The organism is Clostridium celatum (genome assembly GCF_021412605.1).
Taxonomy (GTDB): domain Bacteria; phylum Bacillota; class Clostridia; order Clostridiales; family Clostridiaceae; genus Clostridium; species Clostridium celatum.
The window spans coordinates 1-55,052 of sequence record NZ_JAJKGM010000020.1 but is presented as its reverse complement, the minus strand read 5'-3'; the positions used below and the strand labels follow the sequence as shown (position 1 = coordinate 55,052).

At 27.7% G+C, this 55,052-nt stretch carries 46 protein-coding genes, 1 pseudogene and 1 other annotated feature; of the genes and pseudogenes, 37 read left to right on the top strand and 10 right to left on the bottom strand.

The genetic code is table 11. From position 1 onward, the window contains the following. From LPC13_RS09880 to LPC13_RS09870, 3 genes are all read right to left on the bottom strand, one after another. Positions 1 to 936: CotH kinase family protein (locus LPC13_RS09880; RefSeq protein ID WP_234088773.1), on the bottom strand; the 936-nt coding region annotated here is incomplete at its 3' end. 19 nt (positions 937 to 955) lie between these two features. Continuing rightward, entirely contained in the window at positions 956 to 1,642 is a 687-nt protein-coding gene (locus tag LPC13_RS09875) for a DUF4956 domain-containing protein (RefSeq protein ID WP_040419114.1), read from the bottom strand. A gap of 34 nt (positions 1,643 to 1,676) precedes the next feature. Beyond that, positions 1,677 to 2,357: a polyphosphate polymerase domain-containing protein gene (locus tag LPC13_RS09870; RefSeq protein ID WP_005212458.1), complete on the bottom strand. Its 681-nt coding sequence runs from the start codon at positions 2,355 to 2,357 to the stop codon at positions 1,677 to 1,679. Between the two features lie 164 nt (positions 2,358 to 2,521). Here LPC13_RS09870 and LPC13_RS09865 point away from each other — a divergent pair, with 164 nt between their 5' ends. The 11 genes and pseudogenes from LPC13_RS09865 to LPC13_RS09815 all read left to right on the top strand — a co-directional run bounded on the left by LPC13_RS09865 (position 2,522) and on the right by LPC13_RS09815 (position 13,664). Beyond that, a complete protein-coding gene (locus LPC13_RS09865) occupies positions 2,522 to 3,196 on the top strand; it encodes a response regulator transcription factor (protein WP_005212459.1) in 675 nt (224 codons plus the stop codon). Beyond that, positions 3,197 to 4,429 carry a sensor histidine kinase gene (locus LPC13_RS09860; RefSeq protein ID WP_005212461.1) on the top strand — a complete coding sequence of 411 codons (1,233 nt, stop codon included), beginning with the start codon at positions 3,197 to 3,199 and terminating at the stop codon, positions 4,427 to 4,429. It begins immediately after the preceding gene. A gap of 166 nt (positions 4,430 to 4,595) precedes the next feature. Beyond that, positions 4,596 to 5,105, top strand: a complete 510-nt coding sequence (locus tag LPC13_RS09855) for a DedA family protein (RefSeq protein ID WP_195244782.1) — start codon at positions 4,596 to 4,598, stop codon at positions 5,103 to 5,105. Between the two features lie 297 nt (positions 5,106 to 5,402). Continuing rightward, positions 5,403 to 6,107: a response regulator transcription factor gene (locus LPC13_RS09850; protein ID WP_005212466.1), complete on the top strand. Its 705-nt coding sequence runs from the start codon at positions 5,403 to 5,405 to the stop codon at positions 6,105 to 6,107. After that, positions 6,082 to 8,310, top strand: a complete 2,229-nt coding sequence (locus LPC13_RS09845) for an ATP-binding protein (RefSeq protein WP_005212469.1) — start codon at positions 6,082 to 6,084, stop codon at positions 8,308 to 8,310. The genes LPC13_RS09850 and LPC13_RS09845 overlap by 26 nt, the downstream gene beginning before the upstream one ends. 168 nt (positions 8,311 to 8,478) lie before the next feature. Then, entirely contained in the window at positions 8,479 to 9,645 is a 1,167-nt protein-coding gene (locus tag LPC13_RS09840; RefSeq protein WP_187116558.1) for a cation:proton antiporter, read from the top strand. 149 nt (positions 9,646 to 9,794) lie between these two features. Next, on the top strand, positions 9,795 to 9,980 hold the full coding sequence (locus tag LPC13_RS09835; RefSeq protein WP_005212474.1) for a DUF1858 domain-containing protein: 186 nt from the start codon (positions 9,795 to 9,797) through the stop codon (positions 9,978 to 9,980). A 110-nt stretch (positions 9,981 to 10,090) separates the two neighbouring features. Continuing rightward, positions 10,091 to 11,764 (top strand): annotated as a pseudogene (hcp, locus tag LPC13_RS09830) (hydroxylamine reductase). Positions 11,765 to 11,836: 72 nt separating this feature from the next. Continuing rightward, complete coding sequence (locus LPC13_RS09825) at positions 11,837 to 12,160, top strand: cupin domain-containing protein (protein ID WP_005212479.1); 324 nt, start codon at positions 11,837 to 11,839, stop codon at positions 12,158 to 12,160. Between the two features lie 306 nt (positions 12,161 to 12,466). Further along, entirely contained in the window at positions 12,467 to 13,105 is a 639-nt protein-coding gene (locus LPC13_RS09820) for a hypothetical protein (protein ID WP_005212481.1), read from the top strand. Positions 13,106 to 13,118: 13 nt separating this feature from the next. Continuing rightward, positions 13,119 to 13,664, top strand: coding sequence for a hemerythrin domain-containing protein (locus LPC13_RS09815; protein ID WP_005212483.1), 546 nt, complete (start codon positions 13,119 to 13,121; stop codon positions 13,662 to 13,664). Positions 13,665 to 13,854: 190 nt separating this feature from the next. Here LPC13_RS09815 and LPC13_RS09810 read toward each other — a convergent pair whose 3' ends face one another. Continuing rightward, on the bottom strand, positions 13,855 to 14,292 hold the full coding sequence (locus tag LPC13_RS09810; protein WP_005212485.1) for a globin domain-containing protein: 438 nt from the start codon (positions 14,290 to 14,292) through the stop codon (positions 13,855 to 13,857). Positions 14,293 to 14,447: 155 nt separating this feature from the next. Here LPC13_RS09810 and LPC13_RS09805 point away from each other — a divergent pair, with 155 nt between their 5' ends. Further along, the gene (locus LPC13_RS09805) at positions 14,448 to 14,843 is read left to right on the top strand and encodes an RrF2 family transcriptional regulator (RefSeq protein WP_005212486.1); all 396 of its coding nucleotides are present in this window, start codon (positions 14,448 to 14,450) and stop codon (positions 14,841 to 14,843) included. Between the two features lie 78 nt (positions 14,844 to 14,921). Here LPC13_RS09805 and LPC13_RS09800 read toward each other — a convergent pair whose 3' ends face one another. Continuing rightward, a complete protein-coding gene (locus LPC13_RS09800) occupies positions 14,922 to 16,295 on the bottom strand; it encodes an MATE family efflux transporter (protein ID WP_005212488.1) in 1,374 nt (457 codons plus the stop codon). A gap of 74 nt (positions 16,296 to 16,369) precedes the next feature. Then, a complete protein-coding gene (locus LPC13_RS09795) occupies positions 16,370 to 16,798 on the bottom strand; it encodes a MarR family winged helix-turn-helix transcriptional regulator (protein ID WP_005212490.1) in 429 nt (142 codons plus the stop codon). 271 nt (positions 16,799 to 17,069) lie between these two features. Here LPC13_RS09795 and LPC13_RS09790 point away from each other — a divergent pair, with 271 nt between their 5' ends. The 14 genes from LPC13_RS09790 (at position 17,070) to LPC13_RS09730 (ending at position 33,709) form a co-directional block, all read left to right on the top strand. After that, positions 17,070 to 17,822, top strand: a complete 753-nt coding sequence (locus tag LPC13_RS09790; protein ID WP_005212492.1) for a DeoR/GlpR family DNA-binding transcription regulator — start codon at positions 17,070 to 17,072, stop codon at positions 17,820 to 17,822. Further along, positions 17,822 to 18,727, top strand: a complete 906-nt coding sequence (gene pfkB, locus LPC13_RS09785) for a 1-phosphofructokinase (RefSeq protein WP_195244788.1) — start codon at positions 17,822 to 17,824, stop codon at positions 18,725 to 18,727. The genes LPC13_RS09790 and pfkB overlap by 1 nt, the downstream gene beginning before the upstream one ends. A 24-nt stretch (positions 18,728 to 18,751) precedes the next feature. Further along, the gene (locus LPC13_RS09780; RefSeq protein WP_005212500.1) at positions 18,752 to 20,683 is read left to right on the top strand and encodes a PTS fructose transporter subunit IIABC; all 1,932 of its coding nucleotides are present in this window, start codon (positions 18,752 to 18,754) and stop codon (positions 20,681 to 20,683) included. 159 nt (positions 20,684 to 20,842) lie between these two features. Then, positions 20,843 to 22,009 carry a Na+/H+ antiporter NhaA gene (gene nhaA / locus LPC13_RS09775; protein WP_040419119.1) on the top strand — a complete coding sequence of 389 codons (1,167 nt, stop codon included), beginning with the start codon at positions 20,843 to 20,845 and terminating at the stop codon, positions 22,007 to 22,009. Positions 22,010 to 22,122: 113 nt separating this feature from the next. Next, positions 22,123 to 23,799, top strand: coding sequence for a GH3 auxin-responsive promoter family protein (locus tag LPC13_RS09770; protein ID WP_005212504.1), 1,677 nt, complete (start codon positions 22,123 to 22,125; stop codon positions 23,797 to 23,799). A 127-nt stretch (positions 23,800 to 23,926) separates the two neighbouring features. Beyond that, positions 23,927 to 24,793: an EamA family transporter gene (locus LPC13_RS09765; protein WP_005212506.1), complete on the top strand. Its 867-nt coding sequence runs from the start codon at positions 23,927 to 23,929 to the stop codon at positions 24,791 to 24,793. Between the two features lie 31 nt (positions 24,794 to 24,824). Further along, a complete protein-coding gene (locus tag LPC13_RS17005) occupies positions 24,825 to 24,953 on the top strand; it encodes a YdeI/OmpD-associated family protein (RefSeq protein ID WP_083875385.1) in 129 nt (42 codons plus the stop codon). A 145-nt stretch (positions 24,954 to 25,098) separates the two neighbouring features. Then, entirely contained in the window at positions 25,099 to 26,121 is a 1,023-nt protein-coding gene (locus tag LPC13_RS09760; RefSeq protein WP_005212507.1) for a putative ABC transporter permease, read from the top strand. 11 nt (positions 26,122 to 26,132) lie between these two features. Beyond that, positions 26,133 to 27,377, top strand: coding sequence for a flagellin lysine-N-methylase (gene fliB / locus LPC13_RS09755; RefSeq protein ID WP_005212509.1), 1,245 nt, complete (start codon positions 26,133 to 26,135; stop codon positions 27,375 to 27,377). 98 nt (positions 27,378 to 27,475) lie between these two features. Further along, positions 27,476 to 27,752 (top strand) — a binding site (T-box leader). 101 nt (positions 27,753 to 27,853) lie between these two features. After that, positions 27,854 to 28,336, top strand: coding sequence for an Lrp/AsnC family transcriptional regulator (locus LPC13_RS09750; protein ID WP_005212511.1), 483 nt, complete (start codon positions 27,854 to 27,856; stop codon positions 28,334 to 28,336). Next, complete coding sequence (locus LPC13_RS09745; protein WP_005212517.1) at positions 28,333 to 29,508, top strand: aminotransferase class I/II-fold pyridoxal phosphate-dependent enzyme; 1,176 nt, start codon at positions 28,333 to 28,335, stop codon at positions 29,506 to 29,508. The genes LPC13_RS09750 and LPC13_RS09745 overlap by 4 nt, the downstream gene beginning before the upstream one ends. Positions 29,509 to 29,747: 239 nt before the next feature. Beyond that, positions 29,748 to 31,514, top strand: coding sequence for a 1-deoxy-D-xylulose-5-phosphate synthase (locus LPC13_RS09740; protein ID WP_005212521.1), 1,767 nt, complete (start codon positions 29,748 to 29,750; stop codon positions 31,512 to 31,514). Between the two features lie 41 nt (positions 31,515 to 31,555). After that, positions 31,556 to 31,948: a MerR family transcriptional regulator gene (locus tag LPC13_RS09735; protein WP_005212523.1), complete on the top strand. Its 393-nt coding sequence runs from the start codon at positions 31,556 to 31,558 to the stop codon at positions 31,946 to 31,948. Positions 31,949 to 32,254: 306 nt separating this feature from the next. Continuing rightward, complete coding sequence (locus LPC13_RS09730; RefSeq protein WP_005212525.1) at positions 32,255 to 33,709, top strand: glycoside hydrolase family 1 protein; 1,455 nt, start codon at positions 32,255 to 32,257, stop codon at positions 33,707 to 33,709. Positions 33,710 to 33,777: 68 nt separating this feature from the next. Here the strand turns inward: LPC13_RS09730 and LPC13_RS09725 are convergent, their stop codons facing one another. Next, positions 33,778 to 34,419: a LysR family transcriptional regulator substrate-binding protein gene (locus LPC13_RS09725; RefSeq protein WP_234088772.1), complete on the bottom strand. Its 642-nt coding sequence runs from the start codon at positions 34,417 to 34,419 to the stop codon at positions 33,778 to 33,780. Between the two features lie 125 nt (positions 34,420 to 34,544). Next, entirely contained in the window at positions 34,545 to 34,661 is a 117-nt protein-coding gene (locus LPC13_RS09720; RefSeq protein WP_005212533.1) for a LysR family transcriptional regulator, read from the bottom strand. Between the two features lie 500 nt (positions 34,662 to 35,161). Here LPC13_RS09720 and LPC13_RS09715 point away from each other — a divergent pair, with 500 nt between their 5' ends. Beyond that, a complete protein-coding gene (locus tag LPC13_RS09715; protein WP_005212542.1) occupies positions 35,162 to 36,643 on the top strand; it encodes a UbiD family decarboxylase in 1,482 nt (493 codons plus the stop codon). A 127-nt stretch (positions 36,644 to 36,770) separates the two neighbouring features. On the opposite strand, the gene LPC13_RS09710 is transcribed toward LPC13_RS09715, so the two are convergent. Next, positions 36,771 to 37,622: a PHP domain-containing protein gene (locus LPC13_RS09710; RefSeq protein ID WP_005212545.1), complete on the bottom strand. Its 852-nt coding sequence runs from the start codon at positions 37,620 to 37,622 to the stop codon at positions 36,771 to 36,773. 156 nt (positions 37,623 to 37,778) lie between these two features. Here LPC13_RS09710 and LPC13_RS09705 point away from each other — a divergent pair, with 156 nt between their 5' ends. Next, positions 37,779 to 38,639, top strand: a complete 861-nt coding sequence (locus LPC13_RS09705; RefSeq protein WP_040419123.1) for a Cof-type HAD-IIB family hydrolase — start codon at positions 37,779 to 37,781, stop codon at positions 38,637 to 38,639. A 197-nt stretch (positions 38,640 to 38,836) separates the two neighbouring features. Next, a complete protein-coding gene (locus LPC13_RS09700; RefSeq protein ID WP_005212549.1) occupies positions 38,837 to 39,694 on the top strand; it encodes a Cof-type HAD-IIB family hydrolase in 858 nt (285 codons plus the stop codon). Between the two features lie 257 nt (positions 39,695 to 39,951). On the opposite strand, the gene zupT is transcribed toward LPC13_RS09700, so the two are convergent. After that, the gene (gene zupT / locus LPC13_RS09695; protein ID WP_195244794.1) at positions 39,952 to 40,731 is read right to left on the bottom strand and encodes a zinc transporter ZupT; all 780 of its coding nucleotides are present in this window, start codon (positions 40,729 to 40,731) and stop codon (positions 39,952 to 39,954) included. A gap of 127 nt (positions 40,732 to 40,858) precedes the next feature. On the opposite strand from zupT, the gene LPC13_RS09690 reads away from it, so the two are divergent. The 8 genes from LPC13_RS09690 to LPC13_RS09655 form a co-directional block, all read left to right on the top strand. After that, positions 40,859 to 41,545 (top strand): DUF554 domain-containing protein, encoded by a 687-nt coding sequence (locus LPC13_RS09690; RefSeq protein WP_005212553.1) that lies wholly within the window; start codon positions 40,859 to 40,861, stop codon positions 41,543 to 41,545. 86 nt (positions 41,546 to 41,631) lie between these two features. Further along, positions 41,632 to 42,339, top strand: coding sequence for a LiaF transmembrane domain-containing protein (locus LPC13_RS09685; protein ID WP_005212555.1), 708 nt, complete (start codon positions 41,632 to 41,634; stop codon positions 42,337 to 42,339). A gap of 204 nt (positions 42,340 to 42,543) precedes the next feature. Then, complete coding sequence (locus LPC13_RS09680; RefSeq protein WP_005212558.1) at positions 42,544 to 43,878, top strand: CoA-disulfide reductase; 1,335 nt, start codon at positions 42,544 to 42,546, stop codon at positions 43,876 to 43,878. Between the two features lie 297 nt (positions 43,879 to 44,175). Further along, positions 44,176 to 45,678: a DUF1846 domain-containing protein gene (locus LPC13_RS09675; RefSeq protein WP_040419125.1), complete on the top strand. Its 1,503-nt coding sequence runs from the start codon at positions 44,176 to 44,178 to the stop codon at positions 45,676 to 45,678. 213 nt (positions 45,679 to 45,891) lie between these two features. Further along, the gene (locus tag LPC13_RS09670; protein WP_005212562.1) at positions 45,892 to 47,211 is read left to right on the top strand and encodes a LysM peptidoglycan-binding domain-containing protein; all 1,320 of its coding nucleotides are present in this window, start codon (positions 45,892 to 45,894) and stop codon (positions 47,209 to 47,211) included. A 380-nt stretch (positions 47,212 to 47,591) separates the two neighbouring features. Beyond that, the gene (locus tag LPC13_RS09665; protein WP_005212563.1) at positions 47,592 to 49,253 is read left to right on the top strand and encodes a ribonuclease J; all 1,662 of its coding nucleotides are present in this window, start codon (positions 47,592 to 47,594) and stop codon (positions 49,251 to 49,253) included. Between the two features lie 155 nt (positions 49,254 to 49,408). Beyond that, a complete protein-coding gene (locus tag LPC13_RS09660) occupies positions 49,409 to 50,227 on the top strand; it encodes a hypothetical protein (protein ID WP_040419127.1) in 819 nt (272 codons plus the stop codon). A gap of 221 nt (positions 50,228 to 50,448) precedes the next feature. Continuing rightward, positions 50,449 to 55,052: discoidin domain-containing protein (locus tag LPC13_RS09655; protein ID WP_234088771.1), on the top strand; the 4,604-nt coding region annotated here is incomplete at its 3' end.

Sequence of the window (55,052 nt, the reverse complement as noted above, 5' to 3'; positions counted from 1 at the left end):
CATTTGCATTGATGTATCTCCATTACTCATATCCGGAGGGGTCTGCATTTGCATTGATGTATCGCCATTATTCATATCCGGGGGAGTTTGCATTTGCATTGAGTTGTCTCCATTATTCATATCTGGAGGGGGCTGCATTTGCATTGATGTATCTCCATTACTCATATCCGGAGGGGTCTGCATTTGCATTGATGTATCGCCATTATTCATATCTGGAGGAGTTTGCATTTGCATTGAGTTGTCTCCATTATTCATATCAGGAGGAGTTTGCATTTGGCCATTGTCATCTTTATTACCCATAGCAACGCTATCACTTTCAGGTTTGTATAAATTACCATTTATAGAGCCATAATGTCTTTCTATAAATTCCTCTTCAATAGGTTCAACTGCTAGGTATAATCCCCATTCTTCGCCATTAACAGTTATATGAGCATAGGCACATTCTGGTGTTGGAACATTTAGAGAATCAAGCAATTTATAAGAAAAGTATTCTTTCATATAAGTTGTATCAGACATATTGTTATTTAAAACTAGCTTACTAAGTCCGTCTAATGTTTGTCCATCAATATATTTATCAAATTTTAACTTAAAGCTAAATCTATCTGTAGTACTATCAGCGACAATTTGAGATAAACTAGAATTTCCTTTTGGCCTAATACCTACATTAGTATAAGTTGTTCCGTTTACAGTTATATTTGCTGAGGTATATTCTTCAGCAGATGCATTATCAATCATTTCTTGCCAAGCATCTTCAGACATTTCTATATTTATTTCAATAATTTTATCATCATCAAATATTGTAGTTACATAATTAGGTTGAGTTATTGAAGTAGCCAAAGTTATATTTTTAGGTAATAGCACAATAAGTGATGAGAAACATATAGCTATTACCATTAATACAGCAACAATTGCATTAAAGTGTTTGTTTGAAATCATTTTTTCACCACCTATTAGCTTAGCTCATATATTCGCCATTATAGCTAACTAAGACAACATTATTTACTCCAGATATATGACTAAGTTCATTTACAAATTGAGTTGACATTTCTTTTAATCTTATTTCAACGGTTAATTCTATTCCAGAATTAGCGGAAACAGTTTTAGATTTAACAACATGTTTTTTTACAGAACTAGAAACAAATTTTATAGCTTCTTTTTCACTATTATCATTAGTACAATTAACAACTAGTATATAAGGATTATCAGTACTTTTCTTATTAACAAATAAAACCATTATGATACCTATGAAAACAGAACCTATAATTCCTAGTGGAATAAGACCAGCGCCTAAAACTATACCAGCAGATATAGCCCAAAATAAAAAGGCAATATCAAGTGGTTCTTTAATAGCGGATCTAAATCTTACTATAGATAATGCACCAACCATACCAAGTGATAAAATAACATTTGAAGTAATTGCTAAGATAATTAAAGTAGTTATAAGTGTCATTGCAACTAAAGACATTCCAAAGCTTTCCGAATACATAACACCCTTAAAAGTCTTTTTATAAATTAAAAAAATGAATAAACCAACTGCCAATGCTAAGCATAGAGCAATTAATGTATCTGTTATAGAAAAACTGGTAGTTTTTTCTAAAAAACTTAATTTAAAAATATCTGAAAAGTTAATTTGTGAATTCATTTGTATTACCTCCAAAAATAATATTAAAAATAATTTATCCAAACATCCTACAGTTAGCATATTTAGAAATTGAAGTAGCTTTTCTTGTATTAGTTTGTATTATATCTTTTATTATGTCAGGTAAAAATTCATCGAACTTTACCTCTAAAATAATTGTATCGTTATTAGGTATTTTCATTATAGGAAGATTAGTATTGAACATATCCTTTGAATAAATACCACTTTTAACATTACTATCAATAGTAATTCTTACATTTCCAGGTTTATAGATATAAGCTTCACGTGTATAATCCACAACAGTTTTAGGTTTTAACATTTGTGACTTCATTTTAAAGTATAATTCTTGTATTAACGATTTATCAGAATTAAGCATCCATTCAATATCATTATTTAATATTTTCTCACATTCTTTTTTTGTTAAAGGTGCAGAAAATTTAGTACAAAGTCCATTTATTTTACTTTTCTTTTCAAGTCTTATAAACGAAAAGTTATCATTGTAAAATCTAATTCTAAATTTCTCTCTTTTACTATATCCATTGATTTTTTCCATTAAGGCTTTATCATTAAAATTATCAAAGTAAAGACTTCGTATATTATAAATACCATTAGAATTAGCGTTTTTATCTAAAGAAGCAATATGTTTAATTCTATTTTTTAGAGCATAGTAATCAGATAAATTTATAAAAAATTTTAATTCATGTCGTGGTTTACTCATAAAGTAATCACCTCCCAATTTTTGTGTTAAATTTAAGTTAACTTACAAATTTAATATTAGTACTTTAATCTTAAAATAGTCTTAAAAGTACACTTAAAGATAAATTTATATGGTAGACTTTTAGTAAAGAATCATTTTATATATTAGGTAAGGAGAGATGATGAATGAGATTATTACTAGTTGAAGATGAAATACAACTTTCGGAAGCACTTACTCAAATATTAGGGAAAAATAAATATGTAGTTGATGCTGTTTATGATGGTGAAGATGGATTGGATTATGGATTAACAGATATATATGATGTAATAATATTAGATATAATGCTTCCAAAGCTTAATGGATTAGAGATACTTAGAAGATTAAGAAAAAATAATATAAAAACACCAGTTATTTTACTTACAGCTAAAGGTGAAATTGAAGATAAGGTTAAGGGACTTGATAGTGGTGCAGATGATTATTTAGCTAAACCTTTTGCAACAGAAGAACTTTTAGCAAGGCTTAGGGCTTTAACTAGAAGACAAGGTGAAATAATAAATGATAATATATTAGAATTCGGAGATATTAAGTTAAATATATCTAGCTATGAGTTAGAGGGGCCATGTAATAGTATAAAATTATCATTAAAAGAATTTGAAATAATGAGATGTTTTATGCAAAGACCTAAGTCTATAGTGACTAAGGATGAACTTATAACTAAAATTTGGGGGTATGATTCAGATGCTGAATACAACAATATAGAAGTATATATTTCATTTTTAAGAAAAAAAATTAATTATATAGATTCAAAAACAAATATATCAACAGTTAGAGGTGTAGGATATAAACTGGAGGATATTTAAATGTTTGATAAATTAAAGAAAAAATTTATTCTAATGAATATGGTATTATTAACTACAGTGTTTATTGGAATATTTGGAACTATATATGTAATGACTGCCTTTAGTTTAAATAGAGATATGGAAATGCAACTTAGGAATAGTATGAATCCAATGGCAAAGCCACCTAAAGGAAATATGGATGTTACAATAACTATTAACTTGGATTCAGAAAATAAAATAACTAATATAGTATCTAGATTTGATGTTTCAGAATGGAATACTAAACAAGTTATAGATGAGATATTAAGCAATAATGAAAGCTTAAGTAAAATAAAAATAAATGGAGAAAGCTATGCTTATCTTAAACAAAATATTAATGGTGGAATAAAAATTGTATTAATAAGTAGAGCATATCAGCAAGATGTTTTAGCAAATTTGCTTAGAATATTTATTTTAGTTGGTGCTATAAGTCTTATTGTCTTATTTTTAATAAGCATATATTTTACTAATAGAACAATAGAGCCCTTAGAGGAAAGTTTCAAAAAGCAAAAGCAATTTATTGCAGATGCTTCACATGAACTTAGAACACCTCTTACAATTATTAAAACTAATATATCTTTATTAGAAGAAAATAAAAATGAAACAATTAAAAGCCAAGAAAAGTGGATTAAATATATTGATTCGCAAGCTAGTAGAATGTCTACTTTAATTAATGAAATGCTTTCTTTAGCAAATTTAGATGCAAAAAGAAAAAATGAAGAAATCACTAGTATTAATTTAAGTAAGATTCTAAATGATTTATTACTTGTGTTTGAAGTGGTTATATTTGAAAAAGGATTACTATTAGAGGAAAATATATCAAAAGATATATTTATAAATGGTGAAAAGGATCAAATAAAAAAGTTAATAAGTATATTAATGGATAATGCAATCAAATATACTAATAGTGGCGGTAAAATTACAGTAAATCTTAATGTTGATAAAACTAAAACTAAATTAATAGTTAAGAATACAGGTGAAGGAATTGCAAAAGAGCATTTAGAAAAAATATTTGAAAGGTTTTATAGGGTTGATGCTTCAAGGGATAGAGGTACGGGGGGCTATGGATTAGGACTATCTATAGCTAAATCGATAGTTGAAGATCATAAGGGGAAGATTTATGCAGAAAGTATAATTGGAGAAAGTGCATCATTTATTGTAGAACTTCCTATAAATAATGAGAAATTAAAAGTTGATAGTAATAAATTGACTTAAAATTGGGTTGTATTAAACTTATAATATAAGAAGGTTTAATGCAACTATTTTTTTGTAATTAAAAATATTAAGAAATTCTTTAGATTTTTAATAAGTTCTTCTTTATTTTTTTAAAGTATTATAGAGTTATAATATAGACTAAAAGGATAATTTTGGAGGAGTAAATATGAATGCTAATACAATATTAAGTTATTTATCACAATATGGAGTAATATTTATATTTGTAATTGTATTTTTAGAATATTTAAATTTACCAGGACTACCAGCTGGCATAATAATGCCATTGTCAGGGGTTTGGATATCAAGAGGTGAAATGAATTTTCCTTTTGTCTTAATATTATCTGTTATAGCAGGGGTAATTGGCAGTTGGGTATTATATTTCTTAGGATTTTATGGGGGAAATCTTTTATTAGATAAATACACAACAAAATTTCCCAAGCATAAAAAATATATAGAAGAAAAGTTAGAGTATTTAAGAGGAAAAGGACATATTGGAGTTTTTATAAGTAGATTAATACCAGTTGCAAGGACTATAATTGCAATACCAGCAGGTGTACTTAAAATGAATTTTTTAAAATATACAATATATTCTGCTTGTGGAATATTTATTTGGAATGGCGTATTTATTTCAGCAGGTTATATTTTAGGAGAAGGAATATTTAAATATATTACTTAAATTGAAAGTTAAAAAGGGCAAATAGCAAATTAATGTGATAATTTGTTGTTTGTCTTTATTTATTGTGTAAGATAATATTTGTATAAAGAAATATAGTGATATGCTTATTTTAGATAAGATTAATTAATAAAATTATAAATGATTTTTATATGATAAAATTTAGTTAATAGAACTTAAGAAAATCTTTAGAATTATATGAAGTAGTTCTTTAGCTTTTTTTATTATCATTTGTAGTATAGTAAATGAGCATGTTCTTTAAAATAATTAAGAGAAGGGGAAAAGTAAGAGGTGAATAATATGAGCTCATATAATATTTTAGTAGTTGAAGATGAAAATGATATAGCAATTGCAATTGAAGCATATTTAAATAATCAGGGATACAACGTTTTTATAGCTAATAATGGAATTGAAGGTTTAGAAGTGTTAGATAAGGAAACTATTCATTTAGCGGTAGTTGATGTAATGATGCCTAAGATGGATGGTATAACTTTTGTTATGAAGCTTAGACAAAATCATGAGTTTCCTGTAATAATGTTATCAGCAAAATCAGAAGAGGTTGATAAAATAATGGGGTTAAATATAGGAGCAGATGATTACGTAACTAAACCATTTAGACCATTAGAGTTATTAGCTAGAGTTAATTCACAACTTAGAAGATATTCAAAATTTTTAAATATGGTTACTAAAAAAGAAGTAAATGAAAATGTATATGTAGTTGGTGGACTTGAATTAAATACTGATACTAAGGAAGTAAGCGTAGATGAAAAATTAGTAAAGCTTACACCAATTGAATTTAAAATATTAGAATTACTTATAAAAAATCCAGGAAGAGTATTTGCAACAGAGGAAATCTACGAAAGAGTCTGGAATGAGCAGGCAATAAATACAGATACAATAATGGTTCATGTAAGAAAGATAAGAGAAAAGATTGAAATTAATCCTAAAAATCCGAAATATTTAAAGGTGGTGTGGGGAGTTGGATATAAAATTGAAAAACAATAAGAATAATAGTGACATGAATTATTCGGAAAATGATGTTAATGCAATGAAAAAAAAGGTATATAAAAGTAAAGGAATTATAGCTACATTAGTGTCATTATTAATAATAGCAAGTGCAGCTTTAGGTATGTGTAAGGCATATCCTATTATAGATAAAAGCGCTAGGAATATTGAAAATAATTATTTTGAGCATTATGGATTTGCAGAAGATTTAGCAGAAACAAGTTATGTAAATTATTTTAGTACTTTATCAGAAAAAAACGAAGGAAATTTAAGTCCAGGAAAAACTTTATTGAATTTAGAGAGTAATATATATAGTAATGAAAATTATTATACAGGTGAAGAATATATCAATCAGTTTAATTCAAATTTTAATAATTGGAGAAACAGAACAGAGGGAAGATATACAAATTTATTATATTATGCTTATAATAAAACAAATAACGTAGATAAAACTAATATGGGTAATGGGGTAGAAGTTAAGGATAAAAATGTAGTTATATCACAAGATGCTAAAGATATATATCAATTTTATGTAGCTTTAAACTTTGATGAAAATGGAATTATGACTATAACTGATATTTATGGTGCGGATAAGAATAATTTTGAGTATAACTTAATAGATAATTTAGATGGTATTGATGATTATTATGAGTATACAATTAAGCCTATAAAAAATATGTCAATTGTATATGCAGTGCCTAAGGTTCTACCTTTTGATGATGTAATATCTTGGGGGATAAATAATTCAAAGATGGTAGGATATGAAATGGCTGGGGCAACGGCGGTAACAGTAATTATAACTTTTATAGCCATAGCTGCACTAATATTTCCTATTAATAAAGCTAAAAATATGTCTTTATTTAATGGATTATCAAAAATACCGTTTGAAGTTTGGATGATAATATGTGGACTTGATATAGCACTTTTAATGGTATCACCTAGATATATGGTAAAGCCAGCATTAGAAGGAAATCTAGAATATTTGTTTGGGTTTATTATAAATGGATTTACAGTTTCTCAAAATTTAATATGGTTCTTTAACTTTATAACTTGGGTTATAGAATTTGGAGTAGCATTTTTTGCAGTATTAATAATAAAATATATATTTAATATGGGTTTTAAAGAGTATTTCAAGAAAAGAACCATATTAGGTAGAATTTTAACATTAATTATTAGATATGTTAAAAAGGTATTAAATGAAGTAACTAAGGTAGATTTAAGTGAAAAAAATAATAAGCTAATAATAAAATTATTATTAATAAATGCAGTAATATTATTAATAATAACTTCAATTTGGTTTTTTGGAATACCTGTAGTTATACTTTATTCAATAATATTATTCTTTGTAATAAGAAAATATGTTGATAAGATAAGCGAAAAATATAGTAAGCTTAGAGAAGCAACAAGTAAAATTGCACAAGGTAATTTAGATGTAAAAATAGAAGAGGATTTAGGACTTTTTGAGCCATTTAAAATGGATTTAGAAAAAATTCAAGGTGGGTTTAAGAAAGCCGTAGATGAAGAAGTTAAGAGTCAGAAGATGAAAACGGATTTAATATCGAATGTTTCTCATGATTTAAAAACTCCACTAACAGCAATAATAACTTATGCAGATCTTTTAAAGGATGAAAATTTATCACAGGAAAAACGTAGGCAGTATATTGAAACTTTAGATAAAAAAGCTCAAAGACTACAAGTTTTAATAGAAGATTTATTTGAAATGAGCAAAGCAACTAGTGGAAATATAACATTAAATATAGAAAATATTGATGTTGCATCTTTAATGAAACAAACATTACTTGAATTAGAAGATAAACTTGAAGAGGCAAATTTATCAGTTAGAAAAAATATACCAGAAGGAAAAGTAATATTACCTTTAGATAGCCAACGCACATTTAGAATTTTTGAAAATTTAGTAATTAATATGACTAAATATGCAATGCCTAATACAAGAGTGTTTATAGATATGATTGAAGATGAAAATAAAGTTGAAATAATAATGAAAAATATGGCAGCGGAAGAAATAACATTCAATGTAGAAACTATTGCGGAAAGATTTGTTCGTGGAGATGAATCAAGAAACACAGAAGGTTCAGGATTAGGTCTTGCAATAGCAAAAAGTTTTGTTGAACTTCAAGGTGGTAAATTTGATATAAGTGTTGATGGGGATTTATTTAAAGTAACAATAATATTTACAAAATAGTTTTAGAATATAAAACAATAAAAAGGATAGAGTATAGCAAAATTTTTATTTTCTATACTCTATCTTTTTTAGATAGTAGAAATATTAAGTGCAATGAATAAATTTTATATGAAATAAATATATTTATACATAATTAAATTTTTATAAAACTAAATAATGGAGGAAAATATTATGTCATATAGATATTTATTAGATATCGCATTAATTTTATTAAGTACAAAATTTTTAGGATTACTAACAAGAAGATTTAATTTACCACAAGTAGTTGGAGCTTTGCTTGCAGGTGTTATATTAGGACCATCAGTTCTTAACATACTTCATGAAACTGATTTTATAGGAATGATGGCAGAGCTTGGAGTTATAGTAATTATGTTTACAGCAGGATTAGAAAGTGATATAAGACAGTTAAAAAATTCAGGAAAGGATTCACTTATAATAGCTACTTTTGGTGTTATTATACCTTTAATAGGCGGAACTATTGTTGCATATATTTTTAATGATGGAAGTTTAAGTACAGTAAGCAATATATTACAGAATGTATTTATTGGTGCAATACTAACAGCAACTTCAGTTAGTATTACAGTAGAAGCATTGAGGGAATTAGGGAAACTATCGGAGAAATCTGCAACAGTGATATTAGGTGCAGCTATTATAGATGATATTCTTGGAATTATAGTATTAACGATAATAACTAGTATATCAGATAAGTCTGTTAATGTTGGAATTGTATTTTTAAAAATTATTGCATTTTTTATTTTTGCTCTTGTAGTAGGATATATAATTTATATAGTTTTTGATAAATGGATAAATAAATATGATATTGATAAAAGAAGATTTGTCATAGGAGCATTCGTTGTTTGTTTATTGTTATCATTTTGTGCAGAGGAGTTTTTTGGAGTTGCAGATATAACTGGTGCATTTATAGCAGGTTTAGTTTTATCAAGAAATAGAGAAACAGAGTATATTTCTAAGAGATTTGATATAATTTCATATATGTTATTATCACCTATATTTTTTGCAAGTATAGGTATTAATATGGAAATTCCTAAAATGACAGTATCTATTATTATAATGACTATTGTTTTAGTTGCTGTAGCGATGTTAAGCAAAATTATTGGATGTGGATTAGGGGCAAAAATATGTGGATACTCTAAAAAGGAGATTATACAAATTGGAACAGGAATGATGGCAAGAGGTGAAGTTGCACTTGTTATTGCTAATAAAGGAATAAAACTTGGTATTATGAATACTTATTTTTTACCATCGATTATAATAATGATAATAACTGCAGCAATATGTACGCCTATATTACTAAAGAAAGCATATACAGTATAAATAAATTAATAAAATCTAAAAAATATAATTTTAAAAATGTATCATTTGTTACAACATAAACTTTATATATTATGTATAATTTAAATATAATATTAAAAAAATATATAGAATATGTAAGTATAACACATATATAAAGGAGAGATTAAATTATGATTAATAAGGATAATACTATAGGTGAAATATTAGAAATGAATCCTAAAGCTGCAGAAATATTAAGTGATTTTGGAATGGGATGTTTAGGTTGTCCATCTGCAACAATGGAAACATTAGAACAAGCTTGCTATATTCATGGATTAGAATTAGAAGAAGTTTTAAACAAATTAAATGAAAAATAATTTTAAGGAATCTGTATTGCAAAAAAGCAATGCAGATTTTTTTGTATATTTTTATTTTGTTAAGGAAAAGATATTTATGTATTTAAAGATATTGACAAGGAGACTTTAATATGGGAAATAGTATGGCTATGGAATATCCTATGTTTTGTTATCAATGTGAACAAACAGCAGGTGGTAAAGGTTGCACTAAGATGGGGGTATGTGGTAAGACACCAGAGATTGCAGCACTTCAAGATCTACTTATATATCAAATAAAAGGTATAAGTTGTTATGCTAAAAAAATAGTTGAAAAAGGTGATAATGTAGATAAGAGTATAGTAAGCTTTGTCGAAAATTCATTATTTACAACTTTAACAAATGTAAATTTTGATGCAGATGTACATGTTGAAATGTTACGAGAATCACAAAAAATAAAGGAAAAGCTAAGAAAACAAGTTGGAAAGATTAAAAATGATACAGATCATGCTACTTATAATTTAAGTGAAACTAAATCAGAAATGCTTGAGGATGCAAAAAAGGCCGGAATAATGTATGATCAGGAACTTGATCCAGATATACGTTCATTAAGACAAACTATAGTTTATGGATTGAAGGGGATAAGTGCTTATGGACATCAAGCAAGAGAGCTTGGATATTATGATGATCAGGTTGATAATTTTTATATAAGAGCATTAGAAGCAACAACTGATGATACTTTATCAGTTGAAGAATTAATAAGATGGACTATGAGAACCGGAGATATGAGTGTTGCTGTAATGAAAAAATTAGATGAAGCAAATACTACAGTTTATGAAAATCCATAACCTCATAAGGTAAATGTTCATGTTAAAAAAGGGCCATTTATTATAGTTTCAGGGCATGATTTAAAAGACCTTGAAATGTTATTAGAGCAAACAGAAGGAAAGGGTATAAATATTTATACTCATGGTGAAATGATACCAAGTCATGGATATCCTGGATTAAAAAAGTATTCTCATCTTGTTGGAAACTTTGGAGGAGCTTGGCAAGATCAACAAAAAGAATTTGATAATATACCAGGTTGTATTTTAATGACTACAAATTGTCTTATGAGGCCAAGAGAAACTTATAAAGATAGAATTTTTACAACAAGTGTAGTTGGATGGGATGGAGTAAAGCATATAGGAAAAGGCAAAGATGGAAAAAAAGATTTTAGTGAAATAATAAATAAAGCTTTAGAACTTGGTGGATATGAGGAAGATCAAGAACCACATGAAATATTAGTTGGATTTGGCCATCATGCAACGTTAAGTAATGCAGAGACTATAGTCAATGCAGTTAAGGATGGTAAGATAAGACATTTCTTCTTAATTGGAGGATGTGATGGTGCTAGACCAGGTAGAAATTATTATACTGAATTTGCTAAGATGGTACCAGATGATTGTGTAATACTTACTTTAGCTTGTGGCAAATATAGATTTAATAAACTAGACTTTGGAGAAGTAGCAGGACTTCCAAGGCTTTTAGATGTAGGTCAATGTAATGATGCATATTCAGCAGTTAGAATTGCAACAGCATTAGCAGATGCTTTTGGAACAGATGTGAATGGATTACCATTATCATTTATAATATCTTGGTATGAGCAAAAAGCTGTTGCTGATCTTTTAGCATTATTATCACTTGGAGTAAAAGGAATATTCCTAGGTCCAACACTTCCTGCATTCTTAAGTCCTAATGTACTTCAATATTTAGTTGATACATTTGATTTAAGACCTATAAGTACAGCTGAAGATGATTTAAAGACTTGCTTACAACAAGGTATATAAAAATGTATTTTAGAATTTAAGATAATAGATAAATAAAAAATAATATAATCTTAAAGTTTATAAGGAGATAAAATGAATTTAAATAATAATGATATTATAAAAGTTGCTAATATTGATAACATCGATGAAGGAAAAGAAATTATAGCGATGAATAAAAAGTTCAAAACGATTTGTTTTGTTTTTGATGTAGGTAAAGGCTTGCCTAACCATACTCATAATGGATATGCAAGTGTCTTAGTTTATGATGGAAGTGTATCACTGGAATTTGTAAATGGTGAAAAATATGAATTAAATAAGGGAGATTTCATGCCATTTGATGCAAGAATAGAACATAATGTAATTGCAAGGTCTAAAAGTAAAGTATTAGTAACTATATCAGAAAGCTTGGCAGAATAATATTAATAACTAAAATAAATAAGTTAACAAAAATACTTAAATGATATTAATTTATTATTTAAGTATTTTTTTATTTAAACAGTTCAATAGGATTTTATATATAAGTTTTAAGAGAAATTATATTAGTTGTGATAGGATTTATAATATTAACATGGCTAATATATAAGATTAAAAAATTTTTTTAAATAATGTGCATATAATATGATTATTATTTTAACATACGTAACAAATGTTACTTAATATAATATAAATTTAATATATAGTAATGATATAAATTAAAAATTTAAAAAGATAGGAGAAGAGAATATGAGTTTATTTTTAGGAAAGATACATTACTGGTTATTTAATAAAGTATTATGGTTTGAAGGATTAGAAGGTGAAATCATAGAACTTGCAAAAAATGAAGGGTTAAATATATATAAGCTACAGGATGAAATTAATATAAAATATGGAGAAAAGCTTCCGGATAAAAAACTTGAAGATATGATAGATACAAGTAATATTCATGGATGGTTACAAGGTAAGATTCATAACGCAGAAGGTAGAATGGCTGCATGGACCAATATTATATTAAGTAATAATAAAGATGCTATTTTAAATATGAAAAAAATATATATTGAACAAGGAATTAATGCTGCAAAGGAAGCAAAGACTAAGCTAAGCAATATTACCGCAGAAGATATATTTAAGAGTATGAATGATTATATATTAGATGGAATGCCATGTGATAGAGTAAATGAGGTAATAAATTCAAATAGTGAAACTGTAGAGTGGAAAAGAAAAGTATGTGTACATAAGGATATTTGGAAAAATGAAGGTATATCAGTAGATATATTTTATAACTTAAGAAGTGAATGGATAAATGCTTTTGTTGTTGAAATGAATAATGATTATGAATATATTCAATTAGATGAAAATACACAAGTAATTAGGAAAAAGATATAAGGGGGCACATTAAATGAAGGCTATAGAAATAATGAATGAAGAGCATAAGTATATTCTAAGAATGTTAAATGTAGTTAGAAAAGTGTGCTTTAGAATTATGAATGGTGAAGAAATAATTTATGAAGATTTCAATAAGATAATTGATTTTATTCAAAACTATGCAGATAATCATCATCATAAAAAAGAAGAAAAGGTGCTTTTTACTAAAATGGTAGAGCACATAGGAGAAACAGCAGAAAAAGCAGTTAATCAAGGAATGCTTGTAGAACATGATTTAGGAAGATTATATGTTAGAGATTTAATAAATGCTTTCGAAAAGATGAAGAGTGGGGATGAAGAAGCAAAACTAGATGTTATAGCAAATGCAATTTCATATACACATTTATTAATAAGGCATATAGATAAGGAAGATAGAGTTATTTATAAATTTGCAGAAAGAAATTTAAATGATGAAATAAAGGAATTTATTAATGTAGAATGTGAAAAATTTGAAATTAGTAATGAAAAAATAAAGAATAGATATATATTAATTTTAGAAGATTTAGAAAAGAAATATTAATATGCTATATATAAAATTGTAATTGTAGGTTTTAATAAAATAACTATGTTATAAAACTTAAAAAAATGAAAAAGAAATTCTGCTAATTTTTAATGTTAATTAGCAGAATTTTTTTAGTATAAATTTTTAGCTTTTATTATATAAAAATTACAGGTATAGAATTAAATCCTATACCTATAATTAATTTAAATTATTTTCTAGAGTTGTATATTTCTTTTTCTACATCAATAAAGATTTGAGCTATAACACCATAAGCTTTTCCCCAAGCTTCGATAACTTCATCGGTAGCAGCATCACCTAAGACTTCTTTAATAGAAGCTAAAAGATTTGAGCCAACTATTGGATAATGTCCTTCAGTAATTTGACGGTCACAGTGAACTTCACCAATTTTTTTTACTACAGGTAAAATTGCTTGTAGATTATCTATATTTTGAGCAGCGGCTAAAATAGTCATAGCTAGTGCTTTAGGTTGTTCTCCAGAATTTTGCTTGTCCATATTAAATAATGGTTTAACTTCTGGGTTATTTATGAACATATTTTTATAGAATGTTGTAGTAATTTCTAATCCATGTTCCTTTAATACTGGAACTGTACTTTTTATTATATCTATTGTTTTTTGATCTAACATATTAATTCTCCTTTTATCTAATAATTATTAAGTGATAATTATTATTTGTTCTCTTGGGATAAATATAACATATAAAAATAAAATGTGCAAGTAAAATACACATTTTATTTTTATATGTTATAATGGAGATACTACAAGTGAAAGGAAGATAATAAATGCAATTATCAAAGTTTACAGATTATGCTTTTAGAGCGTTAATATATTTAGCTAAAAATCCACAAGATAATGGGACAGTAGATAAATTAGCAGATGAATTAAACATATCAACACATCATTTAAAGAAGGTAATTAATAAATTAGCAAAAACTGAATATATAATATCAACTAAGGGGAGAAATGGGGGCCTTAAATTAGGATTACCACCAGAAGAGATTAATTTAGGAAAAGTTTTATTGTTAACAGAAGAAAATTTAAGTTTGGTTGAATGTATGAATGAAACAGGAACATGTCCTCTAATTAGTGAAGAATGTAAGCTTAAGGGTATCATTTGTAGATCTCTAAATGGATTTATAAATGAAATGTCTAATTATACACTAAGGGATATAATATAAGTAAAATACTATATATTAAAACAAAGACCCTACTAGAATAAGAAAAAGATATCTAGTAGAGTCTTTGTTTTTTAATAATTATAATGCACTTTCAATAATTTCAGCTTTATGTAGAGTATTTAAAGATTTAAATTCCTTATAAATTAATACTAGTGTTATTACTACTGATAAGAAATCCGCACAAGCACCTGCAGCCCAAACACCATCTAATCCAATAAATAAAGGTAGTATTAAAGTAAATGGAATTAATAATATAACTTGTCTAAGTAAACTAACAAACATAGACATTTTAGCTTTACCTATTGATTGGAAATAACTAGTTGAAACAATGTTTATTCCAACTATTGGCATCATTAATAAATACATTCTAACACCTTTTATAGCAACAGCAGTAAGTTCAGGATCATTGTTAAATAAGCTTATTGCAAATTTAGGGAAAGCTTGAATTAGAATCCCACCGATTGTACAAATAACTGTAGCTGCAATAGTAGCAATTGCAAAAGTCTTTTTAGCTCTATCGTATTTTTTAGCACCATAGTTAAATCCAATAATAGGCTGACAACCTTGATTAATACCAAATATAGGCATCATAAATACCATGTTAATAGAACCTATTATAGTCATGGCTCCTATAGATAAATCATTACCATAAGCTTTTAAAGAATTATTAGCAACAACTTGTACTAAACTGTTAGCAATTTGAGTTGCAAAAGGAGCAATACCAATAGCAAAAGTCATCATCACTAAGTTTTTCTTTAATTTCATATTTTCAAATTTTAATTTTAAGTTGGATTTTCCTTTAGTATAGTAATAAAGAATTATGAAGAAAGTAAGTGCTTGAGAAATAACAGTTGCAAAAGCTGCTCCTTTAATTCCCATGTTTAATACAAAAACAAATAAATAGTCTAAAATTATATTAGTACCACATCCAATAACCATTGTTATTGAAGCTAGCTTAGGATTACCATCAGCTCTTACAGTACTATTTAATGCAAAAGAAAGAATATTAAAAGTACATCCACATAAAATTACAGTAATATATTGCTTTGCATAAAATAAAGTATTTTCACTAGCACCAAATATATTAAGTATTGGATTAAGGAAAATAAGACCAATAATTGTTATGGATATTCCAATAATTAAGCTTAAAGTCAGTGCACTTCCAATAAGCTTTTCAGCATATTCTCTATTACCTCTACCAAGATTTAAGGAAATATTTGCTGTTGAACCAATACCTATAAGCATTCCAAAAGCTAATAAAATAGACATAATCGGCATAGTTATTCCAACACCAGTAAGTGCAAGTGAACCTACATCTGGAATTCGGCCAATAAACATTCTATCTACTATATTATATAAAGCATTAACCATCATTCCTATTATTGCAGGAATAGAGTATTTTAATAAAAGTTTTCCGATAGACTCTTCGCCTAACATATTTTGATGTTTCATATTTGTCCTCCTAAGTGAAATTAAAAATTTATATTTTATTAAATTGAAGTTAATTAACAATGCAAATTTTATATTTAGTTATTAAAAACATTTTTTGATAGTTTATTAAGGATATTTAATCCTTGACAAATTTCATCTTCGCTTAAATTAGATGTAAGCATTTGCTCCCATTTAGTTAAAATATCAAAGAATTGATCTTTAATATTAAAGGCTTTTTCAGTTAAATAGATTCTATTAACCCTTTTATCTGAGCTATCTTTAAGACGACTTACTAAGCCTGCCTCTTCTAGTTTCTTTATTGCTTTCGCAGTTGTGCCTTTATCTATATTAACTAAATCTGAAAGCTTCTCTTGATTAATTCCATCATGTTTATAAAGTTGTATCATGAATAGATATTGCCCAGACCCAATTTCAAGGTTATTAAATTCCTTGCTAAAAAAAACATTAGCTTGTCTATGAATTAAAGATATATATTTACCGAAATACTCATTAGTAGAATTCATATAAAAAACTCCTTTTAGTCATAAAATACTAATATATTATAGTAAAAAAATAGTTGCAAATGCAACTATTTTTTATTTTTACTTTTGAGAAAATATAATAAAGAAATAAAATTACAAGCTAATGATAAAATAAATATTTTAAAATAAAAACCAATACAGGAATTTATTAAAAGGAATTTGAATGATTTTGAATGAAAATGAAAGTTTTTGAATGAAAATCATTGACTTGTGAATAAAATAAGAGTATTATGAAATCAAGGAAGTGATGTAAATGTTATCAGAAGAGAGATATAAATTAATTTTGGATAAGTTAGATAAGGAATCAGTAGTATATTTAAATGATTTAGTTAAATATTTAGATACATCTGAATCGACTATAAGAAGAGATTTAAATGCACTTCATAAAGCAGGATTGCTTAAGAAGGTTCATGGTGGAGCTACATCATTAAAAGATATAAAGATAAATACAAGTGATGATAAAGTAGAATATAGACAAAATTTAAATATGGATGAAAAGCTTAAAATTTCAGAGTATGCAGCATCATTAATAGAAGATAATGACTTAATATATATGGATGCAGGTACAACTACTGAGCTTATAATAGATTTTATAAAAAATACAAAAGCGGTATTTGTAACTAATGGAATAGTTCATGCGAAAAAGCTTATTCAAAAAGGATGTACTACTTATATATTAGGTGGGGAGTTAAAATTAATTACTGAAGCTATAGTAGGGGTTGAGGCTATAAATAGTTTAAGAAAATATAACTTCACAAAAGGTTTTTTTGGAGTAAATGGGGTTTCAATTAAAAATGGATTTACAACGCCAGATATAAGAGAGGCTATGGTAAAAGAAGAAGCAATAAATAGAACAAAAGATAGCTTTGTTTTATGCGACACTTCAAAATTTGATGAAATAAGTTCTATAACATTTGCAAGCATTGATAAAGCGAGAATAATAACAACTAATTTGGAGGATATTAAATATAAGCAAGTTACAGACGTTGTGGAGGTAGGCAAATAATGATTTATACTATTACTTTTAATCCAGCATTAGATTATATAGTTAAAATGGATGATTTTAATTTAGGACATGTAAATAGAACTAATAGTGAGAGTGTTTATGCCGGTGGAAAAGGCATAAATGTTTCAATAGTTTTAAATAACTTAGGTGTTAAAAGTAAGGCTTTAGGGTTTATTGCAGGATTCACAGGAGATGAAATTGAACGAGAAGTAAGAAATTTTGGCTGTGATACTGATTTTATTAAATTAAAAGAAGGCATGTCTAGAATAAATGTAAAAATTAAAGCTGATGTTGAAAGTGAAATAAATGGTGGTGGTCCAAATATTTCAGAAGAAGCATTAAATGAACTTTATATGCAGTTAGAAAAACTTGAATCAGGAGATATATTAGTTTTAGCAGGAAGTATTCCAAAAACTATGCCAGTAGATATTTATGAAAGAATAATGGAAAGACTTCAAACTAAAGGAGTTAAGTTTATTGTAGATACAACAGGAGATTGCTTATTAAAGGTGTTAAAATATAAGCCATTTTTAATTAAGCCAAATCATCATGAACTTGGGGATTTATTTAATGTAAAACTTAATGGAAAAGAAGAAATTATTGAATATGCAAAGAAGCTAAAGGAAATGGGTGCAGAAAATGTAATTATTTCTATGGCTGGAGATGGAGCTATTTTAATAAATTCTAATGGAGAAGTTACAATTAGTAATGTTCCAAAGGGTGTAGTCAAAAATTCAGTTGGAGCTGGTGATTCAATGGTTGGTGGATTTATAACTGGTTATGTAAATTCAGGTAATGTTGAAGAGGCCTTTAAATTAGGTGTAGCTACAGGAAGTGCATCAGCATTTTCAGAAGGTTTAGCTACAAAAGAATATGTTTATGAATTATTAAAGCAAGTTAAATAAAAGTGTTTAAGGGAGGAATGGAAAGTGAAAATTACAGATTTACTAAAGAAAAATGGAATTGCACTTAATCCAAGTGTTAACACAAAAGAGGAAGCAATTAATACATTAGTAGATTTAATGGATGTAACTGGGAGATTAAATGATAAGGAAGCGTATAAAGAAGCGGTTTTAGCAAGAGAAAGCTTAAGTACAACAGGAATTGGAGATAATATAGCAATTCCTCATGCTAAGACAACTGCAGTAAAGGAACCAGGACTTAGTGCAATGGTACTTACTAATGGAATAGATTATGACTCACTTGATGGTGAACCAGCAAAGTTATTTTTTATGATTGCAGCACCAGAAGGCGAAAATAACCTTCACTTAGATGTACTTGCTAGACTTTCAATGATGTTAATGGATCCAAGCTTTAAAGATCAATTAATAAATGCAAAAAGTGTTGATGAGTTTTTAAATCTTATTGATGAAAAAGAAAATGATAAGTTAAAGGCTGAAAATGAAAAAGAAGAAGCGCAAAAAGCTCAAGTTAGTGGATATAGAGTATTAGCAGTTACAGCATGTCCGACAGGAATAGCTCATACATTTATGGCTGCAGAAGCTTTAGAAAATAAAGCTAAAGATATGGGAATTACTATAAAAGTTGAAACTAATGGTTCTGGTGGAGCTAAAAACGTTTTAACAGCAGAGGAAATTAAAAATGCAGATTGCATAATAGTTGCAGCTGATAAAAAGGTTGAAATGGCTAGATTTGAAGGTAAAAAAGTTATTCAAACTAAAGTTGCAAATGGAATTCATAAAACAGAAGAATTATTAACTAGAGCTACAAATGGAGATGCGCCAGTATACCATCATGCAGGTGGAAATGATAGTGAAGGTGTATCATCAGAAGATAAAGAAAGTATTGGAAGACAAATATATAAACACTTAATGAATGGTGTATCTCATATGTTACCATTTGTTATAGGTGGAGGTATATTAATAGCTTTAGCATTCTTATTAGATAACTATAGTATTAATCCAGCTAACTTTGGTAAAAATACACCAGTTGCTGCATTAATAAAGACAATTGGTGAAACTGCATTTGGATTTATGTTACCTGTACTTGCTGGTTATATTTCAATGAGTATTGCAGATAGACCAGGTCTTGCAGTTGGTTTTGTTGGTGGTATGTTAGCTAATTTAGGTACAACTTATGCAAGTGCATTTGATTCTTCAGTATCAGTTATTAGTGGAGGATTCTTAGGAGCATTATTTGCAGGTTTCTTAGGTGGTTATTTAGTATTAGGATTAAAGAAGATATTTGATAAATTACCACAATCTCTAGAAGGTTTAAAACCAACATTACTATATCCTTTCTTTGGTATTGGATTAATTGGTTTAATAATGATATTTGTAAATCCATTCTTTGGTGGAATAAATGAAGCAATAACACATTTCCTTAACTCAATGGGTGGAACTAGTAGAGTGTTATTAGGTATAGTTGTTGCAGGTATGATGGCAATCGATATGGGTGGTCCTTTCAACAAAGCCGCATATGTATTTGGTACAGCATCACTTGCATCAGGAAACTATGAAGTTATGGCAGCTGTAATGGCTGGTGGTATGGTTCCACCACTTGCAATTGCTTTAGCATCAACATTCTTTAAGAATAAATTTACAAAGAGAGAAAGACAATCAGCACTTACAAACTATGTTATGGGGTTATCATTTATAACAGAAGGAGCAATTCCTTTTGCAGCAGCAGATCCACTAAGAGTTATACCTTCATGTGTAATTGGTTCTGCAACAGCAGGTGCGCTTTCAATGTTATTTAACTGTCAATTAAGAGCGCCTCATGGTGGAATATTTGTATTACCTGTTATAGGAAATCCATTTGGATATTTAGCAGCAGTTGCTATTGGTTCTGTAGTTGGAATGGCAATATTAGCATTACTTAAGAAGAAAGTAGTAGAATAGTTATATATAAATAATATAAGGTATTAGAAATCTTTAATTTAAGATTTTTAGTACCTTATTTTTATTATAAAAATTAATTTTTTATATAAAATAAAAAAATGATAATTATCGCATACTAGTACTATACAAATGATTAATGTCATAGTAGGAGCAAGTGTTATGGAAAATAATAAAAGAAAAAATAAAAATATAATAGGCTCAGAAGCCTTTCCAGGAATATTATTATTAGCAACTACAATTTTAGCCTTAATTTTAGCAAATACACCTTTAGATAAATTTTATAATTATATATTGTATGATTTAAAGGTAGGAGAAGAGTTTAATTTACACTTATTTATAAATGATTTTTTAATGGCAATATTCTTTTTAGTTGTAGGATGCGAAATAAAAAGAGAACTTATATATGGAAAACTTTCTTCTATAAAACAAGCATCTTTTCCAGTTATAGCAGCTGTTGGAGGTATGATAGTACCAGCGTTAATATTTACACTATTTAATTATAGTACTGCATTTGAGATAGGTGCTGGTATACCATTATCTACAGATATAGCATTTGCAATAGGAATTTTCTCAATCCTAGAAAGCAGATTAAATTTTTCATTAAAGCTATTTTTACTTACATTAGCTGTTGTAGATGATTTATTATCAATAATTATAATTGGAGTATTTTATTCATCACATATAAGGGTGTCAGGAATAATAATTTCTTTAATTTTAACAGCTATTCTATTTTCACTTAAATTTTTTAATAAAAGAAACAAATTATATCCATACATAATATTAGGTGTAGCATTATGGGCAGCAGTATTTTATAGTGGAATACATTCAACATTAAGTGGAGTAATATTAGCCTTTAGTATACCTGTATTACCTGAGAAAGATAAAGAGAAAGATTTAAGCTATAAAATTCAACATAAGTTAGAACCATTTTCTAATTATGTAATACTTCCTTTATTTGCGTTTTCTAATACAGGAATAAATTTAGGAGGAAATTTAAACTTAGCAAAAGATTATCCTTTAATGATAGGAATAATACTAGGGTTAGTCATTGGAAAGCCAGTAGGAATTGTGCTATTTGGATATTTAGGAAGTTTAATAGGTATAACAAATAAGCCACAAGATACATCGTGGTATGATGTTTTAGAGGTTTCAATACTTGCAGGAATAGGATTTACAATGTCATTATTCATATCAGAGATAGCTTTTGCTGGTGAAGAAGTTGAACTTAGTGTATCAAAAATATCAGTATTAATTGCAGCTGTTATATCAATTATAATTGCAAGTATATTAACTTCTATTGGAGAAAAGGTTCAACATAAAAATTAATTTTAAAGATATATATTTAATATAAATCTAAAATAAAAAATATTAATTAAATAGCAATTTTTAAAGCACTTTCATATATTATTACGACAAAAATATATAGGAAGTGCTTTAATATGAGCATAATAAGTAAAGTAGTATATTGTACTATGATTTCAGCAGGAGGAGTACTAGAAAAAAAGTTTAATAAATATACCTTAAATTCGAGATCTGTAAATGAAGAGGTTCTATTTAAAATATTAAATAAAAATAATGAATGTAACTATGGAGAAAAATATAATTTTAATTCGATAAGGTCTGTAAATGAATATAAAGAAATAGTACCTATTACAGATTATTCTGATTATGAGCAATATATAAATGAAATGCTAAAAGGTAAAAAAAATATTTTAATTACTGATGATGTTGAATATTTTGGGCATACATCAGGAACAACAGGTAAACAAAAGTTAATACCAGTTACTAAAAAATCCAGAGAAGTTGGTAGTAAGTATATGGCGTTGTTAATAGAACGATTTGCGTATAATAATTTAAAAAATCAATGGAATTATGGACGAGGATTAATGTTGGCAGATACTGTTATGACAACTTATTCTGAAGGTGGAGTACCTATATGTTCAGCAACATCAGGTGGAATGGATGCAATAAAGTTTATACTTCCTAAAATATATACCTCACCATATGAAGTTATGAAAATTAAAGATAAAAATACGGCGTTATATTTACATTTATTATTTGCTTTAAATGATAAAAATCTAACTTATATAAGTGGTGTATTTATTTCAAATGTTTTAGATGCTTTAAGAGTTTTAGAAGAAAAAAGTGAGTTACTAGTAATGGATATTAAGAAAGGTAGGATAAATAGAAACTTAAATATTGGTGATGAAAATCGAAAAAAATTAAATAAGTATTTAAAGCCAAATGCAGGAAGAGCCGATGAGATAGAATTAGAGTTTTCTAAAGGGTTTAGAGGAATATGTAGAAGACTTTGGCCAAAGATAACTTATATTGCAGCAGTAACAGGAGCTAATTTTTCAATATATGATGAGATGGTTAATTATTATACTGAATCATTACCAATTTATTCACCAGCATATGCAGCAACTGAAGCTATGATAGGAATTAATCCATATATATCAAATATAAGATATGTAATAATACCGGATACGGTATTTTATGAATTTATTCCAATAGATGAAAGTGATAAGGAAAAGCCTGTGACATGTTGTATAGATGAATTAAAGATAGGAGAAAAATATGAGATTATAGTAACTAATTATGCAGGATTTTATAGATATAGATTAGGCGATGTAATTAAAGTTGTTGGATATTATAATAATTCACCAGAAGTTGAATTTTTATATAGAAAAAATCAAGTTCTTAATATGGTTTCGGAAAAAACCACAGAAGATCATTTAAAGGTTTCAATAAATAAAACTATAAAAGAACTTGGAGTATCACTAATTGACTATACAACCATAGCTGATAATACGATAACACCAGGTAGATATATATTTTATTTTGAGTTAGATAAAGAAATATCCCAAAGTAAGATAAAAAACTTTGAAAAAATTTTAGATTTAGAGCTTCAAAAAGCTAATTTAGCTTATAGTAGATTTAGAAAAAATAATAAATTATCAGGTGTAAGTGTTAATGTTGTTAGAAAGAATACATTTGATAATATAAAGAAATTTCTAATATCAAATGGAGTTTCAAAAAGTCAAATTAAAATTCCAAGAGTAGCGACTAATAAAACAGATATTTTAAGAATTTTAAATGATAATAGAATATAAGAAAAAGATAGAAGTGATAGAATTTAAACTTTAATATCACTTCTTTTTATTTGAGTTAAGTATATTTTTAATGTAATGGTATAATATTTATATAATAAAAAATGAATAAAGAAAGGAATTTTAAATTATGTGGATATTATATGCTTTTGGATCTGCATTTTTTGCTGGAGCAACATCAATTTTGGCTAAGGTAGGAGTTAAGGATGTTGATTCGCATGTGGCTACTGCAATAAGAACTATTGTAGTATTAATTTTTTCATGGATTATGGTGTTTATAGTAGGTTCACAAGGCAGTATAGGAGAAATTAGTGAAAAAACTTTTATATTTTTAATTTTATCAGGATTTGCAACAGGGGCATCATGGTTATGTTATTTTAAAGCATTACAATTAGGTGATGTAAATAAAGTAGTTCCTATTGATAAAAGTAGTACAATTTTAACTATGATATTAGCCTTTATTTTTTTAGGGGAAAATATAACTATAAACATGATAATTGGAATGATATTCATAGGAATTGGGACTTATTTAATGATTCAAAAAAAAGAAAATGCAAAAAAGAAAGTTAAGAGTAATGCATGGTTAATATATGCAGTATTATCAGCTTTATTTGCTTCGTTAACATCTATATTGGGTAAAGTAGGTATAGAAAATATTGAATCAAATTTAGGAACCGCAATAAGAACAATAGTTGTACTTATTATGGCATGGGTTATAGTTTTTATAACTAAAAAGCAAGGGGATATTAAAAAGATAGATAAAAAAAGTTTAAGGTTTTTAATTTTATCTGGAATTGCAACAGGAGGTTCGTGGCTTTGTTATTATAAGGCTTTACAAGATGGACTAGCATCTATAGTTGTTCCCATAGATAAACTTAGTATTTTAGTAACAATAACATTTGCTTATGTTTTTTTAAAGGAAAAATTATCAAAGAGAGCTATAATTGGTTTAGTTCTAGTTGTAGTTGGAACACTTTCTTTATTGATTAAGCTGTAATAAAGCATTATTAGATATTTTATATAGTTGAATAAAATATAATTTCTCAATTAAAAAGAAATATATTACATGGATAATATCAGCTAAAAAGCAGGAAACGAAAGATAAAAGATTAATAGAAGCTATAAAAAAACTAAATAATAAAGAAAAAATTAAGTAGTGTATAAATCCTATGAGAAATCATAGGGTTATTTTTATATAAGATTATTAATAAGATTATATAGAACTACTTTATAAGGTGAATAATAAATTATTAAAAAGGATAGTTTATAGATTGTTAATAAGTATAGGAGGGGAGAGTTGAAGTGTATACTTTATACCAATGGATTCTTTTATTTTACATTTATTGCTTCGCTGGTTGGGTTTGGGAATCGGCTTATGTATCAATAAAACTTCATAAGTGGATAAATCGTGGATTTTTAAAAGGCCCATTTTTACCCATTTATGGATCAGGAGCAATAGTTGTATTAATTTCAACAGTTTTAATAAAAAAATATACTATTTTAGTATTCATTATTGGAATGATTTCAGCAACTATATTAGAATATATTACAGGAGCCATAATGGAAAAGTTATTTCATGTTAGATATTGGGATTATAGTGAAAAGAAATTTAATATAAATGGATATATATGTTTAGTGTCTTCTCTAGCGTGGGGTTTTTTTTCACTAGCTTTAGTATATTTAGTAAATCCGTTAATAGAGCCCTTTATTATTAGTATATCTGACAAAATAATAGAAGTAATTGTATATGTTATAACTATATTTGTTACAATTGATGCAGTTCAAGCTTTTAATAATGCAATGGATTTAAAAAATGTTTTAGTTAAAATAACGGAAAGAAACGAACGTATATATATTATACGAAAGAGACTAGAAGTTGTTGAGGCTTTTATTAATAGTGATGTTAAGGAACTACAAGGCAAATTAATGGATAAGTTAACATTACAACAAGAGAAAAATTTAAGTAAAAAAGAAACTAAAAAACAAATTATTGAAAAATGTATTAAGAGTAATTTGGCTACAACAGAGGAGAGGATAATAGAATTAGTAGAAAGAGTATCCAAATATGTAACTAATATTGATAAGATATTTTCGAAAGAAATTACAAACAAAAGCTATTTAAAAGAAGAGTTTTTAGAGTATTTAGATAAGCTAAAGAGGGATGAGAGTTATATTCATAACACGGAGAATAGAACATATTTAAATTGCATTAATATGTTACGTAGGAATCCAAGCGTTAAGGCAAGAGAACATGAAGAAGCAATGGAAGAATTAAAAAAAATAAATGAAAGTTTTGAAAAAAATATAAATAACAAAAGAATTTAATGAGGTAAATAATGGAATGTAAGGTTAAAAAGAGATATGCAGCATATTTTGAAAAATTTAAATGTATAGGCGGAAAATGTAGTGATAGTTGTTGTGTTGGATGGAATATAGATATAGATAAAATAACATTTAAAAGATATTTTAAAGTTAAAGATACAGAAATGAGAAAAATGTTTCAAAAGAATGTTCAAAATAATGAGAGATGTAGTAGTGAGGATGTTGATTATGGAATAGTTAAATTAAAAAAGGATAAGAGATGTCCTTTCTTAGATAAAAAAAACTACTGTATTATTCATTCAAAATTAGGTGAAGATTATCTCTCAAATGTTTGCACATGTTTTCCGAGAGTTACTAATAAGGTAAATGATACTTATGAGATGTCTCTTGATGTGGCATGCCCAGAAGCTGCAAGACTTATTTTATTAAATGAAGAGGGAATAAGATTTGTAAGTAAAGAAGAAAAACTAGGAAAATATATAATATCAGCACAAGTAGATACAACATTGAAGGAAGTTAAAAACACTCCATTAAAATATTTTAAGGAAGTAAGAGATTTTTGCATAGAAATAATTCAAAATAGGCAATTTAAACTAAGTGAAAGGCTTTATGTTTTAGGAGATTTTATAAATAAACTAGATGATGGCTTTGAGAATAATTCAAATGAGATAGTTAAATTTATAAATGAATATGATGTTAAAACAACACTTAAAGAGTATAAAGATGAAGATATAAATTCCTTATTAGGAAATAGCAATATGAATTACATCATACAAATTAACTTTTTTATGAAGATGCTTAAAATTTTAAAAGTAGATAAGGAAATCGAAAGTGTTTCTTTCAAAAATTATACAGAAACAATGTTAAATGGGTATAATATTCAGGATGACGAATCTATAAGTAAAAATTCACATTTATATATAAAGGCATTTAAAGAGTATGAATATATTTTAGAAAATAAATATGACTATATATTTGAAAATTATTTAGTTAATTATATATATAATAATATGTTTCCTTTTAATGAAGTAATATCATTATTTGATACTTATATAATGTTATTAATGAGAGTTAGCTTTATTAAATTTTACTTAGTAGGATTATATTTAAATGGTGAGGATAATGATAACAAAAAAATAGCTGAATTTATACAAGTGTTTTCAAAAACCATTGAACATCATAAAAGTTTTTTAATGGATTCTTTAGCATATATAAAGAGAAATGAACTTAATAATATAGAATTTGCCAAGATGCTTTGATAAGAAGTTTTTATAATAAAATAATAAATTTAATATAATAATTATTGACTTGGAATTATTTATATTAGATAATATTATAAAAGAAAATAGAATTAAATTTAAAGATAATGATAAGGAGTAGTACTTAAATATATTATTTTTAGAGAGCTAAGGGTTGGTGAGACTTAGTAATAATAATTTAAAGAAGCAGCCTTTGAATCGCTTACTGAGAACTAAGAATTTTTCTTAATGTAGGTAAAGCCGTATTTTCCTAACGTTAAAAGGAATAAAACATTATAATTATTATATATATAATAATTATAAAAGTTTTTACTGAGTGAGTAAAGAAATTTACTTATTAGGGTGGTACCGCGGAATAATAGCTTCGTCCCTTTTTATGGGGATGGGGCTTTTTTTATTACTTAGAAATTAGGAGTTTCTATATTAACTACTAATCAAAAGCAATTAATTTGAAACTAATTTTTGGAGGGTTATTTATGGAAGAAATTTTAGAGATTTTGGAACAAAATAGTAGATATAGCGATGAGCAAATAGCAGTAATGGCAGGAAAAACAGTAGAGGAAGTTAGAGAAGCTATTAGAGATTATGAAGAAAAGAGTATAATAGCGGGATATACTACTCTTATAAATTGGGAAAATACAGGTAAAGAAACAGTTACAGCTCTTATTGAAGTAAAGATAACACCTCAAAGAGGAGAAGGTTTTGATAAGGTAGCTGAAAGAATATATAAATTCGATCAAGTTAAGGCATGTTATTTAATGTCTTCAGGTGGATTTGATCTTACAGTAATAGTAGAAGGAAAAACTATGAAGGAAGTTGCAATGTTTGTATCTCAAAAATTAGCTATTCAAGATAATGTAATTGGAACAGCTACACATTTTGTATTAAAGAAATATAAGGATCATGGAACTATATTTAAAGAAAAGAAGGGTCCAAATAGGGAGGTAATATTTATATGATATTAGAAAATATGATAAGAAAAGAAGTAAGAGAGATGCCTCCTTCAGGTATACGAAAGTATTTTGATATAGTTAATGAAATGGAAGGTGTAATATCTTTAGGGGTAGGTGAGCCAGATTTTGTTACTCCTTGGAATGTAAGAGAAGCTGGAATATATTCATTGGAGCAGGGTGATACTCATTATTCTTCTAATGCAGGGTTTATAGAACTTAGAGAAGAAATAGCAAAATATTTATATAGAAAATTTGATTTAAAATATGATCCAAAGGATGAAATATTAGTAACAGTTGGTGGAAGTGAAGGGATAGATATAGCACTTAGAGCGTTAGTTGGACCTGGTGATGAGGTAATAATTCCAGAGCCGAGTTTTGTTGCATATAAGGGATGTACAGCTTTTACAGGAGCAACATCTAAAATAATTAATCTTAAAGCAGAAAATGACTTTAAATTAACAGCACAAGAGCTGGAAGCGGCTATTACTGAAAAAACAAAGGTTGTTATCATTCCGTTCCCTAATAATCCAACAGGTGCAATAATGACTAGGGAAGAATTAGCTCCACTTGTTAAAGTATTAAAAGATAAGGATATAATAGTAATTTCAGATGAAATTTATGCAGAATTATCTTATGATAAACAACATGTATCTATAGCAAGTTTTCCAGAAATTAAAGAGAAGACTCTTGTTATAAATGGATTCTCTAAGTCTTATGCAATGACTGGATGGAGACTTGGATATATCTGTGGACATCCGGTACTTTTAGATGCCATGAAAAAGATCCATCAATATGCAATAATGTGCTCACCAACAACAGCACAATTTGCAGCTATTGAAGCTTTGAGAAATGGTGATGAAAGTGTTAATAAAATGGTGAAAGAATATAATAGAAGAAGAAGAGTTCTAGTTGATGGATTTAGAAAATTAGGTTTAGATTGCTTTGAACCACTTGGAGCATTTTATGTATTCCCTTGTATTAAATCTACTGGGTTAACATCAGATGAATTCTGTGAAAGACTTTTATTAAAAGAAAAGGTGCTTGCAGTGCCAGGAAATGCTTTTGGAGAATGTGGAGAAGGATTTATTAGAGCATGTTATGCTTCTTCTATGGAAAATATAATAGAAGCTCTTAAACGAATTGAAAAATTCTTGAATGAAGAAGTTAAAAAATGCTAATTAATACTTATTTGAAATAGCACAAAATAGAATAGTGTTTTATATGAATGTTGATTTGAAAATACAGAAATGAATATTAAATTTATTTCTGTATTTTTTTTGTAATAAAAGGTATTGACATAAAGTTAACTTTACCCTGTAAGATAAATTTGTTGATTAAATTTAAGAAGATAATAAAATAAATTTTTTTAAGTTTTAGTAAAAATTAAATTATATGACAGTATATTAACAGGGTAAATATGGAAGGTAATATCTTAAATAAAATAAATGAGCCAAAGGATTTAAAAATCCTTAATAATGAAGAATTAAATTTATTAGGAGGAGAAATTAGAGAAGTATTAATTAAGAAAGTAAGTACAACAGGTGGACATTTTGGACCTAATTTAGGAATGATTGAAGCAACTATTGCATTACATTATGTATTTAACTCACCAATAGATAAAATAGTTTATGATGTTTCACACCAATCATATCCACATAAGATTTTAACAGGAAGAAAAGAAGCATTTATTAATCCAGAAAAGTTTTCAACTATAACAGGATATACATCTCAACATGAAAGTGAACATGATTTCTTTACAGTAGGTCATACTTCAACTTCAGTTAGCTTAGCTTGTGGATTAGCTAAGGCTAGAGATGTAAAAGGTACTAAGGAAAATATTATTGCTGTAATTGGAGATGGTTCTCTAAGTGGTGGAGAAGCTTATGAAGGGTTAAATAATGCAGCAGACTCAGGAAAAAATATAATAATAGTAGTAAATGATAATGATATGTCTATTGCAGAAAATCATGGTGGATTATACAAAAACTTAGCAGAGCTTAGAAAAACAAATGGAATGGCAGAAAATAATTTGTTTAAAGCACTAGGGTTTGAATATCATTATGTAGAAGAAGGAAACAATATTCAAGCGTTAATAGAAGTGTTCAATGAGGTAAAAGATACAAATCATCCAGTTGTAGTTCATATTCACACCATTAAAGGTAAAGGATACGAAGAAGCAGAAAAAAATAAAGAGGCTTTTCATTGGGTAATGCCATTTAATTTAGAAAATAAAGAACAAGGTATAATTGATTTTCCGGAAAGTTACACTGATATTGGAGGAAAGTTTTTAGTTGAAAAAGCTAAAGAGGATAAAAAAATTGTAGCAATAACAGCAGCAACGCCAGGACCTGTTGGATTAAATTATTTTAGAGGAGAAGAAAGTCTTAAAGAACAATATGTGGATGTAGGAATAGCAGAAGAGCATGCAATAGCATTTGCATCAGGAATAGCATCACAAGGAGGAAAACCAGTAGTATCATTATTAAGTTCATTTATTCAAAGGACATATGACCAATTATCACAAGACCTTGCAATAAATAACAATCCTGCACTTATAATGGTTTCTTGGGCTGGAATAAATGGGGGAGATGTTACACATTTAGGAGTGTTCGATATACCATTAATATCTAATATACCTAATATAGTATATTTAGCTCCTACAAATAAGGAAGAATATCTTGCTATGATGGAATGGGGAATAGAGCAAAAGAATCATCCAGTAGCTATACGTGTACCAAATGGGGATGTTATATCAACAGGAATTAAGGTTGAAGCAAGCTTTAATAAATTAAATGTTTATGAAAAAACTATAGATGGAAGTGATGTTGCAATTATTGGACTTGGTTCATTTTATGAACTAGGAAAAAGAGTTCACGAAAAATTAAAGAATGAAAGTGGTATAAATGCTACATTAATAAATCCTAGATTTATTACAGGAATTGATAAAGAGTTATTAACAGAACTACTAGATAATCATAAGTTAGTAGTTACTTTAGAGGATGGAATTCTTGATGGTGGTTTTGGTGAAAAAATTACTAGATTCTATGGAGATAAAGAAATTAAGGTATTAAATTTTGGCGCAACAAAGGAATTTACTGATAGGGTACCATTAGAAGAATTATACGAAAGATACCATTTAACCGAAGAATTAATTGTTGGTGATATTAAAAATATATTGAAATAATAACTATTATAATAAAATACCTTAAAGGAAGGTGTAGTTATATGATATATACAATTAAGCAGGTAGCGGAAATTATGGGAGTTTCAGTACCAACGCTACGATATTATGATAAAGAAGGGCTACTGCCCTTTATTGAAAGAAAGGAAAATGGAACTCGTTTATTTAAAGAATCAGATTTAAAGACTTTAGAAATAATATCGTGTATGAAGAAATCTGGAATGCCTATAAAAGATATTAAGGTGTTTATTGATATGTGTATAGAAGGGGATAGCACTTTAGAAAATCGCTTAGATATATTTATTAAAAGAAAAGAAGTTGTTAAGGAACAAATGGAAGAGCTCAATAAAATAATGGATGTAATTGAACATAAAATTTCATACTATGAAAAAGCTGTTAAGGCAGGAACAGAAGAAATTCATAAAAAAATAATATAAATTTAAAAGTAAAAAGTTAATTAATAATAGTAGAGTAGAGTTAAATTATTACGATAATTATAATCTATTCTACTATTTTTTTAGCATAAGATTAAAATTGCTTTATTAAGCGATAGATATGGTTAGTTGCAATTGTTCATATTATGAATAATTATGATTAAATAATATCGAAAATAAGAATATAAGTGATGGTATTAAAATAAATATTCTTTAAATGAACTATTAACAAAGAAAAAACTTGATTTTTGCTCAAAAAATGGATAAAATAAAATCATAAACTATGAATTTGTTGGGAGGTAATTAATTATGAGTAATATTAAATTTCCAGAGAACTTTTTGTGGGGAGGAGCAACAGCTGCAAACCAATTTGAAGGTGGATATAGAGAAGGTGGAAAAGGATTAAGTACATCAGATGTTATGACAGGTGGAACTCACAGTACAGCAAGAAGAATAACTCCAGAAATTGAAGAAGGAACATATTATCCAAGCCATGAAGCAATAGATTTTTATCATAGATATAAGGAAGATATAGCATTATTTGCAGAGATGGGATTCAAGACTTTTAGATTATCTATAAATTGGACAAGAATATTTCCAAATGGAGATGAACTAGAACCAAATGAAGAAGGATTAAAATTCTATGATGATGTATTTGCTGAATTAAAAAAATACAACATAGAACCATTAGTAACAATATCTCATTATGAAACACCATTTGGATTAACAAATAAATGGAATGGATGGTTAGGAAGAGAAACCATTGATTGTTATTTAAGATATTGTGAAACTATATTTAATAGATATAAAGATGTAGTTAAATATTGGTTAACATTTAATGAAATAAATATTTTAACTCATGGACCAGCAGCTGCCTTTATGGGTGCAGGAGTAATGTTTGATGAAATTAGAGAATTAAAATTTGGTGCAGCTGAAGATAATCATTATCAAGAATGTTTCCAAGCTTTACATCATCAATTTATTGCAAGTGCTAAAGCTGTTCAGTTAGGACACTCTATTAATCCAGAATTTAAAATTGGATGTATGATTGCATTTGGAAAGTTATATCCATATACTTGTAGTCCAGAAGATGTATTATTAGCTCAACAACAAGAAGAATTCTCGAATTTCTTATGTAGTGATGTACAAGTTAGAGGAGCATATTCAGGATTTGCTAAACGTTTCTTTAGAGAAAACAATGTAGATATTAAGATGGAAGAAGGAGATTTAGAGACTCTTAAAAATGGAACTGTTGATTTCTATACATTTAGCTACTACATGACAAACTGTGTAAGTAATAATCCAGATCTTGAAACTACAGGTGGAAACTTATCAATGGGCTTAAAGAATCCTTATCTAGAATCAAGTGATTGGGGATGGCAAATTGACCCAATAGGATTAAGAACCACTTTAAATGAAATCTATAATAGATATCAAATTCCAATGATGATTGTTGAAAATGGATTAGGTGCAGTTGATAAAGTAGAAGAAGATGGATCAATCAATGATGACTATAGAATTAAATACTTAAAATCCCATATTGAACAAATGAAAGAGGCAATTGGTGATGGTGTAGAACTATGGGGATATACTCCATGGGGCTGTATAGATTTAGTAAGTGCTGGTACTGGTGAAATGAAGAAGAGATATGGATTTATCTATGTTGATAAAAATAATGATGGTACTGGAACTTTAGATAGATCAAGAAAAAATAGTTTTTATTGGTACAAAAAAGTAATTGATAGTAATGGTGAAGAGCTATAAAATAAATGAACTTATAGGTTTGATTTGATATAAAATACATCACTGCGATATAAATCAGTATATAAGATTTATATCGTAGTTGTATTTTTAATTAAATAATTTTTAAATTCATTTTCTATTTTAGATAATTTTTTATTTTTCAAATGAACCAAACATAAATTACTAGATATTTTTTCCTTTATAAGTACAATAGAAATATTCGTTTTATCAAAGCACTCAACGGTTTTCCTCATAAGTGGTGAAATTCCCATTCCAGCAACGACAAGTCCTAATATATTTTCTATTCTACTATTAAAACAAACTACATTAGGTTCGAATGAAAACTTTTTACACTGGCTAACAAAAAAATAATAAACTCCAGAGTTTTTTCCTAAAGAAATAAAATTTTCATTTGATAATTCTGAAATAGAAACATATTTCTTTTTTGAAAGAGGGTGAGTTTTAGGGACAATTAGTACAAGTTCATCTTGAGCTAATTGTGTAATATCTAAATTTGAATAATCTAATGTATCACTTCTTAAAAAGGCAAAATCTATTTTTTGAGATAACAACAAATTAAGTATTTCAGAATGTTCACCTTCGTGAAAAATTAATTGTAAATCTGTAACTTTGCTATTAAAGCGTCCAATAAGATTAGCAATGTTATATTGATTTATTACTGGAATATAGCCAATAGACAATTTAGGAAAAGAAGAAGTGAATTTATTCATATCAATTAATAATTCATCGTAGTTATTAACTATATTTAAAGAATATTTTTTTAAAGTAATTCCAGCATCAGTTAAATTAATATGCCTAGTACATCTTTCAAAAAGTACACAGTTAAGTTCTACTTCTAATTTTTTATATGTTTAGATAATGAAGATTGAGATATACATAATTCTTCAGCAGCTAAGGAAAAACTATTATATTTTTCTACACTTAAGAAGTATTTTAAACTTTCTATGTTCATAAGTTAATCACCGTCATTTCTATAAGATACTTATATTATATCATGATAGTAATTAATTTATTGAAAGAGCTTTAATACTTATTCCAAATTGGAATAAAAATATATCAATTAAGGAATTGTTATTAGAGGATAGGCTAAATATAATTTCAGTATATAGTAGTAACTTTAAAAAGATTTTTAATAATAGGAAAATTTAAAATGATAAAAATAGAACGTAATTATAAAAGTATAAATATAAAATTAGAAGTAATATTCGATAGGAATAATTTATGTGTATTAATATAGATGATATATTAAAGTAATACATAGATGGTTCTTACCGACTATTGCAATGAAATTTTCCGAGAATTAAAAGTTGAATTTTTTAAAGTTGCTACTAATAAAATTGATGTTAAAAAATGAATTTAATTATAGGAATTACGGGGACAACAGCTACTGTAAAGTATTAGATTGATTTAATATAGATATAGGAAATGATTTAAGATGGAGAGAAAAAGAGTATGAATAAAATAGAGATTAATGATTTAAGAAGTGCTATTGAGTATTTAAAAAATGTTAAAGGACAATTAGTTAAAAGTGATGTTGAAGTAAATTCACATGGAGAGCTTGCAGGAGTATATAGATATATTGGAGCTGGAGGAACTGTAAAGAGACCAACAAAGATAGGTCCAGCTATGATTTTTAATAATATTAAAGGACATAAAGATGCTAAAGTTATAATAGGACTTTTAGCTAGTAGGGAAAGAGTTGGGATGCTTCTAGATTGTGCACCTAAAAGATTAGGTTTTTTATTAAATGAAGCAGTAAAAAATCCAATAAATCCAATAATAATAGATAATGAGAAGGCACCATGCCAAGAAGTTGTACATTATGCAACTGATGAAGGATTTGATATAAGAAAAATATTACCTGCACCTACAAATACTGAGGAAGATGCTGGACCATATATAACTTTAGGAATGTGTTATGCAAGAGATCCTGAAACTGGGGAAGGTGATGTTACAATTCATCGTTTATGCTTACAAGGAAAGGATGAATTATCTATGTTCTTTACACCGGGAGTAAGGCAGTTAGATGCATTCCGTAAGAAAGCAGAAGAAAGTGGAGAAGCACTACCAATATCTATTAGTATAGGCGTTGACCCTGCAATTGAAATAGCATCGTGCTTTGAACCACCAACTACACCAATTGGATTTAATGAATTATCTATAGCTGGAGCAATAAGAAATAAACCTGTTGAAATGGTTAAATGCTTAACTGTTGATGAAGCTGCAATCGCAAGAGCTGAATATGTAATTGAAGGTGAATTAGTACCTAATAAGAGAATAAGAGAAGATAAGAATACAAACACTGGAAAGGCAATGCCTGAATTTCCTGGTTATACAGGTGAAGCTGCTAAAGAATTACCCGTAATTAGAGTAAAAGCAATAACTCATAGAAAAAATCCAATAATGCAAACTTGTATAGGACCTAGTGAAGAGCATGTTAATATGGCTGGAATTCCAACAGAAGCAAGTATAATACAGATGGTTGAAAAAGCAATGCCAGGTAGACTTGTAAATGTATATGCTCATCCAGCAGGTGGGGGAAAATATATGGCTATATTACAAATTAAAAAGAGTATTGCTAGTGATCAAGGGAGAGAAAGACAGGCAGCACTATTAGCATTATCAGCTTTTTCCGAATTAAAAACTGTAATATTAGTTGATGAAGATGTAGATCCATTTGATAGTAATGATGTTTTATGGGCATTAAATACTAGGTATCAAGGTGATATTGACACAATATTTATTCCAGGGGTAAGATGTCACCCATTAGACCCTTCACAAAGTCCAGAATATAGCTGGACTATTAGAGATAGGGGAATAGCTTGTAAAACTATATTTGATTGTACTGTACCTTATGAATTAAAAGATAAGTTTAAGAGAGCTAAATTTACTGAAGTAGATTTAGAAAAGTTTAAAATAGAAGAATATAAATAATAGTAAGTAAGGGACATGAAAGTAACTTTTGATGTCCCTATTAAATAGTTTAATACATTAATATTTAATTCTAGATTTTTCGTTATTTATATTTTATCAATATGAATGTATGTTGTATTTTATATTATCAGTAATTTTTTATATTATAAAAGACTTCATAAGGAACTGCAAAAGTGCCATTACCAATTCCGATATCATTATTTGGCCTATAAGATCCATGAAAATCAGTTCCACCAGAAGGAATCAGTTTATATTTTTTGATTAAGTAATCTACAAATCTATAATCATCATCATTAAAGGTTGGATAATACTTTTCAATACCTCTAAGTCCTAAGGAAATCAGATATTTAATATGTTCTTCAACTTTGGATTTATTGATATTTGAAAAACCATTCCTATTATTATAGTGAGCTAAAATTGATACTCCACCTGATTTGTTAATCATATTAATTGCTTCTTCAATAGGAATTAATTCATTTTTTCCATATGGTATAGGATCTAAATAAGTATTCCAAATTAATTTACTATTATTACAGATATTATTATCTATAAGATACTTATGAATATCATGTCTAGATATAAATTCATCAAGCTTTTTTTCTTTTAGAATATTAATATCAATACTTAAGTTATGTTTATACTTCAAATACTTAAGAGTGATGGGAAGAGATTCTTCTCTAGCTTTCTTCATTTTAATATATGGATTTAAAAAATTCACATTATTAATATCCATTCCTAAACCTAATATATGTAGCATTCTACCATCAGGATATAGTGCACTAATTTCAATTCCCGGAATGAAATTTATACCATATTTTTTTGAGGCTATATTAGCTTCAAGTATTCCTGAAATGCTATCATGATCTGTTAAGGATAACGCTTTTACATTATTTTTAAACGCAGCTTGTACTACTTCAGTAGGACTACATGAACCATCTGATATAAGAGAATGTGTATGAAAATCAACTAAATTTACCATATAATCACCTCAAAATAATTATATCATATAAGAATTTGAATAATACTGTAATATAAATCAAAATATAGAAAATAAATTTGAGTTATTATAGTATAATAAAATATAGTGAAGAAGATAAATGATACATAAATCAGTATTATGGAAAAGGAGAAGCATATGATAAAGTTAATTGCATCAGATATGGATGGAACATTATTAAATGATGAACATACTATATCTGAAGAAAATATAAAGGCTATAAAGATAGCAGAAGAAAGAGGATGTCATTTTACAATAGTAACAGGAAGAGATTATAGTGGCGTCAAGAATTTTTTTCAAGAGTTCGATTTAAAATGTGAATGTATTTTAAGTAATGGAGCAGAGTATAGGGATATTAATGGAGATGTAATTGAAAGAATAACCATTGATAATGATACTGTAAGAAAGATAGTACAAGTGATGATGGAAGCTAATGTTGCTATTGAAATGTTTACTGAAGATGGCATGATTATAATAAATGAAGATATTTATAAAGAAAGTTTATTACAAAGATTTAGAAGATATAATAAGGGAAAAACAGATTTAGAGATTATTGAAATAGCAAGAAATATGTATGATACTTGGAAACCTGAGATGATTAAAGATGTAGAAGGATTTTTAGATAGTAATACAGATATATTAAAGATAATGACATATCATGAAGATGCTCAGTATATTAAGGAACTTAAAGAAAAATTAAAGAATATAGAAGGTGTTGCAGTAGCATCAACATTTGCAAATGATATAGAGATAAGTAATATACAAGCTCAAAAAGGATTAATACTAGCAAAAGTTATAGAAAAAATGGGTATAAAAAAAGAAGAGGTTATAGTTCTTGGTGATAGTTTTAATGACTATTCTATGTTTACAGAGTTTGAAAACTCTTTTGCTATGGAAAATGCAATACCTGAAATAAAAGAAATCGCAAAATATATTACAGATAGCAATGATAATGATGGAGTTGCAAAGGCCATTTATAAAGCTTTAGAATGGAAATAACATAAGATAAAAACATATTATAAAAGTAACCTTGATTTAATAAAATCTCTATAAGCTTTATTGAAAAAAAGCTTATAGAGATTTTTAATTTTTAAAATAAGATTTTTAAATGGTGTTAATCAGATAAATATAATAAAGTTTTGATATAATAGTAAATAGATATAATAATAAAATTTGTAGGAAGAGAGGAATAAATAATGATAAAATTAATAGCAAGTGATATGGATGGAACCCTACTAAATGATAGTCATATGATATCTGAGGAGAATTTGAAAGCTATAAAAAAAGCACAAGACATTGGAAAACATTTTACAATTGTAACAGGAAGAGACTATGATGCAGTAAAACCATATTTAGAAGAGTGCAATTTAAGATGTGAATGTATTTTAAGTAATGGTGCAGAATATCGAGATATAGATGGTAACGTTATTGAAAGTATATATATGAATAAAAAAAGTGTAAAATTAATATTTGATATATTAAATGAAGAAGGTTTATATATTCAACTAATGAGTAATAAAGGCTCATATATAACCAATAAGCAAAGTGATAAAGAAGCACTTATAGATAGGTTTAAATTATTTAATCCAAAAATGAACGAAGAAGAAGTTATTGAATTTATTGAAAAGTTCCATAAATCAAGAAAAATGAATTACATAGATGATGTATATGAATTTTTAGAAAGTGACAGTGAGATATTAAAAATAATAACATTTAATAATGATGTAGAATTAATTGCAAGAGTGAAGGATAGATTAAGAGAAAATATTTCAGATATAGCAGTAGCATCAACTTTTTCTAATGATATAGAAATAAGTCATATAGAGGCTCAAAAAGGATTGATTTTAGCTAAGGCTATAGAAAAGATGGGAATTGATAAAAGTGAAGTAATAGTATTAGGAGATAGTTTTAATGATTACTCAATGTTTACTGAATTTGAAAATTCATTTGCTATGGAGAATGCTATACCAGAAATAAAGAAAATTGCAAAATATATTACAGATAGCAATGAAAATGATGGAGTTGCAAAAGCTATTTATAAGGTTTTAGAATAAAATAAATATTATATATAAATAAGAGGTTGTAATATATTACAATCTCTTATTTATATAGATATTTTAGGGTATAGTTATATTGTTAATACAATTATATAACATTTCAACAAGTGAGTATAAAACTCCAATAAGAGTTAAACAAATTAATAAATTCATAATAGACACCTCAACATTTAATTTATATTAATATTACTAGGGTAGTTAAAATTAATTAAAGTTATGCATTAGATTTATTAATAAAGTAATAAGATTTTTACTTAAAGAAATAAGTGAGTTATTGGCATGATACATATACCTAAAAATATGGAGGCTAATGAAATTCTAGTATAGCCATATTTTCTTGATGATGGAATAAGCTCAGCAAATGAAATATAAAGCATAATTCCACAGACTACAGCAAAAATTATACCAAGAATAAGTTCATTTATAAATGGTTTTAAGCATAAGAAAGCAATTAAAGCACCTAATGGCTCAGCCATACCAGATAAGAAGGAATATTTAATTGCTTTAAATCTACTTTTAGTAGCAAAATAAATGGGCATTGCTATAGCTATACCTTCTGGAATATTATGAAGAGCTATAGCAAATGTTACAGATAATCCAAGTCTAGTATCTTGATAACTAGAGACAAAGGTAGCAATACCTTCAGGAAAGTTATGTATCATTAGAGCAATGGTAGATACAAGTCCTACTCTAAAAATATCAAAGTCATTTTTAACTTTAGGAACAGTTCCTTTTTCTTCCGCAGGTATAAAGCTATCGATTAAATAAGCCATTAAAGCACCTATTAGTAAGAAGAGTATTGACCAGAGTATACCACTAACTTTTCCATGATATTTAGATATAGCATTTTCGGCTGTTGGAAATAAGTCGGTAAAAGATACTGTTATCATAACTCCAGCTGAAAAACCTAAAGCAAATGTAAGAAATCTCTCATTTCTGTTTTTAGTAAAAAAAACTATAACAGCTCCTAAAACGGTTGAAAGACCGGCTATTGTAGATAGAATTAAGGGAAAAATAGAATTTTTATCAAGCATAATATACCTCTCATTAATTATTGTTACATATATTATCTTATGATTGAAAACAAGTAAAAAGAATATAAATTTTTACAATATATTGGTATAATTATGTAATAGTAATTTTAATAGGGGGAAATAAATAATGTTGGGAACTATAGTAAACTCTATTGCTGTTATAGTTGGATGTTTAGTTGGTCTTGTTGTAAAAGGAAGGCTAAATGAAAAAATAAGTATAACTGTTATGCAAGGATTAGCCTTATGTACTTTATATATCGGAATTTCAGGTGCATTAAAAGGAGAAAATACTTTAATAATGATATTATCAGTTGCTATTGGTGCGTTGATAGGTGAAATAATAGATATTGATAAAAGGTTGAATAATTTAGGTGAATATTTAGAAAGTAAATTTAATGGTAAAAAAGAAAGCAATGTATCAATAGCAGAAGGTTTTGTTTCTGCGAGTCTTTTATTTTGTGTTGGAGCAATGGCTATAGTAGGTTCACTTGAAAGTGGATTAAGTGGTAATCATAATACGTTATTTACTAAGTCTATTTTAGATGGTATATCATCAATCATTTTTACATCATCATTAGGAATAGGAGTTATATTTTCTTCAGTGGCCGTTTTTATATATCAAGGGGGAATAACATTAGGAGCAGGATTGTTATCAGGTATATTAAATTATATGGTTATTGCAAATATGAGTGCTGTAGGAGGGTTATTAATAGCTGGACTAGCTTTTAATATGTTAGGAGTGACAAAAATGAGAATTGCAAATTTGCTTCCAGCAATATTTTTACCAATAATTTTTCAAATTTTTATACGATAAAAATAATTTATAATAATAAAAATATATTTACATTCAAAATAATATAGATATGTAGTAATATATTAATTAATAGGGGGTGATATAAGATGAAAAAAGATTATTCAGCACTTATATGGGGAATTGGATTTATTATTTTAGGAATTATTTTTGCAGGAAATACACTAAATTTATGGAGTATCGATGTATTTTTCCCAGGATGGTGGACATTGTTTTTAATTGTTCCAGGTTTAGTATCTATGATTAAGTATGGATTTAATTGGGGTTCAGGAATATTAGTTATAGTAGGAATAATACTTCTTTTTGATAGATTAGATATTATAAGTGGAGCTATTATGTGGAAATTAGTAGTACCATTAGTTTTAGTAATTATAGGTATAAGTATAATTAGTTCATTTTTTAAAGGAAATAGCAAAAAAAAAGGCATTGATATGGAATTTAGTGAAAGTAAATCTTATAAGTATGACTCTATAACATATCCACATTATACAGCAATCTTAGGTGGGGGAGAGTTTAAAAATAATAGTGAGGATTTAAAGGGAGTTTATGCAGAAGCCATATTAGGTGGACTAGAAATAGATTTAAGAGATGCGAAGATAACAGAAGATATAGTTTTAGAGCTTACAGCTGTTTTAGGCGGTATAGATATATTTATTCCGGACAATGTAGGAGTAGAAATAATTTCTGGCACACCTATTTTAGGTGGCTTTGAGCATAAATTAAATAGAAATATAGTTTCTGGACCAAAAGTAAGAATTAAATATACTGTAGTACTAGGTGGAATAGAGATAAAATAGTTAAAAATATAAATTTAATAAGATGAATTATATAATAGTTCTAAATTTAGGGCTATTATTTTTTTTTATTTCAATTATAATAATAAATATTATTTAATAAATACTTTATTTTTATATAAACATAATATAAAGAGAAAAATATAATAAGTTTAAGCTTATGGAAGTGTATAAAATTACAAACCATAAAGAGAGGATGTGTTTTAGATGAAGGTTGTAATAATAGGTGGTGTAGCAGCAGGAATGAGCGCTGCCGCTAAGTTTAAGAGACTCTCACCAAATGATGAAGTAATAGTTTATGAAAAGGGAGATATAGTATCTTTTGGTGCGTGCGGATTGCCTTATTATGTAGGGGGATTTTTCGATGATTCAAGAGAAATGATAGCAAGAACTCCAGAGGAATTTAAGGCATCAGGAGTAGAAATACATATAAAGCATGAAGTTTTAAGTGTTGATTTTAAAGCTAAAAAGCTACATATAAAAAATTTAATTTCAAATGAAATATTAGAAGAAAATTATGATAAGTTAATGATAGCAAGTGGTGCAAGAGCAATAATTCCACCAATTAAAAATGTTAATTTAGAAAATGTAGTTACTTTAAAATCATTAGATGATGGTAATAAGTTAAAAGATTTAATGGCAAATGAAGAGTATAAAAAGGTTACTATTATTGGAGCTGGGTTCATAGGGCTTGAAGCTGTAGAGGCAGCAATGCATAGAGGTAAAGAAGTTACAGTTATTCAACTTAAAGATAGAGTACTTCAAGAAGTATTTGATAAAGATATAACAGATTTATTAGAGGATGAATTAAGAGATAGTGGTGTTAATCTTTTATTAAACGAAACAGTTGTTGAACTTATAGGAGATGAAAAAGTTTATAAGGTTAAAACTAATAAAAGAGAATTAGAAACAGATATAGTTATACTGGCAACAGGAGTTAAGCCAAATACTGATTTCTTAAATTCTGATGAAATAGAAATGATAAGAAATGGAGCAATAGTTGTTGATCAATATGGAAGAACTTCAGTAGAAGATGTTTATTCAGCTGGAGATTGCGCAACTATAAATAATCTAATTACAGGTAAGCCTGTATATGTTCCACTTGCAACAGGTGCAAATAAGCTTGGAAGAATAGTTGGAGAAAATTTAGCTGGACAAAATAATTCATTCCAAGGTTCTATGGCATCAAGCTGTATTAAGGTTATGAATATGGAAGCAGCAAGAACTGGGCTTTCAGAAAAAGAAGTTAAGGATTTAGGATTCGATTATAAGACTAAATTTATAACTGATATGAATCAAACTAGCTACTATCCAGGTAGAGAAAGAATTTATGTTAAGCTTATTTATGATGCACATACTAAAGTTATTTTAGGTGGGCAAGTAGCTGGATATAAGGATGCTGTTCAAAGATGTAATGTTTTAGCGGCGTGTATTTATGCAAAAATGACTACAGATCAATTAGGCATGTTAGATCTTTGTTATTCACCACCATTTGCAAGAACATGGGACGTTTTAAATGTAGCAGGTAATGTATCTAAATAGTTATAACTAAATCAAAGTTTTAAAATAGCAACTAAAGATAAACTTAGTTGCTATTTTGCATTTGTATTATAGTGATAGTAAACGATTAATAAATATACTATATTATTAATAAAAAGTTATTTATAATTTTAATTTAGTATTTTATGATTTACTTTATTAAAATTTTATGTAATAATATTATATATTTTGTGCCTAATTAATAAAAAAATTTTATTAATAGTTGCAATTAACATAAGTAATTTTTAGTTTTTAAAATTACTTATGTTAAAAAAAAACTATAAAATTAGGAGTGAACATATGAAAATAGGATTTGATCATGAAAAATATTTAGAGGAACAATCAAAGTACATATTAGAAAGGGTTAATAACTACGATAAATTATACTTAGAGTTTGGTGGAAAACTTTTATTTGATTTACATGCAAAAAGAGTTTTACCAGGATTTGATGAAAATGCAAAAATCAAATTATTACATAAGTTAAGAGAAAATGTTGAAGTAGTTATTTGTGTTTACGCTGGTGATATCGAAAGAAATAAGATTAGAGGAGATTTCGGTATTACATATGATATGGACGTTTTAAGACTTATTGACGATTTAAGAAGCTACGATTTACAAGTTAATTCAGTTGTAATAACTAGATATAATGATCAGCCTTCAACTACTGTTTTCATAAATAAGTTAGAAAGACGTGGAATTAAGGTTTATAAGCATAGAGCTACTAAAGGATATCCAACAGATGTTGATACAATAGTAAGTGAAGAAGGGTATGGAAAAAATCCATATATTGAAACTACTAAACCAATAGTAGTTGTTACTGCACCTGGACCAGGAAGTGGTAAGCTTGCTACATGTTTAAGTCAGTTATATCATGAAAATAAGAGAGGAAATGTTGCTGGATATTCTAAGTTTGAAACATTCCCAGTATGGAATGTTCCATTAAAGCACCCATTAAATATAGCTTATGAAGCTGCAACAGTTGACCTAAAAGACGTTAATATGATAGATTATTTCCATTTAGATGCATATGGGGAAACTGCAGTTAACTATAATAGAGATTTAGAAACATTCCCAGTACTTAAGAGAATTATAGAAAAGATTACTGGTAAAGAATCAGTTTATAAATCGCCAACAGATATGGGAGTTAATAGAGTTGGATTTGGTATAGTTGATGATGAAGTTGTTAAGGAAGCTTCAAGACAAGAAATAATAAGAAGATACTTTAAAACAGGTTGTGAATATAAAAAAGGTTATGTTGATAAAGAAACATTTGAGCATGCAAAGCTTATAATGGAACAGGTTAATTTAAAACCAGAAGATAGAAAAGTTGTTACACCAGCTAGAGAACGTGCAGTAAAATTAAAAGAAGAAAATAGGGAAATTTGTACAGCAGTTGCATTAGAATTAAATGATGGAACTATTCTTACAGGAAAAGGGTCTGAACTTTTAGATGCATCAGCTGCAGTGTTATTAAATTCTGTAAAATATTTAGCTAATATTGCAGATGATATGCATTTAATTTCTCCTGTTATTTTAGAACCAATTCTAGCTTTAAAATCTAAAACATTAGGAAATCAAAAGATTTCTTTAAATTGTGAAGAGGTTCTAATTGCTTTAAGTATTTCAGCTGCAACTAATCCAACAGCGCAAGTAGCTATGGAGAAGTTAGGAATGCTTAAGAATTGTCAAGTGCATTCAACAACAATACTACCAACTACTGATGAGCAAACATTTAGAAAGCTTGGTATAGATGTAACGTGTGATGCTGAATATGCTTCAGAAAGTTTATTTTACAATAACTAAAATATCAAGAATTAAATAAATAATAGAGGATGTGTATTTTTACATATCCTCTATTTTTATTTAATAAATAAATTAAAGTTATTTTGCAATATAGTAGAAAAAGAAATTAGTAATATTAGATTTTAATCGGTAAAAGGATTTATAGACATTGTAACTAAGATGAATTTTAAAGAATAAAATATAAAGAAGATATTACAAAGGAGGAAAAATGAGATGACACAATATAAAGGAATAGATATTAGTAATTGGCAAGGAAGTATAAACTTTTCAGAGGTAAAAAATAGTGGAGTACAAATAGTTTATATTCAAGCTACAGAGGGTAATTTTTTTACTGATCCTTATCTTCAAGAATTTTATGATGAAGCATCGTCTAAGGGATTATCAATTGGATTTTATCATTTTTTTAGTCCTTCAGTTTCTGCGGATGAACAAGCAAAATATTTTACAAAAGCTATAAGTGGAATGACTAGTGAATGTAGATTAGTATTAGATTTAGAACAATCAGGAGGAATTGGAGCAGACGAATTGTCTAGAATTGCAGTTGATTTTTTAGAAAATGTGAAGGCGAATAGTGGATTAGATGTTGCATTATACACTTATGCAAGCTTTGCTAATAATAATATTACAACTGGATATGGATTAGAAAATTATCCATTGTGGATAGCTGAATATGGAACTAGTTATCCAGAAAGTAATCCTATATGGGGAACTAGTTATGCAGGATGGCAATATTCTGATACAGGATATACACCTGGAGTAAATGGTAATTCTGATTTAGATATATTTAATGAAAGAATATTATTAGATGACAAAGTAAGTATACCAGGAAATCGGAATGAAGAGTCAAGTCATGGCTCTGTAAAATATTATATTGTAAGGTCTGGAGATACTTTAAGTAAAATAGCATCAAGGTTTGGAACAACAACTCAAGAATTAGTTAAATTAAATGATATATCAAATCCTAATTTAATTTATGTAGGACAAGTTTTGAAGATATATACAAACAGACAAGTTCAAAAAGATGATAATAATTTTAGTAGCACCTATGTTGTAGTAGCTGGAGACACATTAAGTAAAATAGCATCAAGGTTTGGAACAACAACTCAAGAATTAGTTAAATTAAATGATATATCAAATCCTAACTTAATTTATGTAGGAGAAATATTAAAAATTCCAGTGATAAATTCAGTTAAGAGTGGAGCATCCTCAAAGCAGTATCAAAGCACTTATGTAGTACAGAATGGTGATACTTTAAGTAAAATAGCATCAAGGTTTGACACAACTGTCCAATATTTAGCAAGAATAAATGGAATAAAAAATCCAAATCTAATATACACAGGGCAGGTTTTAAAAATTGAATCATCAGGAAGTTCAGTACAAGGAAGTAGCACAACATCTACTTATGTAGTTAGGGCAGGTGATACTTTAAGTAGTATTGCATTGAGATTTGATACAACAGTCAATAATTTAATAGATTTAAATGATATAGCAAATCCAAATTTAATTTATGTAGGACAAGTTTTAAAAATATAAAGCAATATATTGTTAGATTGGTTAAATAAAAAGAGTGATTATATAAATTAATATAGATTTACTAGTATAGAAAGTTAATGATATTATCTTCAAGCCTACTATAATATCATTAACTTTTATTATTTTACAATAATATTATAATCATAGTTAGTTCATTAAATTAAATAACCAATTTTTAATTTCATTATTATATAGTAAATTTAGAATAAGTAGCATGACATATTACTAAGTTTATTTAGAGGTATTTATATTTAATATTAATATTGGTAAAAAAATGAATAAGATTAAACTTAAATACATGAAAGGAATAACAGACTATTTACAAGGAATAATAAATATATATAAATTTATTAAGTAATGAATGAAAGGAAATTATTTCAATGAGTGATGATAAAGTTAGAATAATACCGCTAGGTGGATTGGGTGAAATAGGGAAGAATATAACAGTTATAGAGTGCAATGATGAAATAATAGTCATTGATTGTGGAATAGCTTTTCCTGATGAACAAATGTATGGAGTTGATTTAATTATTCCAGATATAACTTATTTAAAAAATAATATAGATAAAGTAAAAGGAATATTCTTAACGCATGGGCATGAAGATCATATTGGAGCTTTGCCATATGTATTAAAACAAATTAATGTACCGTTATATGGGACTAAGCTAACTCTTGGAATAGTAAAAACAAAGCTTGAAGAACATAATATATTATCAGAGTGTACTCTTAATAATGTAGAAAGTGGAGATATAATTAAATTTAAGCATATAAAAGTAGAGTTTATTAGAAATACTCATAGTATAGCAGATTCATGTAGTTTAGCAATATTTACTCCTATAGGCACTATTCTTCATACAGGAGATTTTAAAATAGATTATACACCTATTGACAATAAAAAAATGGATTTGCAAAGAATATCTAATTTGGGTAAGGAAGGAGTAATGTTACTTATGGCTGATAGTACGAATGTAGAAAGGCAAGGACATTCTCTATCAGAAAAAAGTATAGGATTAACTTTAAATAGAATTATAGGAAAAGCTAAAGGAAGAGTTATAGTGGCAACTTTTGCATCTAATATTCATAGAATGCAACAAATTATAGATGCATCATTGTTACACAATAGAAAGGTTGCGTTTAACGGAAGAAGTATGGAGAATATATCTAAAGTTGCAATGGAACTTGGATATTTACATATACCAGATACTGAAATAATTAGTATAGATGACTTAAAGGATTATAGTAATGAAAAAATAACTATAATAACAACAGGTAGTCAAGGTGAACCAATGGCATCTTTAGCAAGGATAGCTTTTTCAAATCATAGAAAAATTGCAATAGAGCATAAAGATACATTTATAATTTCAGCATCACCTATTCCAGGAAATGATAGGCTTATTTCAAGAGTCATTAATGAATTATTTAGAAAAGGTGCAGATGTTATTTATGAGGATTTAGAAGATGTACATGTATCAGGGCATGCATACCAAGAGGAACTTAAGCTTATACATAGTCTTGTTAATCCTAAATACTTTATGCCAGTTCATGGTGAATATAGACATTTAAAGCATCATGGTGACCTAGCAGAAAGTTTAGGAATGAGTAGAGATAATATATTTATATTAGAAACTGGTAATGTTTTAGAGTTAACTAAAAATAGCTGTAAGAAGGATGGAAGAGTTAAAACAGGTGCTATATTTGTAGATGGGTTAGGTGTTGGAGATGTAGGAAATATAGTATTAAGAGATAGAAGACATTTAGCACAAGACGGAATGTTAACAATAGTAGTTACAATTGAGAGAGAGACATTTACTATAGTTTCAGGACCGGATGTAATAACTAGAGGTTTTGTATATGTAAAGGAATCAGAGGAACTGATTAAAAAGGTAAGAAGTATCGCAGTAGAAGAGTTAGAAAAATGCCTACAAGTTGGTGTAATTGAATGGTATGTATTAAAGAGTAATGTAAAAAAGGCTGTTGAAAATTACATATATGAAACAACAAAACGCAGACCAACTGTTATACCTATAATAATGGAAACATAGTTTAATTAGCAAAAGAAATAATATTAAATTGTAATAAATAGTAAGTTTTAAGTAGTATATTTAAGGTTAATCTGTCATTTTAGTTTGAAGTATATGGAAAGATAGTGTATAATGAGTTATGTAAACATTTAAATGGGGAAAAGGGGAATATTATTATGAGTGAAATAGCTACAAAAACGTACCAAGATTTGTTACAAGAATTTTCAAAAACTCCAAAGGAGGATGTTAAAGCCTTTACTGAAAAATATAAAGAGGTTTTAACTGAATTTTTAAATCTTAATGAGGTATATACTATTGCAGATAAAAATGCAAAAGTAAGTGATGTTAAAAATAATACAGCACGTCCACTTTGCGCATTAAGTAATAAAAAATTACCTTGTATGTGGTTTTTTTCAGAAAGAGAAATGGCAGAAAAGTTTGTAAATCATTTTGGACTTATTAAAGATGATGTAGAATATATAATGAAGTTACAAGGTGAACAAATAATTGGAACTGTTAAGAAAGCAATATTTAATGGAGTATTTCAATTTGCTATAGATGAAGGTAAATGTTCAATGGTTATAGTACCATATGATTTATTAAATAGGTACTTAGAAAATAAAGGTGAAGAAAAGTTTTTATTAGCAAGACAATATGAGTTAATGATATTATTTAGTTCGATGAAGTTTGGTAAAAAATCTGTATTTGCAATTGAAAGCGATGAAAAATTAGAAAATGGAATAATAGTTCCAGCAATAGATAGAGACGGTGTGTTGCGTATATTTGAAAAACAAGAAGATGCTGATGTTCATAAATATGATATTGGATATGGTAGAAAAGATTCTATGAATTTAAATTTAGTTAGATTAAGAAATTGTGTAAGCGCAGCAGTTAGTAAGAAAGTAGAAGACATGAAATTTGAAGTTGGTCAGCATATAATAGAAGTAAAGGCTAAAAAAGTATTACACATTTTAAATGAAATGATAATTCAATAATAAATATATAAATTTATAAGATCTTTGGTAGCAATATTAAAGGTCTTTTTTTTATTATAAATTTTATTTAAATTCAGTTAAAAATAATAACAATATCATTATAGATTGAAAAATGTTAGCAATATAATTATATATACAGTGAAAAATCTTAATGATAAAATATTACATATATTCAATAAAAAGTATACAAGAATAAAGAAATAAAAAAGGGGGAAGAGAAAGTGAGATTTAATAAAAGAGTAGCAGCCTTGGTAGCTATGACTGTAATTACATCTACATTATCAAATTTTACTGTAACTAATGCTACGACGGTTAATCCAGTTTCTATAGTTGAAGTGCAAAATACAATAACTATTGGAAACGAATACATGGAAAGGGTATTTTCCATAAAAAATAATAAGTTAAGTACATTAACTTTAAACAACAAGAGGGCAAATAATATTTTCGAGCTAAGTGCCTCATCTGAAGAATTTGTTATTGGATTAGTTAATGAAGTTAATAGAGGATGGGAAATATTAAGTACAGATAGTGAAGAAACAAGTTCTGAAAATGGTGCTAGTGCTAATGCCATAGATGGGGATATATCTACAATGTGGCATACTAAATATAGTGGAAGTGTAGATGCATATCCACATCATTTAGCTGTAAATTTAGGAGAGGAAAAAGAGCTAGAAGGATTCACATATACACCAAGACAATCAGGTAATAATGGTGATATTAAGGAGTATGAATTCTATGTTAGTAATGATGGAGAAAATTGGGGAGAACCTATATCTTCAGGTGAATTTACTTATTCAGGAAAGAATAAGATAGAAATTAGATTTAATCAACCAGTTTCAGGTCAATATATAAAATTAGTAGGTTTAAGTGCTGTAAATGGTCAAAATTTTGCAGCTTGTGCTGAGTTAGATATTTTGGAAGTTGGAGCTGTTGAAACAGACGAAAGTGAATTCCAAATAAAATCTTCAGATTTAACTATTGCAGATATTATAACAGAAGATTCTGCTAATAGACAAGGAAAGAAAGTTGCATTTAAGTTTGAACCTATAAATAAAAATGGTGTTAATTGGGATATAACTATGAATGTAGTTATGGAAGATGGAGATCATTTCATGAGAAAATATTTAGAAATATCTTGTGATGATCCTAGTGCTAGAATTGACTATATTGATTTAGAACATTTAAAGTTAAATGAAAGTGTAGAGCAAGAGTGGTCAAGACCACAAACTGAAGGTGCTATGATGCTTAATTCATATCAAATGGCACTTGGCCAACCAATATATATTGATGGTATGTTCTTAGGATGTGAATTCCCAGTAACAGATAACCAAATACTTTCTGATAGAACTGCTCAAATAAAATATTATTCGGGAAGAGAATTTGAAGATTTAGAAAAGACTACCGATGGTAAATTTGTAACTTGGCAAACTGTAGTAGGCGCTGCTAGAAGTACTGATCAATCAGTAATTCAAACAGATTTCTTCGAATATATTGATGAGATAGCAACAAGAACAGATTTTAGAAAGCAATATAATTCGTGGTATGATCATATGATGAATATAACTGCTGAAAATATAGAGGGATCTTTCTATGAAATAGAAAAAGGATTATCTCAATATGGGATAGAACCGTTGGATTCTTATGTTGTTGATGATGGTTGGAATAACTATGATGCTGATTTCTGGTCATTTAATAGTAAATTTCCTAACGAGTTATATGACTCAAAAGAGCAAGCTCAAAACTTTGGTTCAAACTTTGGACTGTGGCTTGGGCCAAGAGGTGGATATAACTACAATTATAAATTTGGGAAGCAAATGGAAGCAGCAGGAACAGGAGGATTTAATCCATCTTCAGGTGATATATGTGTAGGTGATCATAATTATGTAGAAAATATAACTAATTTATTTTTAGATTATATGAATAGATTTGATATAAATTATTGGAAGATAGATGGTAACGTATCACATCCTTGTCCAGTAAAAACTCATGGACATGTTACTGGTGGAGAAAATGGTATGTATATGCTTACTGAAACTTGGGAATCATGGATTGATATTTTTGCAAAAATGAGAGAGTTTAATCCAGATGTATTTATAAACTTAACTTGTTATGTTAATCCAAGTCCTTGGTTCTTACAGTGGGTAAATACTGTTTGGTTACAAAATTCACAGGATGTAGGGTTTACTGGTGGATCAGTTGATGGATCTATGATGGATGCTATGATAACCTATAGAGATGGTAGATATTATGATTTCTATGAAAGTAGAGAATTACAATTCCCAGCAGCAAATATTTACAACCATGATCCTATAAACGGAAATACAAATAAAGTTAACGGACAAACTGTTCAAATGAATGAAGAACAATTTGAGAAATATTTATATATGATAATGACTAGAGGAACATCATTCTGGGAATTATACTATAGTTTCAATTTAATGAATGAAGGTAAATGGATGGTTAACTCTGAAGTATTAAAGTGGGGAGAAGAAAACTTTGATATTTTAAGAAATGCTAAGCTTATAGGTAATGCTAGCGCTGGTAGTGGAAATGTATATGGATATTCGTCTTGGGCAGAAGATAAGGGAGTTATTTCTTTAAGAAATCCATCTTCAACTAAGCAATCATACACAATAACATTGGATAGATTAATTGGTGTTGGTGAAGGTGCTTCTAATATGGTTAAGAGCACAGTTTATCCTTATGGAGTGCCAGAAGAAAATACAACGTATAATTATGGGGACACTATAACTGTTGAATTAGAACCATATGAAGTTTTAGTATGGCAATTTGGAGATGCCGATACAAACCCTGCAGAAATTGTTGAAGTTAAAGCTGAAGATGCAAATACAATTTTAGTTGAGTTTAATGAAAGAGTTTTAGCTGATGCGGCTAATTATTCAATTGAAGATAATATTATAACAGATGCTGAAATATTAATGAATCGTAGAACTGTTAAATTAACTCTTGAGAATGATTTGGAGGTTGGTAAAGAATATTCTATAAAAATTAAAAATACTAGTGATTTAGCTGAAAATACTACTTCAAAAGATGTTACTTTCAAATTATATGAAGATAATAAGATTGTAGTTGTTAATGGAAAAGAAGATTTGAAGAATGCTAGCAGCTTAAAAGAAGGTAAAGGTCCAGTAGAAAACATTAAATCATTAATGCTAGATAGAAATAAATTTGAAGTTAATAGCAGTAATTCAGTTAATGGTGTTAAGGATTTTGGAGTGTCAATGATGATTAATACTACAGATTCTAATGCAACATTATTATCGCAAGGTGAGGAATATTCTTTAAGAATTAATGAATCTGGAAACTTAGAATTTACATCTAATGGCGTAACGGCTATATCAAAGGTTGCTATAAATGATGGAGAATGGAATGATATCACTGCAGTAAGAGAAAATAGTGGTCTATTAAAAATCTATGTAAATGGAGAGTTAGATAGTTCTGCTTTTGATGAAACTTTAGGTATAAAAGACATACAAAAGGCTCCAATAACTCTTGGTAGTGAAGAATTTATAGGAGAAATTTCTCATGTTATTGTAAGAGATGTAGCACTAGCTTATGATGAAGTGGAAACTGTTTTCGAAGAAGGCGGGATTACTGAAGGAAATAAGATCCCTCAATCTCAAATGACTATATTTGCTACAAGTGAAGAAAATGGAAGTGAGGTTAACTTAAAGGAAAATGCCATTGATGGAAATAAAAATACTTTCTGGCAATCGTCTACAAGTAAAGATAATACTGTTGAAAGACAATATTTAACTTTAGATTTAGGAAAATTATATAATGTATCACAAGTAGACTATACAGCAAGATATCATGAAAGCCTTGGATTGAATTGCACTGGTAATATTCTAGAGTATGTTATTGAAACAAGTATTGATGGTGAAAATTGGATAGAAGTAAGTAAAGGACGTACTTCAACTGAAAATGCAACAACAGAAATAGCATTTAATGCTATTGAGGCACAGTATGTTCGTATTTCAGCAGACACAACTTATCATTGGCAAGATGCGTTAAGAAATACAACTGTTTCTGTGGCAGAAATAAATGTTTATGGTGATGAAGTAAAAGAAGAAGAGGCAACAAATATTGCACTAAATAAAAAAATAACTGGTTACTGGACAAAGGATAATTCATTAGTTGATGTAAATAAGGATAAGCCATTAACTAATATAGTATCAGGAAATAAGGAATTAGGGGATTATTCTGATTTTGGAAGTGATAATAGAGCTGAATCTTCATATATTCAAATTGATTTAGATGGTAGATATGATATTGAATCTATGAATTTATATCGTTATTGGCAAGATGGAAGAACTTATAATGGAACTGTTATAGCTATTTCAGAAAAAGAAGATTTTTCTGAAAGTACTATAGTATATAACTCAGATTCAGAAAATTTCCATGGTTTAGGAAGTGGAACTGATTCAACTTACGCAGAGACATCAGAAGGAAAAACTATAGAGTTTAATGCTACTACTGGAAGGTATGTAAGAGTTTATATGCATGGAAGTAATTCTGGAAACACAAATCATATCGTTGAGCTAGAGGTTATGGGAAAAGAATCCAAAGGAGAAATTCCAGAAAAACCAGAAATTCCAGAGACAGAACAAACTGGAATTAACTTAATAGCACCAACAGAAGTGGCAGTTGGAAAAGATTTTGAACTTAGGGTAAACTTAAGCGACATAAAAGAAAATATGTATGCTATGGAATTTGAAGTTGACTACGATGAAACAAAAGTAGACTTTAAAGAAGCAACTTCTGTAGATGCAGATAAATATTTTGTACAAGCTAAAGCTACAGA

Coding starts and splice junctions, on each gene's coding strand:
- LPC13_RS09875 (WP_040419114.1), bottom strand. CDS start 1,642: ATGAATTCACAAATTAACTTTTCAGATATTTTTAAATTAAGTTTTTTA.
- LPC13_RS09870 (WP_005212458.1), bottom strand. CDS start 2,357: ATGAGTAAACCACGACATGAATTAAAATTTTTTATAAATTTATCTGAT.
- LPC13_RS09865 (WP_005212459.1), top strand. CDS start 2,522: ATGAGATTATTACTAGTTGAAGATGAAATACAACTTTCGGAAGCACTT.
- LPC13_RS09860 (WP_005212461.1), top strand. CDS start 3,197: ATGTTTGATAAATTAAAGAAAAAATTTATTCTAATGAATATGGTATTA.
- LPC13_RS09855 (WP_195244782.1), top strand. CDS start 4,596: ATGAATGCTAATACAATATTAAGTTATTTATCACAATATGGAGTAATA.
- LPC13_RS09850 (WP_005212466.1), top strand. CDS start 5,403: ATGAGCTCATATAATATTTTAGTAGTTGAAGATGAAAATGATATAGCA.
- LPC13_RS09835 (WP_005212474.1), top strand. CDS start 9,795: ATGATTAATAAGGATAATACTATAGGTGAAATATTAGAAATGAATCCT.
- LPC13_RS09825 (WP_005212479.1), top strand. CDS start 11,837: ATGAATTTAAATAATAATGATATTATAAAAGTTGCTAATATTGATAAC.
- LPC13_RS09820 (WP_005212481.1), top strand. CDS start 12,467: ATGAGTTTATTTTTAGGAAAGATACATTACTGGTTATTTAATAAAGTA.
- LPC13_RS09815 (WP_005212483.1), top strand. CDS start 13,119: ATGAAGGCTATAGAAATAATGAATGAAGAGCATAAGTATATTCTAAGA.
- LPC13_RS09810 (WP_005212485.1), bottom strand. CDS start 14,292: ATGTTAGATCAAAAAACAATAGATATAATAAAAAGTACAGTTCCAGTA.
- LPC13_RS09805 (WP_005212486.1), top strand. CDS start 14,448: ATGCAATTATCAAAGTTTACAGATTATGCTTTTAGAGCGTTAATATAT.
- LPC13_RS09800 (WP_005212488.1), bottom strand. CDS start 16,295: ATGAAACATCAAAATATGTTAGGCGAAGAGTCTATCGGAAAACTTTTA.
- LPC13_RS09795 (WP_005212490.1), bottom strand. CDS start 16,798: ATGAATTCTACTAATGAGTATTTCGGTAAATATATATCTTTAATTCAT.
- LPC13_RS09790 (WP_005212492.1), top strand. CDS start 17,070: ATGTTATCAGAAGAGAGATATAAATTAATTTTGGATAAGTTAGATAAG.
- pfkB (WP_195244788.1), top strand. CDS start 17,822: ATGATTTATACTATTACTTTTAATCCAGCATTAGATTATATAGTTAAA.
- nhaA (WP_040419119.1), top strand. CDS start 20,843: ATGGAAAATAATAAAAGAAAAAATAAAAATATAATAGGCTCAGAAGCC.
- LPC13_RS09770 (WP_005212504.1), top strand. CDS start 22,123: ATGAGCATAATAAGTAAAGTAGTATATTGTACTATGATTTCAGCAGGA.
- LPC13_RS09765 (WP_005212506.1), top strand. CDS start 23,927: ATGTGGATATTATATGCTTTTGGATCTGCATTTTTTGCTGGAGCAACA.
- fliB (WP_005212509.1), top strand. CDS start 26,133: ATGGAATGTAAGGTTAAAAAGAGATATGCAGCATATTTTGAAAAATTT.
- LPC13_RS09750 (WP_005212511.1), top strand. CDS start 27,854: ATGGAAGAAATTTTAGAGATTTTGGAACAAAATAGTAGATATAGCGAT.
- LPC13_RS09745 (WP_005212517.1), top strand. CDS start 28,333: ATGATATTAGAAAATATGATAAGAAAAGAAGTAAGAGAGATGCCTCCT.
- LPC13_RS09740 (WP_005212521.1), top strand. CDS start 29,748: ATGGAAGGTAATATCTTAAATAAAATAAATGAGCCAAAGGATTTAAAA.
- LPC13_RS09735 (WP_005212523.1), top strand. CDS start 31,556: ATGATATATACAATTAAGCAGGTAGCGGAAATTATGGGAGTTTCAGTA.
- LPC13_RS09730 (WP_005212525.1), top strand. CDS start 32,255: ATGAGTAATATTAAATTTCCAGAGAACTTTTTGTGGGGAGGAGCAACA.
- LPC13_RS09725 (WP_234088772.1), bottom strand. CDS start 34,419: ATGAATAAATTCACTTCTTCTTTTCCTAAATTGTCTATTGGCTATATT.
- LPC13_RS09720 (WP_005212533.1), bottom strand. CDS start 34,661: ATGAACATAGAAAGTTTAAAATACTTCTTAAGTGTAGAAAAATATAAT.
- LPC13_RS09715 (WP_005212542.1), top strand. CDS start 35,162: ATGAATAAAATAGAGATTAATGATTTAAGAAGTGCTATTGAGTATTTA.
- LPC13_RS09710 (WP_005212545.1), bottom strand. CDS start 37,622: ATGGTAAATTTAGTTGATTTTCATACACATTCTCTTATATCAGATGGT.
- LPC13_RS09705 (WP_040419123.1), top strand. CDS start 37,779: ATGATAAAGTTAATTGCATCAGATATGGATGGAACATTATTAAATGAT.
- LPC13_RS09700 (WP_005212549.1), top strand. CDS start 38,837: ATGATAAAATTAATAGCAAGTGATATGGATGGAACCCTACTAAATGAT.
- zupT (WP_195244794.1), bottom strand. CDS start 40,731: ATGCTTGATAAAAATTCTATTTTTCCCTTAATTCTATCTACAATAGCC.
- LPC13_RS09690 (WP_005212553.1), top strand. CDS start 40,859: ATGTTGGGAACTATAGTAAACTCTATTGCTGTTATAGTTGGATGTTTA.
- LPC13_RS09685 (WP_005212555.1), top strand. CDS start 41,632: ATGAAAAAAGATTATTCAGCACTTATATGGGGAATTGGATTTATTATT.
- LPC13_RS09680 (WP_005212558.1), top strand. CDS start 42,544: ATGAAGGTTGTAATAATAGGTGGTGTAGCAGCAGGAATGAGCGCTGCC.
- LPC13_RS09675 (WP_040419125.1), top strand. CDS start 44,176: ATGAAAATAGGATTTGATCATGAAAAATATTTAGAGGAACAATCAAAG.
- LPC13_RS09670 (WP_005212562.1), top strand. CDS start 45,892: ATGACACAATATAAAGGAATAGATATTAGTAATTGGCAAGGAAGTATA.
- LPC13_RS09665 (WP_005212563.1), top strand. CDS start 47,592: ATGAGTGATGATAAAGTTAGAATAATACCGCTAGGTGGATTGGGTGAA.
- LPC13_RS09660 (WP_040419127.1), top strand. CDS start 49,409: ATGAGTGAAATAGCTACAAAAACGTACCAAGATTTGTTACAAGAATTT.